Origin of the sequence: Paraburkholderia sp. RL17-373-BIF-A (genome assembly GCF_046030175.1) — a bacterium.
Classification (GTDB): domain Bacteria; phylum Pseudomonadota; class Gammaproteobacteria; order Burkholderiales; family Burkholderiaceae; genus Paraburkholderia.
On record NZ_JARESO010000023.1, the window covers coordinates 1 to 57671 of the forward strand.

Consider the following 57671-nt stretch of genomic DNA (forward strand, 5'->3'; position numbering starts at 1 on the left):
AACGCTAATAGACCGATAAGAAATCAAGAAAAGGCCAACACCTTAGGATCACAGACAAATCAGCAGCCGCACAGGCAAAGAACCTTACCTAGCCGTATACCCCCCATCAATAGCCAAACAAACCCCACTAATCATAGAAGCCGCATCACTCAACAAGAACAAAATCGGCGCAGCGACTTCAGCAGACTCAGCAAACCGCTGCAAAGGAATAGCCTTAAGCGCCGGCTCCCGCTTAACCGGATCGCTCCAGGCCATCACTGCCATAGGCGTCAACGTAACCGTAGGATTCACGCTATTAACCCGAATCCCAAACGGCCCCAACTCAACACACAAAGCCCGCGTGACAGCATCAAGCGCAGCCTTGGAAGCCGAATAACTCAAATGATCATCCAACGCAACGAGCGCAGCCTGACTGGAAACATTCACGATACTGCCAGCCCGTTGAGCATCGATCATCCCACGCGCCACATGCTTGGCAACCAACACCGCGCCACGCGCATTCACAGCCATCACACGATCAAAACTCGCACCAGTCGTATCCACCGCCCGCTCAAGCAACGCAATCCCCGCGCAATTCACGAGCCCATCGAACACATCGAGCGACCCCAACGCGTCATCAATAGCAGCCTCATCGCTAACATCAAGTACCAACGGCTCACAGCCCGTCTCCTCAGCCAACCGCGCAAGCTCATTCACATTCCGCGCCGCAGCAACCACATTCGCACCAGACGCACACAACGCTTCAACCGTGGCGCGCCCAATTCCACTCGAAGCCCCCGTCACGAGAATCGAGCGGCCAGAAAAATCAAAAGTAGCATTCATGATGTCTGCAACCGATGCATGACCGGCTTCAACGCCGGATACAAATCCGTATAAACGCCGAACCGTTGCTCATACAACGCCATCCGTTGCGCGTTCGGCTCCGCACGTTCAACCAGCGTAACCCATCCGCTCCTCGCCTCTTCACGCGATACCAGGCCGACACCGACGCCCGCCAGCAACGCCGCCCCCATTGCCGCCTCCACGTCCTGCTCGATGGTATAGACCGGATAGCCGGTAATGTCCGCGATGATCTGCATCCACAAATCCGAATGCGCGGCGCCGCCCACCACGATCAACTTGTCATCCAGCGACTGCGCGCCTTTGCGTCCCGCTTCGATGTTGTGCTTCAGCGCGAACGACACGCCCTCCAACACCGCGCGGTACAAATGTGCGCGCGTATGAAACAGGCTCAACCCGACGAACGCCCCGCTCGCTTTCGCGTCCCACACCGGACTACGTTCGCCCATCAGATACGGAAGGAACATCACACCGTCAGAACCAGCCGGAATCCGAGAAGCGCTCTCTTCCAGCAAGCGATGCGGATCGCCATGCGGTGTCGCGCGCGCGGCCTCGATTTCCGCCTGACAGAACTGCTCGCGATACCACGTCACCGACGCGCCCGCCGTAATCGCGCCGCCGAACACATAGATATCGTGCTGCCCGTTGAACACATGCGGCATGCTGATCAACCCGTGCCGCGCGTCGACGGACTGGTTGATATAGCCCCAGCACATACTCGTGCCGATCATCGCGACATGCTGGCCAGCACGCGTGACACCGGCCGCGAACGTCGCCACCGCTGCGTCAACGCCACCCGCGACGATCGCCGTACCCGCATCTAGGCCAAGCTGCTCGACCCACTGCGACAGCAAGCCGCCCACCACTTCCGATGATTCGACCAACCGCTCGGGCATCATCGTCGCGGGAATGCCGAGCATGTCGAGCGCTTCATCGGACCAATCACGTTTGGCAATGTCGTAGATGCCGCCGATATTGCCCGCCGAACTATGATCCACCGCCACCTCGCCGGTCAGCATGTAGATCACGTAAGCATTCGGCGGCAGAAAGTAGCGCGTATGCGACCACACATCCGGCTCGTGATCGCGCAGCCACAGCATCTTCGTGTAGCCGTAATAGCTATCCACGCCGTTGCCGGTGATCGTATAAAGCCGTTCGAGATCGACGTTGTTGCGCACCCATTCGACCTGTTCGGTGGCGCGCCGATCCATCCAGATCAAACACGGATAAAGCGGACGCATGTCGCTATCCACCGGAATACCGGAGCCGCCGTACAGGCTGCTTACGCACACGGCTTTGATCGAATTCGACGCGACGCCCGCCTCCTTCGCTTTAGCGACGCATGCGGCGATGCACTCCACCACCGCCTTCAACCAGACCGCGGGCCATTGTTCGGCCCACAGCGGCTTGGGCGTATCCGGCTGATAACTCGACGCATGCTGCGCGACGATCGCGCCGTGCTGATCGACCAGCAGCGCTTTGGTGCTCTGCGTGCCGATATCGACGCCGATGACGTAATCCATACTGTCTCCGTTTGTATGCCGCTCATTCTCCGCCCACGTTCGACGTTCAGGCGCGCGGCTTCAGCAACACCTTGATCGAATCGAGCGAGTTGGCGATCTCGATCGCCTCGTCCCATTCTTCCAGCGAAAAGCCGTGCGTGACAATGCCTTTCGACGTCACCAACCCGCGGGCCAGCAGATCGATCGCGATCGGGTAGCAGTACGGTCCAAGATGCGCGCCGCGCACGTCGAGTTCCTTGCGGTCGCCGATCACGGACCAATCCAGTGTCGTATCCGCGCCGAACACCGAAAACTCGACAAACCGCCCGAGCTTGCGAATCAGGTCCATGCCCTGATTCACGCCGGTCGGCGCGCCGGTGGTTTCAATATACACATCGCAGCCGTAACCGTCCGTGAGCGAGCGAATGATCGCAAGCGCGTCGTCCTGTTTTGGGTTGATCGTCACGTCGGCGCCGTATTCGCGGGCGAGTGCGAGGCGCTCTTCGACGAGATCGATCACCACCAGCTTCTTCGGCGTTTTCAGGCGCGCGACTTGCGTCATCATCAGACCGAGCGGACCGGCGCCCGCGATCACCACTACGTCGTCGAGCTGCACGTCGCCACGGTTGACCGTATGGATCGCGCAGGCAAGCGGCTCGATGATCGCGGCATCTTCCAGCGAAATGCCGTCGGGAATCTTGTGAACAATCGCCGTCGGCGGAATGCGCATGTATTCGGCCATGCCGCCATCGGCGACTTCGCGCTGGAAGCCGAAGATGTTGTGCACTTCGCACATCCAGTACTGACCGGATTTGCAATAGCGGCATTTGCCGCACGGCACGATCTGTTCGGCGATCACGCGGTCGCCCATCTTCACGCCGAAGTGATCAGCCGCGCCTTCGCCGATTTCCTCGACGAAACCGAAGAACTCGTGGCCGGGAATCACCGGCGCTTTCACCCAAGGGCTCGGGCCGCCCCAAAACATCTTCGCGCCCGAATGACATTTGCAGTCGCTCGCGCAAATGCCGCACGCGGCAATGCGGATCACCAGTTCGTGGGCGCCCGCGCGAGGCTTCGACACCTGTTCGACGCGATAGTCTTTCGGTGCATGACAGACGATAGCTGTCATGTTCTGCTTGTCGGATTGAGTCGTCATTGCATGGTCCTGCTAAAAAAAGGAAGTCAGTGGAGAGTTACTTTCTGCGGTCGCCGGAACACGGCGACGCGGTCGCACATGCAGACGATCTCCGGCAGTTCGGACGAGATCAGATTGCCGCCGGAAAGCGTCGCGACTTCGGTGTGCATGGTCGGCGCTTTGACGCCCACGCGCTTCATGATGTCGGCGGTCGCACGCGCTTCGCTGCGCTGGTCGATGAAAAAACTCCACGAGCGATATTTGCCGAGGTTGTTGATCGAGATGTTCTGCTTGATCGAGAAGTCGGTGATCAGGCCTTCGGTCTTGCGGCTCTCCGGCAGAATGCCGACACCGGCGCGCAACGCATCGGCGGGATCGGACAGCTTGGCCGCCGCGCCGTTGATGCGAATCTCCTTGACGTGCGCCGGATCCGCGCCGATCACGGCAAGCGCGGTTTCCGTGCGCCCCGAGCCGACCAGTCCCGCGAAGCCGAGAATCTCGCCTTCACGCAGCCTGAAGCTCAACATCGGACTGTCCTTGAGCAACTGTAGCTTGTCGACTTCGAGCACGATCTTCGCATCCGCGCGCAGCGGTGGCTTCGGCGGAAGGCTGTTTTCGATGCGGCGTCCCACTATCATCTCCACGAGATGCCCTACGTCGGATTGCGATACCTCGGTCATGCCGACGTACTGACCATCACGCAGCAGGGTAATGCGGTCGCACACTTCGGAAATCTCTTCGAGGTGGTGCGAGATGAAAATCATCGCGACGAACTGCTGCAGTGCCACCGAGAGTTCGCGAATCGGCACCGACAGATCGATCTTCACGTGTTGAAACGCGGGTGAAATAAAACGCTTCGGCTGGAAGCGTGGGCTGGGACTACGTCGGTGGATAAGCGCCGACGGCGCTGCGCGGCAGACCCGGCGCGAGCACGATGGCCGGCGCGTCGTCGATACCCACGCCGCGCGCCGCGGCTTCTTCGGAGGCGTCGCGGCTTGCGTCGTTCAGTTGCTGATAGTGGCGGAATTTCGAAGGCGCCATGCCCTTCACCGCGAGGAACTGCCGGTTGAAATTCGACAGGTTGTTGAAGCCCGCCTTGAAACAGATATCGGTGACGCTCAGATCGTCGTCGGTGAGCAGTTGGCAGGCGAGGTTGATACGCATGCGGTTCACGTACTGCACGAACGGCAGCCCCGTGTGGCGGCGGAAATACCGCGAGAACGCGCTGACGCTCTGGCCCGCGAGCTGCGCCAGATCCGATTCGCGCAACTCGTTCGCGAGGTTTTTGCCGATATACGACAGCACGTGATTGATGCGCGTCGACGCGAAGCTGGTCGGGTCGGCCTGATAAGCGGGACTCGCGAGCGTCTCGCGATCCTCCGCGTTCATCAGGATTTCGAGCATCGACATGAACCGCACCAGCCGGCGCAGTCCGCGCGCCGCCAGCAATTCGAGGAACAGCGGCTGGATCGCCGCGCTCGTTTGCGCGCCGAACGAGATGCCTCGACGCGAATCGGCGAGCAGCGCTTCGACCTGACGCCACTCAGGAAAACTGTCGATGCAGCTCGATACGAACTCCTGTCCAAACTGCACGACCAGATTGCGCTGCGCGATCGTCTCGCCTTCCGGCACGTCGCTCACCCAGTTGTGCGGCAGGTTCGGCCCCATCAACACGAGGTTGCCAGGCGTGTAGCTGCTGATGTGATCGCCGACGAACATCTTGCCGGTCGTCGCCACGATCAGGTGAATTTCGTATTCCGGATGAAAGTGCCAGCGCACCGTGCGGTACGGATAGCCGTGCGACCATACTTTGAACGATTCGTCACGGCGTACGGCCACGAGTTCGAGATCGGGTTGCACTGTCTGCCTCCATGAAGCGGCCGTTTGGGGCGCCGCTGGTCTTCGTCTTGTATAGCGAAAAGTAGCCTTCCGGCGCGCTATTCACCACTAAAAATGAAACCGCGGACCGATACTTTTTTGCATTCGGGTTAGTCCTGGCGCGCGCAATGTCAAATTTGATGCAATGCAATACGCTTGGCAACGCGCCTCCATCACGCTAAGGCGCGCCGTGAGCCACGCCGAAAAGCCCTGCCACGCCGCGCTGCGCCACGAAAACCGTTTGCGGTCGCCTTGACTTTCGTTTCGCCGGGTACGATCATTCGCTCACATGCAGAGCAAATGCTCCAACTCTAGAAGAAACGCACGCTACCAGCCGTGCGAGCAAGGACATTCAGGAGACGCACATGAACAGCGGGCAAGACAGCGGCGCGGCCGCACACGTGATCCTGCACATCGGCGCGGGATCGTTTCATCGCGCCCATCAGGCGTGGTATCTCCATCGATTGAACGAGGCCAAGGTGCCGGGCGAGCCGCATTGGTCGCTAACGGTCGGCAATATCCGCAGCGACATGAATGCGGTGCTCGAAGCGCTCGCCGCGCAAAACGGTGTCTATACGCTCGAGACCGTCACGCCTCAAGGTGAGCGCGCCTACGAGACGATTCGTTCGATCGAGCGCGTCGTACCGTGGACCGAGAGCCTCGACGCTCTGATCGAAGCCGGCGCCGATCCGGCCTGCAAGATCATCGCGTTCACCGTCACCGAAGGCGGTTATTACCTCGACGAGCAGGACGAACTCGACGCCGCCAACCCCGACCTCGCGGCCGACCTCAAAGGCGGCCACACCACCATTTATGGCGCGCTGGCTGCGATTCTCGACGCGCGCATGAAAGGCGACGCGGGCCCGGTCACGCTGCAGACCTGCGACAACCTGCGCCGCAACGGTGAACGCTTCCATGCGGGCATGAGCGAGTTTCTCGAACGGCGCGGCGCTGCGGACCTCGCGCAATGGTTCGACGACAACACCGCCTGTCCGAGTTCGATGGTCGACCGCATCACGCCGCGTCCCACGCCGGACGTGCGTGAGCGCGTCAAGGCCGCCACCGGCGTCGACGACGCCGCTCCGGTGATGGGCGAAGCGTTCATCCAATGGGTGATCGAAGACCGCTTCATTGCGGGACGCCCGGCATGGGAAAACGTCGGCGCGGAACTGGTCGACTCGGTGATGCCGTATGAAGAAGCGAAGATCCGCATCCTCAACGCGACGCATAGCTGCATCGCGTGGGCGGGTACGCTGGTCGGACTGAACTACATTCACGAAGGCACGCTCGACGCCGACATCAACAAATTCGCCTACGAATACGTGACCGAAGACGTGATTCCGTGTCTCACGCCGAGTCCGCTCGATCTCGAACGCTATCGCGACGTGGTGCTCGAGCGCTTCAGCAATCCTTATATCCAGGACACGAACCAGCGCGTCGCGGCGGACGGCTTTTCGAAGCTGCCCGGCTTTATCGCGCCGACGATGTCCGAGTGTTTCGAGCGCGGCGTCACGCCCGCGGCGACGGCGATGCTGCCTGCCCTCTTCTTCCGCTTTCTCGAGCGCTGGAATACCGGCGAACTGCCCTACGCGTATCAGGACGGTGTGATGGATGAGCGCGCCGCGCGCGCTTTCTTCGAGGCGCCCGATCCGTTGAAAGCGTTCGCCGCCGACCGGCTGCTGTGGGGCAGCATGGCCCAAACGCCGGAACTCGAATCGGCGCTGGAAGGCGCACTGGCGCGCGTCGATGTATGGCTCGCCAAACGCGGCGCGGTTTGAGCGCCGCAGACTTCACGATTAAGAAGGGCCGCGCACCGCGCGGCATCGAAGCGCGTCGGTGCCAGGCTTAATGCGCATGGCACCGCGCGCCATGTGCGGCTAAAGTAGCGCATCTCCAACGACGAAGGTTCCGCGCCCATGTATCTCGGCATCGACCTCGGCACGTCCGAAGTAAAAGTTCTGCTGCTCGCCTCCGACGGACGCGTGATCGGGACCGCAGGCTCACCGTTTACCGTTTCGCGCCCGCATCAGCGCTGGGCCGAGCAGAATCCCGAAGATTGGTGGGCCGGCACGCGCACCGCGCTCGCCGCATTGCGCGCCAAACATCCCGACGAGTTCGCGCAGATTCGCGGCATCGGCCTGTCGGGTCAGATGCACGGCGCCGTGCTGCTGGATGCGCAGGACCGCGTGCTGCGTCCGGCGATTTTGTGGAACGACATGCGCAGCGACAAGGAATGCGCGGAACTGACCGAGCGCGCGCCGGAGTTGCACAGCGTCGCCGGCAATCTCGCCATGCCCGGCTTCACCGCGCCGAAGCTGCTGTGGGTCGCGCGCCACGAACCCGAGATTTTTGCGCAGACCGCCTGCGTATTGCTGCCGAAAGATTACTTGCGCCTGCAACTGACCGGCGGCAAGGTGTCCGATCCATCGGATGCGGCCGGCACGCTGTGGCTCGATGTCGCCAAACGCGACTGGTCGGACTCGCTGCTCGCGGCCTGCAACATGTCGCGCGCGCAGATGCCGAGCCTGTGCGAAGGCAGCGAGCCGTCCGGCACGCTGCTGCCCGAAGTGGCGCGCGAATTCGGTTTGAGCGATGGTGTGATCGTCGCGGCCGGTGGCGGCGATAACGCCACCAGCGCAATCGGCATCGGCGCGACGCAACCCGGCGACGGCTTCGTCTCGCTCGGCACGTCGGGCGTGCTGTGCGTGGTCGGCGACAGCTTCCGGCCGAATCCGGCTTCGGCCGTGCACGCGTTCTGTCACGCGATTCCGGATCGCTGGCACCAGATGAGCGTGGTGCTCTCCGCTGCAAGCTGTCTGCGCTGGGTCTGCAAGCTCACCTCCACCGACGAGCCGACCCTGCTCGCCGAAATCGAGGCGCTGCCCGCGGACGCGTTGAACACCGCGCCGCTCTTCCTGCCCTATCTGTCCGGCGAACGTACGCCGCACAACGACCCGTACGCGCAAGGCGTGTTCTTCGGCATGACTCACGCAACCGATCGCGCGCTGCTCGGCTACGCGGTGCTCGAAGGCGTCACGCTCGCGCTAACCGACGGCCTCGATGCGCTGCGCGCGGCCGGCACCGAAGCGAAGGCGCTGTCCCTGCTCGGGGGCGGCGCCCGCAGCGACTACTGGGCCCAGTTGCTCGCCGACGCACTCGACACCGCCACCCGCAAGCACGGCGGCGGCGAGACCGGCGCGGCGCTCGGCGCGGCACGCCTCGGCTGGCTGGCCGCGGGCGGCGATCCGGCCACGGTGCTGACCAAGCCGCCCATCGCCAAGGAGTTCACGCCGAACCCACGCCGCCATGCCGAACTGCGCGCGCGGCTCGAAGCGTATCGCGCGCTCTACCGCCACGTGCGGCCGTTGTTCGACCCCGCGCGGCAACTGCTTGCCTGACCGGCAATCCGCGGCCTGTTTCAGCGCCGGGTTGAGTTAAGGCGCCGGGACCGGCTGCTATCATCGGCGCACTTCAAGCGAACCGTCACCGTGCCCAAGTCCACAGAAAAATTAGATCTTGCTACCCGCGCCGCGTGGCTTTACTACGTCGCCGGCAACACCCAGAACGAGATCGCCGAGAAGCTCCAGGTGTCGCGCCCGGTCGCGCAACGGTTGGTCGCCTTCGCGGTGGAAAAGAATCTGATTCGCGTGCGCGTCGATCACAAACTGGCGGACTGCCTCGCGCTCGCCGATCAACTGTCGAAACGCTATGGCCTCAGCATGTGCGAAGTGGTGCCGATCGACAGCGATACGTCCGAAGAAGTCGACCGTAAGCTGGCGGTGGCCGGCGCGCAGGTGATGGAGCGCTATCTCAGCGAGGAAAAACCCATGGTGGTCGCGGTGAGCAGCGGCCGGACGCTGAAGGCCGCAGTCGATCAGATCGCGCAACTGGACCGTCCGCAGCACCGGCTGGTATCGATGGTCGGAGCGATCGCCCAGGACGGCTCCTCGAACCGCTATGACGTCGCGCTGCACATTTCGGAGAAGACGGGTGGCAAGCATTTTCTGCTGCCCGCGCCGCTGCTCGCCGATAGCGAAGCGGAACGCGCGCAGTGGTGCAATCACCGGCTTTACCGGATCGTCGAATCGCTGTCGGCGCAGGCCGACGTGGCGTTCGTCGGCATCGGTAATATCGGGCCGAAATGTCCGCTGCACGAAGACGGCTTCATTACGTCGGCGGAAGTGAAAGAGTTGATGCAGAACGGCGCGGTGGCTGAAATGCTCGGCCTGCCGATCGATGCAGCCGGCGCGCACGTCGAATCGCCGACCGGCCGGCGCGTGACGAGCATCGCGCTCGACTCGCCGCCGCGGCGCCCGACCATCGGTTTCGCCGGCGGCCAACGCAAGCATGAGGCGCTGATCGCGGTGCTCAAAGGCGGCTGGCTGTCGGGACTCGTGACTGACGAATCGTGCGCAAGGGCCGCGCTCGAGGCGTGAGCCGGCGGCCTTGCCGCGCTACATCGCCGTCAAGCCTTCGGTGATGATGATCCGATACTCCCCGCCCTGCAGACGCGTCTCGCTGACGGCCTGATACTCCGGACTGCGATACCAGGTGAGCGCTTCGTCGTAACTGGCGAATTCGAGGATCAGGATTTCGTCGATCGGCGGACCCTCCACCACTTCCTTGCGCCCGTGGCTCGCCAGCATCATGACCGGATGCCGCTCGAAGGTTGCAGGCGCAACCTGTTTGTATTCGTCCAGCTTCGCGGGGTCGAGCGTTTTCTCGCGCGTAATGACGACGTAGGCAGCCATGAGCGTTTCCGGAGCGTGATTGAAAGGAAAGCGGCGCGCCCGCCGCTTTCCCAAATCATCACGCGGCCAGCACTTCGACGATCTTACGCTGGAATGCTTTCCCTGCGCTGTCGAACAAATGGCAATGCTCCGGCGTGGCGCCGAGTTTTTGCGTCTCGCCTTTGGTATGACGTTCGAGCGGCGGAATCCGCGCGATCAGTCCGTCCGGCGCGACGCTCGATTCCGCATACAGATACGCCGCGTCGCCGAGAGATTCGACCGCCATCGTGCGGGCCGTTATGCCGTCGTCGGCCATGCCGACATGCAGATGCTCGGGGCGAATGCCGACCGTCACCTTGTCGCCCTGCTTCACCGCGGCCGGTTCCACCGCGACGCGCTGCGTCTCGCCGGTTTCATAACGCACCGTGACGCCGTCGTGCGTGACCGACTGCACCACGCCCTCCATGAAGTTCATCTTCGGCGAACCGATGAATCCTGCGACGAAACGGTTGGCCGGCGCGTGATACAGCATGGTCGGGCTGCCGACCTGTTCCAGATTGCCCGCCGACAGCACCACGATCTTGTCCGCCAGCGTCATCGCCTCGACCTGATCGTGCGTCACGTAAATCATCGTGGTCTTCAGTTCGTCATGCAGGCGCGCGAATTCGAGGCGCATTTTCACCCGCAAGGCGGCGTCGAGATTCGACAGCGGTTCGTCGAACAGGAACACCTTCGGCTTGCGCGTAATCGCGCGGCCGATCGCCACGCGCTGACGCTGGCCGCCGGACAACTGCTTCGGCTTGCGATCGAGCAGATGGTCGATATGCAGGATCTTCGCCGCGTTGCGCACGGCCGAATCGATTTCCGGCTTCTTGGTGCCGGCGAGTTTCAGGCCGAACGCCATGTTGTCGTACAGGGTCATGTGCGGATACAGCGCGTACGACTGGAACACCATCGCGATGCCGCGCTTGGCGGGTGCAACGTCGTTCACACGCATGCCGTCGATGGTCAGATCGCCGCCGCTGATATCTTCGAGGCCGGCGATCATCCGCATCAGCGTCGATTTACCGCAACCGCTCGGGCCCACGAACACGACGAACTCGCCGTCCGCGATATCGAGGTTGATGTCGCGCATCACTTCGTTTTCGTCGTACGCCTTCCTGATGTTGCGCAGAGTTACGCTTGCCATGATGTGTCTCCGTGTAATGCTATGTGTTGCTCGTCCGATGTTTCGGTTGCCTGAACTGTTTGGGACGCCCAGGCTGCTACGTTGATTCGCTTTTCGCTGCCGTGCCTACGGTGCCGCTGCCGTCGCGCTCAGCGTCCATTGCGCGACCAGTTCCGGCAACTGCTGCATGTCGTCGAATACGTGACGCGCGCCGGCTGCATGCAGCCTGTCGATCTGCGCATCGCTCGCATGACCGCCGCCGATGAAGCCGAGCACCGTCATGCCCGCCGCGCTCGCCGCCGTCACGCCGGTGACGCTGTCCTCCACCACGAGGCACGCCGAGGGTGCGAGTCCGAGGCCCTTGGCCGCCGCCAGATAGACGTCGGGCGCGGGCTTCGGATTCGGCACCGCATCGGCGCAGAACAAGCGGTCGCCGAAAAACCTCACGAGGCCCGTGCGCGTCAGCACCGTTTCCACATACGGGCGATAGCTGTTGCTCGCGCAGCCCTTGGTGATCGGCACCTGAGCCAGCGCGGCTTCGATGCCTTGGACCGTCGGCGCCTGCATCGCCGCTGCTTCCACCGCGCTGCGGATCGCATCGATATCGTCGACGCTGAGGCTTTTGCCGAGTTGCGCCGCGGTGCCTTGCAGCACTTTCTCGATGCGTAGTCCGAGCAGCGGCAGCACCACCGGTTCGACGTCGGTGTTGGGCCAGCGCGCTTCGAGTTCGTGCACCAGCATGCGCGCCGCCACGGCTTCGCTGTCGATCAGCACGCCGTCGCAATCGCAGATCAGTGCGAAATTGCCGGCGAGCGTGCTTCCACTCGTGCCTGCCGTCATTTGACCGCCCCGAAGGTAAGGCCGCGCACCAGTTGCTTCTGCGACAGCCAGCCGACGATCAGGATCGGCGCGACCGCCAGCAGCGAAGCGGCCGACAGCTTGGCCCAGAACAGACCTTCAGGACTCGAATACGAGGCGATGAACACAGTCAGCGGCGCGGCGTTCGAACTCGACAGGTTGATGCTCCAGAACGCTTCGTTCCACGACAGGATCACGAGCAGCAGCGCCGTCGATGCGAGTCCGGGCAGCGACATCGGCATCAGCAGATAGACGATTTCCTGCCACGTCGCGGCACCGTCGATCCGCCCGGCCTCGAGAATGTCGCGTGGTATTTCGGCGAAGTACGTGAACGACATCCACACCGCGATCGGCAGATTGATCAGCGTGTAGACGATCACGAGACCCGATACCGAATCCAGCAACCCGCTGTTTTTCCACAACAGATAGATCGGCACCAGCACGCCGACCGACGGCATCATCTTGGTCGACAGCATCCACAGCAGCACTTTTTGCGTGCGACGGGTCGGGAAGAACGCCATCGCATATGCAGCTGGCACCGCGAGAATCAGGCACAGAATCGTCACGCCCGCGGAGATCAGTATCGAATTCCACGCGAACGAAAAGTAATTGCTGCGCGCGAACACCTCGCGGAAGCTATCGAGCGTCGGGATGAAAAACAGCGACGACGCATAGGCTTGCTGCTCCGTCTTGAATGCGGTGATCGTCATCCAGAAGATCGGAAAGAACAGCAGCAAGGCGACGAGCCAGGCGATCACGCCGGGAATGCCGCGGCGAATCGCGGCGAACGGCGACTTCGCCGGCACGGTCATGGCAGTCGAGTTCGACACCGGGGTAGAGGCAACTTGGCTCATTTTTCGTACTCCCCTTTCAGGTTCTTCGCGAGCATCCGCACGAGGAAGAACGACACGATATTGGCCAGCACGACAGCGAGAATGCCGCCCGCCGACGCGAGACCGACGTCGAACTGTTGCAGGCCCAGCGAATAGATCAGGTACGACAGGTTGGTGGTCGCAGTGCCCGGACCGCCGCCCGTGGTCGTATAGATTTCGGCGAAGATCGACAGCAGGAAAATCGTCTCCATCATCACCACCACCGCGATCGCCCGTTTCAGGTGAGGCAGCGTGATGTAGAAGAACATCGAGAACGGACCCGCGCCGTCGATGCGCGCCGCCTCCTTCTGCTCCTGATCGAGCGACTGGATCGCCGTGAACAGAATCAGGAAAGCGAACGGCAGCCACTGCCACGCGACGATCATGATCACGGCTGTCAGCGGATATTCCGCGAACCAGTCGATCGGCGTCATGCCCATGGCGCGCATGCCCTGCGCGATCAGGCCATACACCGGATGCAGAATCATGTTCTTCCAGATCAGCGCGCTCACGGTCGGCATCACGAAGAACGGCGCGATGGCGAGCAGCCGCGCGACTCCCTGGCCGTAGAACTTGCGGTCGAACAGAATCGCCATCAGCACGCCACCGACCACCGTGATCACGAGGACCGAGATGATCAGTTCGAGCGTGTGACCGATCGAAGGGCCGAACGACGGATCGCTGGCCAGGTATTTATAGTTGTCGAAACCCGCGAAGCCTTTCAGATCCGGGTTCAACAGGTTGTAGCGCGAGAACGAAAACCAGATCGTCATCGCGAGCGGAATCGCCATCCACAGCACCAGGACCGCGACCGACGGCGAGACTAGCCAGCGGGCGGAATTGGCCTTGCGGATTTCACGTTCTTTTTCTGTCTGGGGATGGGCATGCATGATAGGTAGGCGCAGAGGACGCATGATTGACCACCTGTTCGGTAATGCGCGGACCGCCGCCCGAAACCGCATGAACGCCGCGGCGACACTTTGCGATGTCGCGGCGCATGCGCGGCGGGGACGGCCCGCTGTGCTGCGTGGGCCGGCTGACGGGCGTCAGCCGGCGCGTGCCACATGACTACCGTGGCTTACTTCTGGTAGCCGGCCTGCTTCACCGCGCGATCCGCGGTGGCGTTGCCGGCTGCCAGCGCCTGATCGATCGTCATCTGACCGGCAATCGCGCCGGAGATGCTCTGACCGACCACGGTACCGAACGACTGGAACTCAGGAATCCCGACGAACTGCACACCGGTGTACGGCACCGGCTTGAGCGTCGGATGCTCCGGATCCGCCGTTTCGATTGCCTTCAGCACGAAGTCGCCGAACGGAGCTGCCTGCTTGTACTCCGGTCGCGCGTATGTGGACCTGCGCGTTCCCGGCGGCACCGAGGCCCAGCCTTCGTCCTTCGCGACCAGTTCGATGTATTGCTTCGACGTGGCCCACGTGATGAACTTCTTCGCCGCGTCAGGCTGCTTCGACGACTTCGGAATCGCCAGCGCCCAGGCCCACAGCCAATGCGAACCCTTCGGCGTGACCGCGATCGGCGCCGCGGCGAAACCGACCTTGTCCGCGATCTGCGATTGCTGCTTGTTGTAGAGCATGCCAGCGGCAACCGTGGCGTCGATCCACATGCCGCACTTGCCGGAGGACATCAGCGTGAGGTTCTCGTTGAAGCCGTTCGAACTCGCTCCCGGAGGGCCGTCCTTCTTCAGCAGATCGACGTAGAAAGTCATCGCCTTCTTCCATTCCGGCGAGGTGAGCTGCGCGTTCCACTTCTCGTCGAACCAGCGGCCGCCGAAGGTGTTCACCACCGTCGTGCCGTAGGCCATGTTCTCGCCCCAGCCCGCCTTGCCGCGCAGACAGATGCCGTAAATGCCGTTGGCCTTGTCGGTGAGCTTGTCGGCGAATTGCGCGATCTGTTCGTAGGTCGGCTGATCGGGCATCTTCAGACCCTTGGCCGCGAACAGATCCTTGCGGTAATACGTCATCGAGCTTTCTACATAGAACGGCAGCGCGTACAACTGGCCGCCGCTCGAGAGGCCGTCGCGGGCCGTCTTCACGACGTCGTTCAGATCGTAGTCGGCGGGCAGATTGGTGAGCGGCGTGAGCCAGCCGCGCTTGCCCCATTGCGGCGTTTCGTACGCGCCGATCGTCATCACGTCGAACTGGCCGCTGCCGGTCGTGATGTCGGTGGTGGCGCGCTGACGCAGCACGTTTTCTTCGAGAATCACCCAGTTCAGCTTGATGTCCGGATTCGCCTTTTCGAATTCGGGCGAGAGCTTCTTCAGCTCGATCATGTCTGGATTGTTCAGCGTGGCGATCGTCACCGTGGCCGCCGACGCGTTCAATGCAAAGCATGCGACAGCGCCGGCACTGACCGCCTTTAGCGTGGATTTGAGAGCTGGCTTCATGTGTTGTCTCCTTTCTCGTACGTTATGTAGTGCAGCGTTTGTTCTACGAAAATGACGATGAACGGCGCGGACTCAGCTCATCCAGTTGCCGCCGTCGACGTTCAGGGTTTGCGCGGTGATGTAGTCGGCGTCGGCCGACGCGAGAAACAGGGCGGCGCCGGTCAGATCGTCCGGCACGCCCATGCGGCCGAGCGGCACCGCTTCACCGACGAGGCGTTTCTTCTCGCCGAGCGGCCGGTTTTCATAGCGGGCGAAGAGCGCGTCGACTTCGTTCCACATCGGCGTATCGACGACACCCGGCGCGATGCCGTTCACATTGATCTTGTGCGTCGCGAGCGCCAATGCCGCGGATTGCGTGTAGCTCAGCACGGCCGCCTTGGTCGCGCAGTAGTGCGACACGAGCGCCTCGCCGCGCCGTCCGGCTTGCGACGACATATTGATGATCTTGCCGCCGCGGCCTTGCTCGACCATCTTTTGTGCAACGGCCTGCATCAGGAAGAACATGCCCTTCACGTTGACCGCGAAGAGACGGTCGAACACGTCCCAGGATTCGTCGAGAATCGGGCGCATGTCGAAGAGCGCCGCGTTGTTGAAGAGAATGTCGATTTGCCCGAAGCGCTCCAGCGTGCTCGCCACGATGCGCTGGATATCGTCGCGGCGCGTGACGTCGGCGCTCACGGTCAGCACGCGCTCGCCGTAAGCGGCGCGCAATGTGTCGCCGAAACTGTCCGCCGGCTTCACATCGACCAGCACGCAGCGCGCGCCTTCGTCCAGATACCGGCGGGCGACGGCTTCACCGATTCCGCTTGCCGCGCCGGTCAGAATGGCCACCTTGTCTTGCAATCGTGCCGCCACTGCTCGTCTCCGGTTCGTTTCGCTTCTTGAGGCGCGGTGAGCGAACGCTCATTGCGCGAACAATTGCTCTGTTGGTGATCGAATGATCGGATACGCACAGGGCCATGTCAAGGCGCCCGAGCAGATTTCGATGGTGCAGCGCGGCAGGACATGCGCCCCACTCATCCGCCTCGAACAACACTAATACGAGAAATCGAGGACAGCCAATCTGCTTTCTGCTCGCCTTGCTGACAAAAATTCGAGATACGTTATATCATTGCGACCTCGCTTCGCTTCGAAGCCGCTTGATCGCTGTTTCGCTTGATTGCTATTTCGTCAGGAGCATCCGCCGATGGCCACATCGATTGCAGAACACCACGCCGTGCGGCTCGCGCATGCCGAAGCGCATGCCGCGTTGCACGGGCTTGCGCTCACGCCGCTGCGTCGTCAGGTGTATGCGGCGATCGTCGCCAGCGAGCGGCCAATCGGCGCTTACGAGCTGCTTGACGCGCTCGAGCCGGCACGCGGTCGCGTGCCGCCCACGACCGTTTATCGCGCGCTGGATTTTCTGCTCGCGCATGGCTTCGTCCATCGGATCGAATCGAAGAACGCGTTCGTAGCCTGCTGCGAAGTCGGCGTGCCGCATCGCAGCCAGTTTCTAATGTGCGACGGCTGCGGCGCGACCGTCGAGATTCCCGGCGACGACCTCGCCGAACAGTTGTCGCATAGCGCGCCGGCGCACGGCTTCGAAGTGCATCGGCAGGTGGTCGAACTGAGCGGTCTGTGCGCGCTGTGTGCCCGCGCGGCGCGGCCCGCGGGTGCTTGCGCCGGCACAAAACCGGCGTAGAACCGGCGCGCCCTTCCTAACGTCTGTGATTCATTCAACTCTCACGCAGCAGGACACAACAATGAAGAATTTTGGCTCGATGTTGAACGGCGCGCAGCGTGCGCTGAAGCTGTCGAAGTACCTCGCCGTGAGCGCCGCCGTGCTCGCATTCGGCCACGTCGCGATGGCCGCGGATGCAAAAATTCCGGTGGTCGCGGCGGAGAATTTTTACGGCGATGTGGTGCAGCAACTCGGCGGCGATCGCGTCGACGTGACGAGCATCCTCAGCAATCCGGACCAGGATCCGCATCTGTTCGAAGCCAGTCCGAAGACCGCGCGTGCGTTGCAGCATGCGAGCCTTGTGGTCTACAACGGCGCCGACTACGATCCGTGGATGGCAAAATTGCTCGCGGCGTCGAAGGGCTCGAAGCGCGTCACGATCGTCGCGGCCGATCTCGCCGGCAAGAAGGGCGGCGACAATCCGCACCTCTGGTACGACCCGGCGACCATGCCGAAAGTGGCGCGCGCCGTGAGTGAGGCGCTCGTCGCGGCTGACCCGGCGCACAAGTCGGCGTACGATGCGAACCTCGCGAAGTTTCTCGATTCACTGAAACCGGTCGACGCCAAGGTCGCCGAGCTGCATGGCCGCTACGCGGGCGTGCCGGTCACGGCGACCGAGCCGGTGTTTGGCTACATGTCCGACGCGGTGGGCCTGTCCATGCGCAATCTGCGCTTCCAGCTCGCCACCATGAACGACACCGAAGCCAGTGCGGCCGATATCGCCGCATTCGAACGCGATCTGCGTGAGAAGCGCGTCCGTGTTCTGATCTATAACAGCCAGGCAACCGAGGCCCTGACCAAACGCATGTTGAAGCTCGCGCAGCAATCGAAGGTGCCGACCATGAGCGTCACCGAGACCGAACCGGCCGGCAAGACCTATCAGACGTGGATGCTGACGCAGCTCGACGCGTTGGGCACGGCGCTGGCCGCGGGCGACGCGAATGGCGCGAACGCCGCGGCTTCAGGCGCGAAAGGAAAAACCCCATGACTGAGACTGGCCGCAGCGCGCCTGCGCATCCCCCCAGCACCGCGCCCGTGCTCGAACTCGAGCAGGTGACGCTCGAACTCGGCGACCGCACGATTCTGCGCGACACCGGCTTCGTGGTGAACCAGGGCGAATTCATCGGCGTGCTCGGGCCGAACGGCGCGGGCAAGACGACGCTGATGCGCGCCGTGCTCGGTCTCGTGCCCGCTGCCCAAGGCGCGATCCGCGTGCTGGGACAACCGGTCGAGCGCGGCAACGCGTCGATCGGCTATATGCCGCAGACGCGCAGTGCGCTCGCCGGACGTCGCGTGCGTGGCCGCGATTTCGTCGCGATGGCCGCCGACGGCCATCGTTGGGGTTTGCCGCATGCGGACGCCGCCACTCGCGCCGATGTCGAGCGCGTGCTGGATCTGGTGGGCGGCCGCAAGCTGGCCGAGCGGCCGTTGTCGGAACTGTCGGGCGGCGAGCGTCAGCGGCTCCTGCTCGCGCAATGCCTGCTCGGCAACCCGAAGCTGCTGTTGCTCGACGAACCGCTGATCAGCCTCGACCCGCATCATCAGAAGAGCGTGGTCGAACTGGTGCGGCGCGTGCAGCAGGAACTCGGCATCGCCGTGCTGTTTTCGGCGCATGAACTGAACCCGCTGCTGCATGCGCTCGATCGCGTGCTGTATCTCGGCAGCGGCGTAGCGGCGCTCGGCACCGTCGACGAAGTGATCACCCGGCCGGTCCTGTCGCGTCTCTACGGCTCGCCGATCGACGTGATGCGTGTGAACGGCCGCATCTTCGTGATGTCGGGCGACGTCGAAGTGGAAAAGCACGATCACGAGCACGAACACGACGAGAGCGGCGGCCACAGCCACTCGCATTCACATTCGCATGGCCACTCGCACGGCCACTCACATCAGCACGACTCGCACGACGGACACACGCACGATGTTTGAATACGATTTCATGGTGAACGCATTCGCGGCGTCGGGGATCGTCGCGGTGCTGGCCGGCGTGGTGGGCTATTTTCTGGTGATGCGCGGACAGACCTTCGCGGGCCACGCGCTCTCGCACGTCGGCTTCACCGGCGCGACCGGCGCGGTGCTGATCGGCATCTCGCCGATCTGGGGGATGATCGGCTTCACGCTCGCGGCGGGCGTCGGCATGGGCGCGCTCGGCGAACGTCTTGCCGGACGCGATGTGGCGATCGGCGTGATCCTCTCGCTGTCGCTCGGCTTCGGCTTGTTGTTCCTGCACTTCTTCACCGCGTACGCGACCCAGGTCACCGCGCTGCTGTTCGGCAACGTGCTCGGCGTGAATGCGTCGACGCTCGGCGTGCTGGCGGGTCTCGGCGTCGTGAGTTTGCTGGCGCTCGCGGCGATCATGCGGCCGCTGCTGTTCGCTTCGTTGCAGCCGGAACTGGCCGAAGCCAAGGGCGTGTCGTTGCGCCTCGTGTCCGTGCTGTTTCTCGCGATTGCCGCGCTGGCCGTGGCGGCGTGTACGCAGATCGTCGGCGTGCTGCTGGTGTTCACGCTGATGGTCGGCCCGGCTGCCGCCGCGCAAAACATGACGACGCGGTTATCAGCGGGCCTCGTGCTGGCCGCTGTGTTTGCGTTGCTGCAGGCGTGGCTCGGTTTGACGCTCGCGTTCTACACCGATTGGCCGACGAGCTTCTGGATCACCGTACTCTCGGCGGTGGTGTACGGCGCGAGTTTGTTGAGACGGCATTGAATCTCCAGGGACGATGACGGCGTCGCATCTGCACACCACCATCGTCGTTCTGAGAGACTTCAGCTGAGCAGCACCTTCGCGTGATGCGCGAGATGATCCTCGATGAACGTCGAGATGAAGTAGTAGCCGTGGTCATAGCCCGCGTGACGGCGCAACGTCAGCGGCTGACCCGCGGCCTGGCAAGCGGCTTCGAACACATCCGGATTCAGTTGCTCGGCAAGGAACTGATCCGCGAGCCCCTGATCGACCAGAATCCCCGCCGAAAACTTGCGCGACACATGCGCGACCAGTTCGCTCGCGTCGTACTGCTTCCACGCTTCCCGGTCTTCGCCCAGATAGCCGGTGAACGCCTTCACGCCCCACGGGCACAGTGAAGGCGCGGCAATCGGCGCGAACGCCGACACCGACCGATAAATCTCCGGATTGCGCAGCGCCAGCATCAACGCGCCGTGACCGCCCATCGAATGCCCGAAGATGCCCAGACGCGCGCCGTCCACCGGCAGATTCGCAAGCACCGTTTCGCGCAGTTCGTCCCGCACGTACGAGTACATCCGGTAGTGCTGCGCCCACGGCTGCTGCGTGGCGTCGACGTAAAAGCCCGCGCCCACGCCGAAGTCCCACGCCGCGCTTTCGCCCGGCACACCCGCACCGCGCGGACTGGTATCCGGCGCGATCAGCGCGATGCCGTGCTGCGCCGCGAAGCGCTGCGCTCCGGCTTTGACCGGGAAGGTCTCTTCTGTACTCGTGAGTCCCGCGAGATAGAACAGCGCGGGTACGTTCGCGTTGGCTTGCAAGGCCTGCGGCGGCAGATAGATGGAGAAGCGCATCGGCAGACCGATGGTCTGCGAGTCGTGCCGATAGATGCGCTGCTCGCCGCCATGACAGGCATGCGACGATAAGAGTTCAAGCATGGCGAAGCTCCCCGCTTAGTACAGCACGACCGAGCGGATCGACTCGCCCTTCTTCATCAGATCGAAGCCCTCGTTGATGCGTTCGAGCGGCAAACGGTGCGTGATCAGATCGTCGATATTGATCTTGCCTTCCATGTACCAGTCGACGATCTTCGGCACATCAGTGCGGCCACGTGCGCCGCCGAACGCCGAGCCTTTCCACTCGCGGCCCGTCACCAGCTGGAACGGACGCGTGCTGATCTCCTCGCCCGCCGCCGCCACGCCGATGATGAACGACTGGCCCCAACCCTTGTGCGTGCATTCGAGCGCCTGACGCATCACCTTGGTGTTGCCGATGCATTCGAACGAATAGTCGGCCCCGCCATCGGTGAGTTGCACGATGTGATCGACCACGTTCTCGACTTCATTCGGGTTGATGAAGTGCGTCATGCCGAACTTCTTCGCGAGTTCGACGCGGCCCGGATTGATGTCGACGCCGATGATCTTGTCCGCGCCGACCATCTTCGCGCCCTGGATCACATTCAACCCGATGCCGCCGAGACCGAACACCACCACGTTCGCGCCCGCCTCGACCTTCGCCGAATACACGACAGCACCGACACCTGTCGTCACACCGCAACCGATGTAGCAGATCTTGTCGAACGGCGCGTCTTCACGCACTTTCGCAACCGCGATTTCCGGCACGACGATATAGTTCGAAAACGTGGACGTGCCCATGTAGTGAAACAGCGGCTTGCCATCCAGCGAGAAGCGTGAGGTCGAGTCCGGCATCAAACCCTTGCCTTGCGTCGAACGGATCGCCTGACAGAGATTGGTCTTGCGCGACAGACAGAACTTGCACTGGCGGCATTCGGGCGTGTAGAGCGGAATGACGTGATCGCCCTTCTTCAGCGTGCCAACGCCGGGACCGGTATCGACTATCACGCCCGCGCCTTCATGGCCGAGAATCGCCGGGAAGATGCCTTCCGGGTCCGCGCCGGAGAGCGTGTAGTAATCGGTGTGGCAGATGCCCGTGGCCTTCACTTCGATCAGGACTTCACCGGCGCGCGGCCCTTCCAGATCGACTTCCTCGATCGTCAACGGTGCGCCGGCTTTCCATGCGATTGCTGCTTTGGTCTTCATCGTGAATGCTCCTGTGAGTCTGTCAAGGCTAGGCGCGCCGCGGCGGATCACGTTGCGGCGCGCATGTGTTGCGATTCGGTGCTGCGGTTCATTTGTGCGCCACACGAAGGGCGCACGTGGTCGCGGCCAGTCGGCGCAGTGCGCCGGGCTATACCTTAGCGCGCGAGAAACGTCATGGTATTGCAAAGTGCGTCACGGCATTGTCTGAACCTGACATGACCTTCGCTCACCGCGACGGCGTGTCCGTGAACCATGTTTCGACTCGTGCGTAGAGATCGAGAAAGCGCGCATAGCGCTCAGCGAGCGCCGCGTCGCCTTGCGGACCCGCGACACGCGTCGCGCCCGGCGCGAGCGCGGCGAGATCGCGCGCGTGCCAGTGCCCGCCCGCGAGGCCGCCCAGGATGGCCGCGCCACGCGGCGCCGCGTTCGGACAATCCACTGCGTGCAGTTCGACATTCAGTGCATCGGCGAGCAACTGGCGCCAACGTGCGTCGACGGAACCGCCTCCTGCGAGCTTCAACGCCGTCACCGTCGCGCCGCTCGCGCGAATCGCGTCCAGCCCGGCGCGCAGCGAGAACGCCACGCCTTCGAACGCGGCGCGCATCATCGTGCCGCGCGTGTGATCGAGGGCGAGCCCGAGCCAGCCGCCGCGCGCCATCGGGTTGAGCCAGGGCGTGCGTTCGCCTGTGAGGTAAGGCAAGAACGTGAGGCCGGATGCATTCGTCGTATCGGCGAACGCATCACGATACGCATCGGTCCATTCATACGACAGCCACCCGCGCGCGCGTTCGAGCGCGATGCCGACGTTCTGCATCGCCGCCATCCGATACCAGTGATCGCTTGCCGCGCGATAACGATGCAAGCCCTTGACCGCCGCGGGCGCGTGCTCGGCCAGCACGACGATCTGTCCGCCAGTGCCGGTGGTCAGCAACGCGTCGCCGTCGTGCGCCAATCCGCTGCCAAGTGCGGCGCAAGGCGTATCGGCCGCGCCGGTCGCGAGCACGATGCCGGCACGCAAACCCAGCGCCCGCGCCGCACTCTCCGACAACACGCCACCCGCCGCATAAGATGGCGCCAACGGCGCGAACCACTCACGCGGAATCTCGAGCCGGTCGAGCAGCCCCACGTCCCACACGCCGGCTGGATCGGCAAGCGCGGTCGCGCAGGCGTCGGACGGATCGGTCGCCACCGCGCCGCCAAACGCGACGCGCAGCCAGTCTTTCGGTTGCAGCGCCCAACGCGTGCGGCTCGCGGACTGCGGTTCGTGCATGACGATCCAGCGCAGCAGCGGACCGGCCATGCCGGGCGCAACCGGATTCGGTTGCGGCTCGGGCCACGCATCGAGCAAGGCCAGCGCGCGCGTGTCGGGCCATAGCATGGCGGGCCGCACGGCCTCGCCCGCTGCGTCGATCAGCACGACGCCGTGCATCTGTCCGGAAAAGCCGATGGCGCGCACATCGCGGCGCAATCCATCAGGTAAACGCGCGGCGGCTTCACATAGCGCGCGCCACCATGTTTGCACCGAGGTTTCCGCCCAACCCGCATGCGGCGTTTCAATTGGATAAGCGACGCTCGCCACCGCCTGCTCGCGACCGTTCTCGTCGACGATTGCTACTTTGAGGGAACCGGTGCCGAGGTCGATGCCGAGAAAACTCATGGGCGATAGAGCGTCAAATTGAGGATGGATATGAGCACGCGAAAGCTGCCCGAAAGGCATATTTTCCGCGCCGGCGCAGCGCTTGGGAAACGCACGCAAACGCACGCCGGAAATCCCGAATCGCGGGTTAACCCGCCCGCGCCGCGAGCCGCATCAAAACAGCACTATGCGGTGAGCGAGATACACCTCATTGATTCTCACACATATCGCGTCAAGCCGGGCTCGAGCGACGCGCGGCCTCGCATCACCACTGCAAGGGGCTGACCGCCGATGGAGGAGGTCCGTACATTTCTTTTGGCTTTCAAACGGCCCCCACGCATATCGTCACCGGGAATGCCGGAATAGGCCCCAGTGGTCTTGTTGTGCTTTTTAGTCCCCGATACCTTGGAGCCATCCCAAAAACTCAGATGGTGGAGACAGACGATATGCAATCGAACACGGTTCACCCGTGCGACGAACGACTGCCCGCAGGCCAGTTGCTCACGCTCGGCATTCAGCACGTTCTGGTGATGTATGCCGGTGCAGTCGCGGTGCCGCTGATCATCGGCGCGGCACTCAAGTTGCCGAAAGACCAGATCGCGTTCCTGATCAGCGCCGATCTGTTCTCCTGCGGCATCGCCACGTTGATTCAGACGCTCGGGCTGTGGATTTTCGGCATCCGTCTGCCGGTCATCATGGGCTGCACGTTCGCGGCCGTCGGTCCGATGGTCGCGATCGGCACCAATCCCTCGCTCGGCATTCTCGACATCTTCGGCTCGACGATCGCGGCCGGTGTCGTCGGCATCCTGCTCGCGCCGGCGGTCGGCAAATTGCTGCGCTTCTTCCCGCCGGTCGTGATCGGCGTGGTGATCTCGGTAATCGGTTTGTCGCTGATGGAAGTCGGCATCAACTGGGCGGCCGGCGGCGTGGGCAATCCCGATTACGGCAACCCGGTCTATCTCGGCCTCTCGCTGATCGTGCTGATGCTGATTCTGCTGATCAACAAGTTCGCCAAGGGCTTCCTCGCCAATATCTCGGTGCTGCTCGGCATTGTCGCGGGCTTCGCGATTGCGCTGGCGCTCGGCCGCGTCAACATGGAAGGCGTCACGCACGCGCCGTGGGTCGGCTTCGTCATGCCGTTCCACTTCGGCCTGCCGCACTTCGATCCGCTGTCGATCGCGACGATGGTCACCGTGATGTTCGTCACCTTCATCGAATCGACCGGCATGTTCCTCGCGGTCGGCGACATGGTGGACCGTCCGGTGGATCAGAAGACGCTGGTGCGCGGTCTGCGCGTCGACGGCCTGGGCACGTTGATCGGCGGCATCTTCAACTCGTTCCCGCATACCTCGTTCTCGCAGAACGTCGGCCTGATCGGCGTGACCGGCGTGAAGAGCCGCTTTGTCTGCGCCATGGGCGGCGTGATCCTGGTGCTGCTGGGCCTGTTCCCGAAGATGGCGCAAGTGGTCGCGTCGGTGCCGGCCTTCGTGCTCGGCGGCGCGGGCATCGTGATGTTCGGCATGGTCGCGGCGAACGGCATCAAGGTGCTGTCGAAGGTCGACTTCGTGAAGAACCACCACAACCTGTTCATCGTCGCGGTCAGTATCGGCCTGGGTCTCGTGCCGGTGGTGTCGCCGCACTTCTTCTCCAAGCTGCCGCCCGCGCTCTCGCCGCTGCTGCATAGCGGGATTCTGCTGGCTTCGGTGTCGGCGGTCGTGTTGAACCTGATCTTCAACGGCGTGAAGAGCGAGAAGAAGGCGCAGTGCGAAATTCGCAGCGCCGGGCATGATTTCGACGGACGCGGCGGCAACGAACCGCGAGGCGACGACATGCTGCGTGCAGCCGACGTGCACTGAGCGGCATGCAACGAGGCGCCGTGCGAGTGATATCGCGCGAGCGTCACCGCATAAAAAAATGCCACAGCATGCCGTGGCGTTTTTTGATTACCGGCTGGGTAGGGCGGCTTTCCTGAAACTGAGACCCGCCCTACGCGCCCTAAGCTACAACACGTCTTAACTCGCCGTGGCCGCCGAAGCCGCCACCGGCGCGCTCGCCGCACCGTAGTCGACCGGTGCGTCGGCCGGACGCGGCTGCTCGCCGTTGCGTTCGATCCAGCCGCCGCCCAGTGCCTGATACAACGTCACGAGGTTCTGCAGACGTTCCATGCGCGCAACCACCAGCAACTGCTGCGCCTGATACAGATCGGTCTGCGCGATCAGCACCGCCAGATAACTGTCGACGCCGTTCGTGTAACGCAGATTCGACAGATCCAGCCGGCGCTGTTCCGCAAACGTATTGCGCTCCAGCGCCTGGATCTGCTGATCGTACGTACCGCGTGCCGCCAGTCCGTCTGCAACATCGCGGAAGGCCGACTGGATCGCCTTTTCATACGTGGCGATCTGGACTTTCTTCTGGATGTTGGCGAGATCGAGGTTGGCGAGATTCTGTCCGCCCTCGAAGATCGGCAACGTGATCGACGGCGCGAAACTCCACGCCGCCGAACCGGGCTTGAACAGACCGCCGAGCGACGGGCTCAGCGTACCGAAGCTGCCGGTCAGCGAGACCTTCGGGAAGAACGCCGCGCGCGCTGCGCCAATGTTCGCGTTGGCGGCCAGCAGATTCTCTTCGGCCTCCATGATGTCTGGACGGCGCGTCAACAGATCGGACGGCAGACCCGCCGGAATATCCGTGAGGAGATTCTGGTTGTCCAGCGGCATGCCCGGCGGCAAATCGTCCGGCAGCGGCTCGCCGATCAGCAGCACGAGCGCGTTATCCGCCTGAGCCCGCAGACGTTGTTGCTGCTGCAGGTTGGCCAAAGCCTGCTCGACCACGGTTTGCGACTGACGCAGATCCAGTTCCGAACCCGTACCGTTGTCGAACTGCAGCTTGGCGATTCGATACGATTCCTGCGAGGTCTTCAGCGTGTTCTGCGTGACCTTCAACAGATCGTCGAGCTCGAGCACCGTCATGTACTGGTTCGCCACCTGCGAGACCAGCGAGATTTCTGCCGCCTTGCGCGCCTGAGCCGTGGCCAGGTACTGCGCCAACGCCTGGTCCTTCAGGCTCTGAATCCGCCCGAAGAAGTCGATTTCCCACGACGCGTTCAGACCGACCGAGTACGAGTTGGAAATCGTCTGGTCGAAGAACGACAGGTCTTTCGGCGTACGCGATTTGCTTTGCGAAGCCGCGGCGTCGAGCGTGGGCAGCAGACCGGCGCGAACGATCCGGAACTGCGCCGCCGACGCCTGCATGTTCAGCACCGACACGCGCAGATCGCGGTTGTTCTTCAGCGCGATCTCGATCAGCCGCTGCATGCGCGGATCGACGAAGAAATCGCGCCACCCGATATCCGCCGCGGCCTGGCCGTTGGCGCTGCGCGCAGCATTTGTCGCACCGGGCTGTTGGTTGCCCGCCGGGGTCGCGTCGGGCTGGGTCGCGCCCGGCTGCGTGTCGTACACGCCGCCGGTCGGGAAGGTGCTCGTCGTGGGCACGGGGGGGCGCTCGTACTTCGGCGCCATCGTGCAACCCGCGGCGAACAGCGCGACCGCCACTGCAATCAGAGAGTGTTTTTGCATCTCAATGTCCGTCCTTGCCCGAGCCTTCATCAGCCGACCCGCCAGCCGAACCGCCGCTTTGCGGATCATGCGGATGGTGCTGGTTGTAGTGTGCGAGCGCCTCATCCGGGTCTTCCTTCTCACCGCCGAATTTCGCGCGGATCACGACGAAGAACATCGGGATCATGAAAATGGCGAGGAAGGTCGCCGTCAACATCCCGCCGATCACGCCGGTACCGATCGCGTGCTGGCTGGCCGAACCCGCGCCGTTACTGATCGCGAGCGGCATCACGCCGAGAATGAACGCGAGCGAGGTCATCAGAATCGGACGCAACCGCAGACGCGCTGCTTCCAGCGCGGCCTCGATCGGCCCCATGCCTTCACCCTGCTGCAGTTCGCGGGCGAATTCCACGATCAGAATCGCGTTCTTGGCCGACAGACCCACCGTGGTCAGGAGACCCACCTGGAAGAACACGTCGTTCTCGAGCCCACGCAGCGTGGCGGCCAGCAGTGCGCCGATCACGCCGAGCGGCACCACCATGATCACCGAGAACGGGATCGACCAGCTTTCATACAGCGCCGCGAGACACAGGAACACGACCAGGATCGAGATGCCGTACAGAATCGGCGCCTGCGAACCGGACTGGCGTTCCTGCAACGACAGGCCGGTCCATTCGTAGCCGACACCCGCCGGCAGCTTCGCCACGAGTGCTTCCATGGCGGTCATGGCCTGACCGGTCGACTTGCCCGGTGCCGCCGCGCCCTGGATTTCCACCGCGGAAATACCGTTGTAGCGTTCCAGCTTCGGCGAACCGTACGTCCACGTGCCGCTGGCGAACGACGAGAACGGCACCATGCCACCCGCAGTATTGCGCACGTACCACGCGTTCAGGTCTTCCGGCTTCATACGGAACGGAGCATCGCCTTGCAGATACACCTTCTTGATCCGGCCGTCGGTATCGAGGAAGTTGTTCACGTACTGCGACGCCCACGCGATCGAGAACGTCTGGTCGATCGCGGCCAGCGACACACCGAGCGCCGAAGCCTTCTCGTGGTCGATGTCCACCTTGAACTGCGGCGTGTCGTTCAGGCCGTTCGGACGCACCTGAGCCAGCGTCGGATCTTTCGCCGCCATGCCCAGCAACATGTTGCGTGCTTCCATCAGCTTTTCGTGACCGACGCCCGCGCGATCCTGCAATTCGAAGTCGAAGCCCGCGGCCGTGCCGAGTTCAGGAATCGAAGGCGGATTCACCGGATACACCAGCGCGTTCTTGTAGCTGCCGAAGTGCATGAAGAGACGGCCCACCAGCGCCTGCACCTTCTGATCCGAGTGCTGGCGTTGCGAGTAATCCTTCATCCGCACGAACACGAGACCCGCGTTCTGACCGCGACCGGCGAAGCTGAAGCCGTTCACCGTGAAGGTCGATTCGACGATGCTCTTCTCGGTATTGAGCAGGTAGTCGGACACGTCCTTGAGCGCGCGTGCCGTGGTTTCCTGCGTCGAGCCCGACGGCGTTTGCACCAGCACGAACATCGTGCCCTGGTCTTCGTCAGGCAGGAACGACTTCGGCAACTTCACGAACAGCAGGCCGACCGCGAAGATCACCACCATATAGATGATCAGCCAACGGCCCGAGCGCTTGATCACGTGGTGCACGCCCGAGTGATACTTGTCGCGGCTCTTGTTGAAGGTGCGGTTGAACCAGCCGAAGAAGCCGGTGGTTTTTTCCTCGTGACCCTTTTCGATCGGCTTGAGGATCGTCGCGCACAATGCCGGCGTCAGAATCAACGCGACCAGCACGGACAGCACCATCGCCGCCACGATCGTCAGCGAGAACTGCCGGTAAATTGCGCCGACCGAGCCGCCCGAGAACGCCACCGGCACGAACACCGCAGACAGCACGAGCGCCACGCCGACCAGCGCGCCGGTAATCTGATCCATTGCCTTGCGGGTTGCGTCACGAGGCGATAAGCCCTCCTCCTGCATCACCCGCTCGACGTTTTCCACCACCACGATCGCATCGTCCACCAGCAAGCCGATGGCGAGCACCAGCCCGAACATGGACAGCGTATTGATCGAGAAGCCCACCAGACCCATGATCGCGAACGTGCCCAGCAGCACCACCGGCACGGCGATCGTCGGGATCAGCGTGGCGCGCAGGTTCTGCAGGAACAGGTACATGACCAGGAACACCAGCACGATACCTTCGAGCAGCGTCTTGACCACTTCTTCGATCGACAGGCGCACGAACGGCGTGGTGTCGTACGGATACTGCACCACCAGACCGTGCGGGAAGTACTTCGACAGCTCGGCGACCTTCGCGCGCACCGCCTTGGCGGTGGCCAGCGCGTTCGCGCCGGTAGCGAGCTGAATACCGAAGCCTGCCGTCGGCTGACCGTTGTACTTGGTGTCGAAGTTGTAGTTTTCGCCACCCAGCTCGATGCGCGCCACGTCCTTGATGCGGACTTGCGAGCCGTCCGGGTTCACCTTCAGCAGCACGTTGCCGAACTGTTCAGGCGTGTTGAGCAGCGTGGCTTCCGTGATAGTGGCCTGCAGCACCTGGCCCGGCACCGACGGCGTGCCGCCGAGCGAACCGCCCGCGACCTGCACGTTCTGCGCCGTCAGCGCGGCTTCCACATCCACCGGCGTCAAGCCGAAGTTGGTCAGCTTGTTCGCGTCCAGCCAGACCCGCATGGCGTACTGCGAACCGAACAGCGTCACCGTGCCCACGCCGTCGATACGGCTGACCGGATCCTGAATGTTCGACGCGACGTAGTTCGCCAGGTCGTACTTGCTCATGCTGCCGTCTTCGGACACGAACGCCATGACCAGCAGGAAGCTGCTGCTCGACTTCGTGACCTTGGTGCCCAACTGTTGCACGGCTTGCGGCAACAGCGGCGTGGCGAGCTGCAGCTTGTTCTGCACCTGCACCTGCGCGATGTCAGGATTGGTGCCGGCCGCGAACGTCAGCGTGATGGTTGCCGTACCCGAGTCGTCCGAGGTGGACGACAGATACAGCAAGTGGTCGAGACCACTCATCTGCTGCTCGATCACCTGCGTGACGGTGTTTTCCACCGTCTTCGCCGATGCGCCCGGGTACGTTGCGCTGATCTGCACGGCCGGCGGCGCGATGGTCGGGTATTGCGCGATCGGCAACGTGAAGACCGACGCGATACCCGCGAGCATCAGAATAATGGCGATCACCCATGCAAAAATCGGGCGATCAATGAAGAACTTTGCCATGTGGCGGGCTCCCTGTTATTACGCGCCCGATGCGGCGGAGGCAGGCTGTGCCGTCTGCGCAGCACCGCTGGCGGCCGGCGCGCCCTGAACAGCTGCGCCGGAAGCGGGTGTGGCGGGAAGTTGCGCGGCAACGGCCTTGACCTGCATGCCGGGTTTCGCCTTGTCGGTGCCCTGCACGATCACGCGGTCGCCCGGATTCAGGCCGCTTTCGACCACCCAGTTCGAACCGTACGTGCCCGAGGTCACCAGCTGACGCAACACGACCTTGTTGTCGTTACCGACGACGAGCGCGGTCGGCTGACCCTTCTGGTCGTGCGTGACGCCCACTTGCGGCACGACGAGCGCGTGGTCGTTGACGCCCTCTTCAATGCGCGCGCGCACGAACATGCCCGGCAGCAGCACGTTGTCCGCATTCTTGAAGAGCGCGCGCACCGTGACCGAACCGGTGCCCTGGTCGACCGTCACGTCGGTGAACTGCAGCTTGCCCTTCTCCGAATAGGTGCGGCCGTCTTCGAGAATCAGCGACACCTTGGCGGCGTCCGGACCCGTGGTCTTCAGGCGCCCTTCCTGCATGTCGCGGCGCAGCTTCAGACCGTCGAGGCTCGATTGCGTCAGGTCCACATAGACCGGATCGAGCGTCTGCACGGTGGCCATCAGCGTAGCGGCGCTTGCTTGCACGTAAGCACCCGGCGTGACCTGCGAGATGCCGACCTGGCCGCTCACCGGCGACACGACATCCGTATAGCCGAGATTGATCTGCGCCGTGTCGACTGCCGCCTTGCCCGCGGCGACGTCAGCCGCGGCCTGGCCTTCCGAGGCCACTGCATTGTCGTAGTCCTGCTTGCTGACCGCGTTGGCGGCAACCAGCACCTTGAAGCGATTGGCCTGCGCGGTGGTCGACACGAGGTTGGCCTGAGCCTTCGCCAGCGTCGCCTTGGCGTTATTCAGCGTGGCGATGTACGGTGCCGGATCGATCTTGTACAGACGTTGGCCTGCTTTGACCTGGCTGCCTTCCGTAAACTCGCGGCGCAACACGATGCCGTCGACCCGTGCGCGCACTTGCGCGACGAGGAACGCACTGGTGCGGCCCGGCAATTCGGTGACGACGGGCACGGCCGTCGGCTGGACGGTGACGACCCCAACTTCGGGCGTTTGTTGCGGCGGAGCAGATTGTTTTGGTCCGCACGCTGCCAGCAATACGGCAGCCGTCGCGGCACTAATTAAGCGGAATGGAACCCGTTCGACGCGCATGGAGCGACCTCTGTCAAAGACTGAGAATGAAAAAGTGCGCGCATCCCTACCCCGGGGACGACAGCGCACACATGCGTCTTGCGACGCTTGACCGGACACCCGCGGAAGCACACCGAACCTGCAGGGCATCCTGAGCGAAATGCGCCATACCGGGGAAATGCCGCACGGCGCCGCCCGTCTGGGCACGGCGCGAAGAGCGTTTTGAAAGGCAACAGTGACGGATATTAACGTTTCGTCACGGCTTGGGCTATCCGATCGTGGGATGCTATTATATATACATTCACGAATGCATGTAAAAGTGCGTTTATATCTCTTGCTGGCGGGGGGCTTGCAAGAACGCTTCACAATTCGCTCAACGGTAGACGGATTGTCATCGGGCGTACTTAAAAACGCTCGGGAAAACCCCACAATCAGGGCAGGTCATTCCAACATGGTCAGAAGAACCAAAGAAGAGGCGCAGGAGACGCGCAACAGCATTCTCGACGCGGCCGAACGGGTTTTCTTCGAGAAAGGCGTATCGCGCACGTCGCTTGCCGACATCGCGCAGGCCGCCGGCGTCACACGCGGTGCCATCTACTGGCACTTCGCACATAAGAGCGATCTGTTCACGGAAATGTTCGACCGCGTGCTTTTGCCGCTGGACGAACTCAAAGCCGCTTCGCAAGATCCCAACGAGCCCGATCCGCTTGGGCGTCTGATGGAAATCTGCACGGTCTGTCTGCGCGACACCGCCAATGACCCGCGTCGCCGGCGGGTGTTCGACATCCTGTTTCTGAAATGCGAGCTGGTCGAGGAAATGGGCCCGGTGATGGTCCGCTATCAGACCAACATGCGCGAAGGGCTCAAGAAAATCGAGGGCGGTCTGCGCAACGCCATCTCCAAGGGGCAACTGCCCATGGATCTGGATACGAAGCTGGCCGCGGCGATGGTGCATGCGTTTGTCAGCGGCTCGCTGCGCGACATGCTGTTTCTGCCCGACGCCACGGATTTCGGCGCCCATGCCGTGCAGATGGTCGAAGGGATGTTCGACGCGCTGAAGCTGAGTCCGGCGTTGCGCAACGGGCATGCACAGCGGACGGGCGGCGGTTAGTTATCTGTCTGGCGCACGGGGCCTATGCAAAAAAGGCGGTCGGGTGAGCAACCCGGCCGCCTTCGTTTCATGCGCAGCGGCGTGGTGCCGCATCCTTATATAGCAGCCGCTCGAAGCGGCCGCCGCCCGCGACGTTTTTACGCCGCGGCCCGCGTGGCCCGCGCCTTCTGGTTCGACGCATAGATATTGCCGCGCTCCAGCAGCGCCCCGCTGTGCACCGCCGCGATCCACTCCTCCGTGCTCGCCACTGCCGCGAAGCGCGATTGCAGCACTACGCTGAACACCCGGTGGATGTCCTGCGCGCTGGCGAAACCCGCGCTGTTCTCATACGGCACCGAACCCGTCGCGTCGTGCAGGAATTCGACAGCAAGCCCTGAGTGAACCGCGTGGTTGATGGTCGACGCGTCGCAGTTGTGGGTCATGTAACCGGTCACGGTCAGCGTGTCGATCTGGCGCGCGGCGAGCCAATCGGCCAGATCGGTGCCGGTGAAAGCGCTTGGCAGCGACTTCTCCACGTAATGATCGCGAGCCCGCTCGCCCACCACCGGATGCAGCTCCGCCGCGCTGCTGCCACGCGCGAACAACGGCGAGCTGGCCGGCGCGAAGTTCTGCACGACCACCACCGGCACGCCGGCGGCCCGAGCCGCATCCATCGCGCGGCCGATGTTGGCGAGCGAGCTGTGCACGTCCGGGTATTCGATCGGCAGATCGCCGGTCACGTATTCGTTCTGCACATCGATGACGATCAGCGCGCGGCGCGGTGTGGTCATGGCAAGACTCCTCGGTCGGGTAAAGGGGCCGCGCGGACGGTTCCGGTTTGGACTCGGCAGAGCAGCGACGATGACTGCATTGTTCCTCCACGGCCCACTTCACGACAGCGACCCGAATGACAAGATTCGCTAGAATCGGGCCATCGACGGATTTCACGAGGTGATTGATGGCCACGCCCGCTTCCGCTTCCGCTTCCTCTGCCGCGGCACGCGGCGAACCGGCCCGCCACGTTGTCGCGGTGGTCGCGTTCGACCGCATCAGTCCGTTCCATCTTTCGGTCCCGTGCGTGGTGTTCGGCGAGGACCGCAGCGGCGGCGGCGTGCCGGGCTTCGACTTCCGCGTCTGCGCCGCCGAAACGGGCGCGCTCACCACGACCGCCGGCTTTTCGATCGCCGTCACGCATGGACTCGAAGCGCTCGCCGACGCGGACACGATCATCGTGCCGAGCTGGCGCGACCCGGCCGAAACGCCGCCCGCCGCGCTGCTCGACGCGCTGCGCGCCGCCCACGCCCGCGGCGCGCAACTGGTCGGGCTTTGCCTGGGCGCGTTCGTACTCGCGGCCGCCGGCATCCTCGACGGCCGTCCTGCGTCGACGCACTGGGCGTGGGCCGACGACTTCGCGCGCCGCTACCCACGCGTGCGGCTGGACCCCAACGTGCTGTATGTCGACGACGGCAACGTGCTGACCTCGGCCGGCACCGCCGCCGGCCTCGACTGCTGCCTGCATGTGATGCGCAAGATGTGCGGCGCTGACGTCGCGAATCACGTGGCGCGCCGGCTGGTCGTGCCGCCGCATCGACAAGGCAATCAGGCGCAATACGTTCAGCAGCCGATGCCGCCGAACGTGCGCGGAGACCGGCTGTCCGGCCTGCTCGATTGGGTGAGCGGCAATCTGGCGTTGCCGCATACGCTCGACACGCTGGCCGGGCGCGCGCTGATGAGCCGCCGCACCTTCACGCGACGCTTCCGGCTCGCCACCGGCACGACCGTCGGCGCATGGCTGCTAGCGCAGCGGCTCGCTCGCGCGCAGCAATTGCTGGAGAGCACCGACGAGTCGGTGGAAGCGATCGCGGGGATTGCGGGCTTCGGCTCGACCGCTTCGCTACGGCAACATTTCGCGGAGGCGTTCCGCACGTCGCCGTCGGCATGGAGAAGGGAGTTTCGCGGCGTGTGAGTGCGAGTGCGAGTGCGCGACTGCAACGCTACTCAGCCGACGATGTTTCGTAGCAAGCCACCGGGATTTCGTAGTCGCATCGGCGCGACAGCGGCGCAACCCACCGCGCGCGCCACAACTACGGCAAGCTCGAAAATCAATGCTCGCTAAGCCAGCGCGCCACATACAACAGCAGCGCGACCAGAAAGATCATCGCGGCCCAGGCCCAGTTCGGGACCGCGTGCGGACTGGGCTCGTGATGCGGGACCCCATGCGACACACCATGTGCGCTTCCGTGTGACGCGCTGGCCGCACGCCCAGGCAGCGCATTGCCGTGATCCGACCGCACGCGCCGCGCGATGCTGCCGAGCGCGATCGGCCGCAAAAACACATGCTGGCGGCGCACCGCCGAACCCCGCGCGCGATTCGGACCTTGCCCATGCTTGGCGCGCACGACGGCGTCGAACTCGGTGAAAAAGTCGTCGGCCAGTTGATGCAGCGCGTTTTCGAGTTGCCGCGTCGGCAGTTCGGCGAGCGGGCCGGACGAGGTCGCCCAGATCGTGTAATCGATCCGCGTGCCGCGCTCCCGGTCGGCGCCGTGTGTGCTTTCGTCCGCGCGCAAGCGCACTTCGATCTGGCCGCGTAACGCGCCGATGCCTTCGGCCCGGGCTTTGAAGTTGATGGTGCGGCGCTGCGCGTCCGCGGGCCCGGAATCCTGGCCGGCCACATGGGCACGCGCCTGGTAGCGCGCGCGCAGCGGGCCGAGCGGCACGGTCATGATCAGTTCGTATTCGCCGTGCGCAAAGCGTGTGAACGACTCGCAGTTGTCGAGGCTGGCGCGCAGTAGCGCAAGGTCTTGCAACGCGTCCCAGACGTCGGACGGCGCAAGCGGAATCCGTAACGCGTCGTTCAGTTCCATGGCAGCCTCCCCGATGAACGCGCGACAGCGGGATCAAGACGTCTGATCGATGCGGTCGACGCGCGATGCGTAAAACGCGAGATACCCTTTGATCTTCATCGCCGACTCGAGCGGCGTTTCATAACTCCACACGGCGTTCTCGATCAGGCCGTCTTCCGTGCGCAGATGGAAGTACGACGCGTCGCCTTTGAACGGACAGTGCGAGCTGTGCGTCGAGCGTTCGAGCCGGGCCATGTTCACGTCCGAACGCGGGAAATAGAACACGTCCGGCAGACCGGTTTCCGACAGTGTCAGCCCCGCCTGCGTATCGGCCATGGTCACGCCGCCGTGGATCACGCGCACCCGGTGATTGTTGCCGGTGATCGCGATGGTGTGCCCGCCCGCGCTCGCGCCGGGGCTCCCGTGAGGTGTCAAGGCATCGTTCATGTCTCGGCTCCGTGATGGTGTGCGGTCGTGCAAACAGTAAAGCCACGGGGTGCGCCCGTGGCTTCATTATCGACCAAAGTCCGGCCGATTGCGCGGCCTTCCTGCACGGCGTGCGGCGCTGACCACACCGCTGCGCAGAACGGCGTCGCGCTTATTGGGTGTTCCAGTAGAACGCGGTCTTGGCGGTGCCCTTGGCCGGGATCGTCACCGGTTTGGACTGGTCGCGATCCTTGTATTGCGCATGGACCGTGTAGCGGCCCGGGCGCAGTCTGACCAGCATGTACGGCCCACGCGACGTGGTGCTCAGCACTTCGCCGTTGTGCGCATCGACCACGCGCACGTGAACGTCGGCGAGAAAGTCGGAGCCCGGCCCTGTGAAGCGCAGCGACAACGGCCACTGGCTTTGCGCCTGCTGCAATGCCTTCGATTCGTCGAGACCGACGCCGCCCGACACGAACGAGACATCGCCCTGCTGCTGGATTTGCGGCAGGCCGCCGCCATTGGCGTTGCCCGCGCTGGTTTCATCGGTGGTCGTGCCGCCGGTCGTATCGCTTGCCTGTGCATACGCGCCACCCGCCAGACCGAGCGTGAGCGCTGCGGCAACCGCAGCGGCTACGATCCTTCGCTGATTGCGTTGGGTTTTCATCGGTTTGCTCCTTGTTGAGGTCTTATCCCTGCTTCCCCGGGATCCCGCGATGGGCCCGGATCAGGGCAGACGCAACCTGCGTGCCAAGCTGCCGGCCGCGTCATCTGGAAACCGCCGCGCGCCGCACCGGGTGGCGCGCAGCGCCTTACTTCGATGCCAGGATATAAATGAAAATTGCCGATCCGCTGGCAGTAACTGCAACGGACCGGCAAGCATTACTTCAATTCGCGGGCGGATGAGGCGGAGCGTCGGTCAAACTGTCAGCCGGACGAGCGATCGGGCCATCCAGCCCGCGCGGCACATCAGCCGAGATCGACCGGCACGAAGATCTGCGCGTTGTCCCGCTGGATCAGCAACGCGATGCTGTTGCCGGCACTGGCGATCACCTGCTTCAGTTGATCGACGCTCGAAATGGGGCGGCCGTTGACCGCGAGAATCACGTCGCCCGGCTGGATGCCGGCGCTTTCCGCCGCGCCGCCCGATTGCTGCACCAGCAGACCATGCGAGACCGACGCGCCGCTCTTCTCTTCCGGCGTCAGCGGCCGCACCGCCACGCCGAGCCGGCCTTGCATCTGGGCCGGCTGATCGGCCTTGTCCGAGGCGACCTTCGCATCCGACAACGAGCCGATGGTCACCTTCAGGTCCTTGGTGGCCTTGTCGCGCCAGACCTGCACGGTCGCCGAAGTGCCCGGCGCCAGACCCGCGACCTGCGACGGCAGATCGGACGAGTCGCCGACCGGTTCGCCGTTCACCGACAGGATCACGTCGCCCGGCTGCAAACCGCCCTTGGCCGCCGGGCCGCCCGGATCGACCGAGCTGACCAGCGCGCCTTGCGGCTTCTGCATGCCGAACGAATTGGCGAGCGTCTGATTCATGCCCTGCACCGCCACGCCGAGTCGGCCGCGGCTCACGTGACCGGTCTTGACGATGTCGTCCTTGACCTTGATCGCCTCATTGATCGGGATGGCGAACGAAAGGCCCTGGAAGCCGCCCGTCTGCGAATAGATCATCGAATTGATACCGATCACTTCGCCTTGCAGATTGAACAGCGGTCCACCCGAATTGCCAGGGTTCACCGGTACGTCGGTCTGAATGAACGGCGTGTAGTTTTCGTTAGGCAGCGAGCGCGACTTCGCGCTGATGATGCCCGAGGTCACCGTGTTGTCGAAACCGTAAGGCGAGCCGATCGCGACGACCCACTGGCCGACCTTGCTCTGACGCGGATCGCCGATCTTCACGGTCGGCAGATTGCTTGCGTCGATCTTCAGCACGGCAACGTCGGACTGCTTGTCGGCGCCGACCACCTTCGCGCGGAATTCGCGCTTGTCGGTCAGCTTCACGGTGACGACGTTGGCGCCGTCCACCACGTGCGCATTGGTCAGGATGTAACCGTCATTGCTGACGATGAATCCCGAGCCCAGGCTCGCGCTCGGCTGATCGGGCGCATCGCCGCCGTCGCCGCCGCCTTGCATGCCCGGCATGCCGCCGAAGAAGTGCTTGTAGAACTGGTAGAACGGATCGCTCGGATCGATCGGCAGCTGATTGCCGCCGCCGTTGCCATTGCCGGGATTGCCGCGCAGCGCCGTCTGCTTGACGACGTGCTTCGCGCTGATGTTGACGACAGCCGGCCCGTAGGTTTCGACGAGGCCGGAGAAATCGGGAATGCCGGTTTTGGCGGCGGCTTCAGCGGGCATCATCGCGGCCTGCGCCGGCGAGATCACCTGCGGCGCGGGCACGTCGCGATGCCCCGCCACATAGCCGGCGGAAAGCGCTACAGCGACGGCTACGGCAACAGCGCTGCGGGACAAGGTTTTCGCGTTCATCGTGTACTCCTGACTGGGAGAAAGAGACTTTGGATGTCTCGAAGCGTACGTGGCATCGCTTAAAAGAGTCTTAAGCAGCGACAGATCGCTTTCATCCTGGTTTTGAGGCCTGTTTAAGCCTCGTTTAAGCCTCTTTACGAACAGAACCCGTTGCCTTCAGAAACGCACGGTGACCTGCAAGCCACCTGCGGGTGATTCGTCGAGCGACACGGCAGCATGATGCTGCACGGCGATGCGGCGCACGATCGCCAGACCCAGACCGCTGCCCGCCACGTCGGTACGCACGCGATTCGCGCCGGCACCCGCGCGATAGAAACGGTCGAACACGCGATCGCGTTCGGCCGGCTCGATCCCCGGTCCGCTGTCGGCGATCCGCACGACCGGGTGGCCCTCTTCGACATGCAGGCCGACATCCACGCGTCCGCCGCGTGGCGTGTATTTGGTTGCGTTATCCACCAGATTGTTGAACATCACGCGCAGCGCGTCGGCATCGCCGATCACGGTGGCGGATTCGGTCGCCTCGATGCCGAGATCGACGCCCCGATTCAGCGCAAGCGGCGCGTAAGCCACCACGCACTCCTGCAGCAGTGCGCGCAGATCGATCGCGTTGGTGGCGGCGAGGCCGTCCGGTTCGGAACGCGCGAGCGCCAAGAGTTGTTCGGCAAGTCGCGTGGCGCGCGTCACGCCGGCTTGCAGATCGGCGAGCGCTTCACTGCGGCCGGTGTCGTCCTTCGCGCGCGCCACCAGTTGCGCCTGAATCTGCACGGCGGCGAGCGGTGTGCGCAATTCATGTGCGGCGTCGGCGACAAATGCTTTCTGAATATCGAGCGCGGTCGCGAGTCTTTCGAGCAGACCGTTCAGCGCGCGCACGAGCGGCTGCACTTCGAGCGGCAGACGCTGGTCCGGCAACGGATCGAGCGCCTCGGGGTGACGCGCGTCGAGCGCGCTGGTCACGCGCCGCAATGGCCTGAGTCCGCGTCCGATAACCACCCACACTGCGAGTCCCAGCAACGGCAGCAGCACGATCAACGGCCACAGCGTACGCAGCGCGACATTTGCTGCGAGCCGGTTGCGCACGGAAACCGGCTGCGCCAGCTGCACCACGTTATCGCCGACGATCGCGCCATACACGCGCCACTCGCCGCGCTCCGTGTGCTCGGTCGAAAAGCCGAGTTCGGCGCGCGGCGCGAGCGGCGCACGCGGACGCGAGTAGTACATCAGCACGCCGTTGCGATTCCAGATCTGCAGCACGATGCCTTCGTCGCCGGTGTCGCGCGAACCGAGCACTTGCGAGAACGGTTCCGACGGCAGCGCGGCGGCGATCTGCTCCAACTGGTAATCGAAGAGTTCGTTGGCTTCGGCAAGCGCTTGCCGGTAGATGAGCCAACCCGCGATGCCGACGCCGAGCAGCACCAGCGCCAGCAGCCAGACCAGCAATTGACGGCGAATCGAACGCATCGGCTCAGGCGTCCTTCGCGATCATGTAGCCCAGACCGCGCACGTTGCGGATCAGGTCCGCGCCGAGTTTCTTGCGCAGCGCGTGAATGTAGACCTCGACGGTATTGCTGCCGATCTCCTCGCCCCAGCCGTACATTTTTTCTTCGAGCTGGCTCTTCGAGAGCACGGCGCCAGGCCGCGCGAGCAACGCCTCGAGCAGCGCGAATTCACGCGCCGACAACGCGACCGGCGCGCCGTCGAGCGTCACCTGATGTGACGCGGGATCGAGCGTCAGGTTGCCGTGGCGGATGGTCGAATCGCTGCGCCCCGACTGACGCCGGATCAGTGCGCGCATGCGGGCGCCGAGTTCGTCGAGATCGAAAGGTTTGACGAGGTAATCGTCGGCGCCGGCGTCGAGGCCTTTGACGCGATCCGCCACGGCGTCGCGCGCGGTCACGATCAGCACCGGCAGCGCATGGCCGCGCGCGCGCAGCGTGCGCAGCACGTCGAGACCGTCGCGTTTGGGCAGGCCCAGGTCGAGCAGCACGAGATCGTAAGGCTGGCTGCCCGCCGCGCTGAGCGCGGCTTCCCCGTCTTCCACCCAGTCGACCGCGAAGCCTTCGCCGCGCAGTGCCTTGCGCACGCCTTCGGCGATCATCCGGTCGTCTTCGACTAGCAAGATGCGCATGGTTATCCGTTCCGAATCGTTCAATGATGCCGCATTCTAGCGCCCGCCCCCGCCATGCGCGCCGCGTGGCGCATTTTCCACCGCAGCCTGGCGGCAACTCTCTACAATGGGCGCTTTGCTTCGCGCGGCCGGTATTTTTGTCCGCGCGCCAACGCGATCCTTCGGCGCCGCCGGGATTGCCGCGTGCCCCACGCCCTGACATTTTGCTTTTTCGCCCGTCCATGACGCACGCTTTTCTGTCTTCTCTCGCACGCCGCTTCAACACTGTCGCCCTACGTCCGCGCTCCGCTTCTGCTTTGACTGCTTCTGCTTTGACTGCTTCTGCTTTGACCGCTTCTGCTTTGACCGCTTCCACTTCTTCCACCACTCGTCTGCCGCGCCGGTTCGCGCCGCGCGCGAGCGCCTGGCTGCTCGCTTGCGCCGCGCTCGGCTGCGGCGCGTCGCTGCCGCTTGCCGCGCAGGCTCGCGTCAAGGCCACGCGTCCGAGCGTCAACGTCACCACTGTCTTGCCGCAATCGGTGATGGTCGGCTTGCAGCGCGCGCACGTGCCCTTGTCGTCGATCAGCGTGGTCGTGGAGAAAGTCGGCGACCGCACGCCGATCCTCGCACTGAACGCGGGCAAGCCGATGATGCCCGCCTCGACGATGAAACTCGTCACCACCTACTCGGGCCTGTCGATACTCGGCCCCGACTACCGCTGGCGCACGAGCGCCTACGCGGACGGCACCATCGACGCCAACGGCGTGCTGCATGGCAATCTCTACATTCAAGGCACGGGCGATCCGAAGCTCGTGCCGGAAGAACTGATCGACCTCGTGCAGAAGATCCACAAGGCGGGCATCAGCGGCATCGACGGCGCGCTGGTGCTCGACAAGCGCTACTTCGATTCGTCCACGCGCGACCTCCCGCCGTTCGACGACGACGCCACCGCGCCGTACAACGTCGGCCCCGATCCGCTGCTGTACGCGTTCAAATCGCTGTCGTTCACGCTGACACCGTCGCCGGACGGCAGCGTCGCGATCGATGTGTTGCCCGCGCTTGCGCAATTGCAGATCGACAACCAGATGCATGCGGTGAACGGCCCGTGCCGCGGCGACGCGGCCTCGGTGTCGCCGACCGTCACGCCGCAGCCGAACGGCACCGTCGTGGCCTCGTTCAACGGCGACTATTCGATGCGCTGCGGCCCGCGCACGATCAACGTCGCGGTGCTCGATCACTCGGCGTTTTTCGCGGGCGGTTTTCTCGCGCTGTGGCAGCAAACCGGCGGGACGTTCAGCGGCGCGACGCGCGAAGGCGCCGTGCCCGTCGGCGCCAAACTGGTGGCGACGCACCAGGGGCCGATGCTGTCCGACATCGTTCGCGACATCAACAAGTTCAGCAACAACACGATGGCGCGCAACCTGTTCCTGACGATCGGCGCAGCCGAGGAAAAAGGGCCCGCGACGACCGCCAAATCAGCGCGTGCAATCCAGGCGTTTCTGCGCCGCGACAGCATCGACATGGAGTATCTGACGCTCGACAATGGCTCGGGCCTCTCACGCGACGAGCACGTCACCGCGCTCGCGCTCGCCGATCTGCTGCAGCGGGCCAACGCAAGTCCGGTCGCGCAAGTGTTCGTGGAGTCGCTGCCGATCGCGGGCGTCGATGGCACCATGCGCAACCGCTTGACCAACCAGGGCGCGGGAGGCAATGCGCATATCAAGACCGGCACCTTGCGCGATGTGCGGGCAATCGCGGGCTATGTGGCGTCGGCTGACGGTAACAGTTACGTGGTCGTCAGCCTGATCAACGATCCGCATTCGGAAGCCGCGCGCGCCGCGCACGATGCGCTGCTCGAATGGGTGTATCAGGGGCCATCGCAGGGCTTCACCAAGGTTTCCGATCCGGTCGTCGAACCGCGCAGCAGCAAGCCCAGGAAAAACCCGCACAAGCGTGGCGCTCACTGAGTGTTCCTTCTAGCGAAGCCGCGCGCGGCAACGTCCTAAGCGTGTACGCTGTCGGGCAGTGTTTGAGACGCGCGTAAAACGCTGGACGTGGCGCCGGGGCCGTGCATCGGTTACGGTCCCGCTCGAACAATAACGACAACACCCGCTGCGCACAGCGCGGCGGCCAGGGACCACGGAGGAAGACACAATGCAATTCGATGCCGAATTGCTGCTGCTCGCCATGGCGCCAGTCTTTCTCGCATGCATCGGCTGGGAGGCGTGGCACCTGCGGCGCACGCAGCCGGGCGCGCAACTCTATAGCTGGCGCGACACGCTCTGCAACGCCGCGCTCGCACTGATGCAGCAAGCCGCCGACAAGCTCGCGTGGCTCGCCATCATCCCTGTCTACGCGTTTTTCTACGATCACTATCGCGTCTACACGTGGCAGGCGAGCTGGGTCTCGTTCGTCGTGCTGTTTGTCGCTCAGGATCTGCTCTACTACGTGTTCCATCGTTGCAGCCATCGCGTGCGCTGGCTGTGGGCCGCGCATGTCGTGCATCACTCGTCGGAGCGCATGAATTTTTCGACCGCGTTCCGCCAGAGCCTGATGTATCCGATCGCGGGCATGTGGCTCTTCTGGACGCCGCTTGCCGTGCTCGGTTTTCCGCCGACGCAGATCGTCGCGATCGTGCTGATCAATCTCGGCTTTCAGTTTTTCGTGCATACGCAAGCCATCGGCAAACTCGGCTGGCTCGAATACGTGTTCAACACACCGTCGATCCATCGCGTGCATCACGCGCGCAACGACCGCTATATCGACCGCAACTATGCCGGCGTGCTGGTGATCTGGGATCGCCTGTTCGGCAGCTACGTCGACGAAGATCCGCGCGATGCGCCGGTCTACGGCATCGTCGAGCCGCTTCACACTTACAACCCGCTGAAGGCGACGTTTCACGAATGGGCGTCGATGGCCGTCGACTTCGCGAGCGTGCGCGGCTGGCACGACAAGCTGCGCGCATTGTTCGCGCCGCCCGCATGGGCTGCGGATTATCACGCGCGGCGCGCCGCCGGTTCATCGGTATCGCGCGTGGATTCAAGTGAAAATTCAGGCGAGGCAACTCGCGTGAAGCAAGACCATACGGCCGCGTTTCAAACACCACGCAGGCCGTAGAAGATTCTGTAAGCTGTCGTCACGCCGCTCAAGCGGTGGGCGCTGCCTGCAACACATGGCATAAGGGCCACACATACGAGGAGATGTAGTCAACATGAAGCAAACAGGATCGAGGAAACAACATTGGCTGCGCGTGACGCAGATCGCCATGGCCAGCACGGCGTTCGCCCTGCTCGCGGCTTGCGGCGGGGGTAGCGACAACAACAACAATGCGAGCAGCACGCCTGCGGGCGGCGTCAAATTGCAGGTCGTGTCGTTCGGCGACAGCTTGTCGGATGTCGGCACGTACGCGCCGGTGATTCAGGGGAGCTTCGGCGGCGGCCGCTTCACGACGAACCCGGGTGAAGTGTGGACCCAGAAGGTCGCTGAGTACTACGGCGACACGTTGACCGCAGCGTACCTCGGCGGCTTCGGCAAGCCGCTGGTCGCAACGGGTGGCTTGGGCTATGCGCAAGGCGGCTCGGACGTCGTCAATGCTCAAGGCCAAGGTTGGGCGCCCAACAACATGGCCGCGACGACCGTACCGGTGGTGACGCAGGTGGCCAACTACCTGGGCGCGCACACGAGCTTCAACGCTAACCAGCTCGTGCTGATCAACGGCGGTGCGAACGACATCTTCCAGTTCGCGGGGACCACCGCCAATCTGACGGCGCTCGGCGCCGCGCTACAGACGCAATATCCGCTGCTCGTGCAGGCCGGCAAACTGCCGAACTCGCAGGCAGGCCAGGTGGCGTTCATCGTCGGCTACCTGCAGCAGTTGGCCAACCCGCAGATCGCGCAGGCCGCCACCCAGCTCGCCGCGCAAGTCCAGAAAATCGTCAACTCGGGCGCGACTCACGTGGTGGTGTCGACGGTGCCGGACATCGGCAATACGCCGCTCGGCGTTGCAGCCAACGTGAGCACGCCTGGCACGGCTGCACTGCTGTCAGGGATTACCGCGGCGTATAACTACCTGCTGGTCCAGAACCTGACGGCACTCGGTCTGGTGGGTACGGGCAAGGTCATCGTGGCCGATGCGTTCACGTGGATTGATCAGCAGTTGCCGAACTACCAGGCGCTGGGCTTCACGGTATCCAACACCGGCACGGCTTGTAACCTGACGTCGATGCAGAACAACGCAACTGCGTACGCTACAGCTAATCCGAGCGCGACGAATGGGCTGACGCCGGCTCAGTATGGCGCGCAGTTCGGCTCGTCGCTGTTCTGCTCGCCGCAGACTTATACGGTGGCTGGTGCTGACCAGACTTATATGTTTGCGGATACGGTTCATCCGAGCACGCATCTACACGCGTTGTTCGCGCAGTATGTGCAGCAGCAGATCGCAGCGACTGGGTTGGGGAAGTAAATTGAGGAGGGCCGCGCTGCGGGTGGGGGTTTGCGGCGTGGCCTTTTCTTGATCTGGGATTTTGGCCTTTCCTTGATTTGTTATTGGTCTATTAGCGTCACCCCTGTGCGGGGCGGCACTTACTTTCTTTGCTTGCCGCAAAGAAAGTAAGCAAAGAAAGCGGCTTCACACCGCCAGCTCATAAGCGGATCCCTCGCACAGTCATGGTAGTGGCACATCTGGAATCCGTCGTGTCGCACTTTCCACCCAAGTGACAAGGCAGTCATTCTTCCGGCGGCGCTGCGCGCGCCGATGGACACTTCATAAACCGTCTGCTGGTTTTTGCTCTCGCGTATTGCCCGGCGGCAGGGACTGTCATTGCGCCCGCTGCGATTTCGTCACACCGGACTCGCGCAGAGTTGGGATTTGCCTATGAGCGCACTACCGACTCGGCGAAGCGAAGCCGTTCGTCCCGCGACGCAAAGCGAAGCCTTGTTTTCCCATGCATACCCATCCGCGACGCACGTAGTGCGGAGTGGGAGCTGATGAGCGCATTGTCAGTCACGGTGAATATGCGAGAACACGGATTCCAGATGCACCACTACCGCGACTGCGCGAGAGACCCGCTTAAGAATTAGCGGTTTGGGCCGCTTTCTTTGCTTACTTTCTTTGCGGCAAGCAAAGAAAGTAAGTGCCGCCCCGCACAGGGGCAACGCTAATAGACCAATAACAAATCAAGGAAAGGCCAACACCGCAAGCAACCAGACAAAAAGCGCCCGACGAGCAAAAACCCCAACCCATCACCCTTGCGCTTCAAAAGCAGCCGCAGCGCGCCCTAACCGATCATTAACAGCGATCCACTCAATCGTATCCGGCAGCTTCTCAATCAGAATCCGCGTGACATTCGCGCGATCGAGAGCCCTCAGCAAGCCATACAGTTCACGCGCATAGACATGCGGATCTTCAGGTGCAGCAATGAAATGCACGCCTTCAGCATCGGCCCAATGCCCAGCACGCGACGCGCGCGCCACCAACGCCACGCGCTCATCCTCTTGCCGCGCGGCAAGCAAAGCCTCCAGCGCGACGAACGGCAATAGCGCCAACGGCGTGCGCGGCGCGTAGTGCGCCTTCAGCGTGCCGGAAGCCCGCGGCGCGGTCGCATCCGAGCCGTCCGGCAGGCGCGGCGCCTCGCCAAGCACGTCGGCGATATCTTGCGGGGTCACACGCCCCGGCCTCAACAGCGCCGGAAAGCCGCGCGACAAATCCAGAATGGTCGATTCGATACCGACGTCCGACGCGCCGCCGTCCAGCACATGAATCGCGTCGCCGAACTCGTCGCGCACATGTTGCGCCGTCGTCGGGCTCACATGTCCGAACCGATTCGCCGACGGCGCCGCCACGCCGCCATGCCCGTTGCGCAATGCGCTGAACGCCTCGAGCAATGCTTGCGCGACAGGATGCGACGGGCAGCGCAGCCCCACTGAATCCTGCCCGCCGCTAACTGCCGCAGGAATGCGCGCGGCGCGCTTGAGGATCAGCGTGAGCGGCCCCGGCCAAAACGCGTCGATCAATCGCTGCGCCTCCGCGGGCAAATGCTCGACCCAGTAGTTCGGATCGCCTTGCGGCGCGAGATGCACGATCACCGGATGATTCGCCGGCCTGCCCTTCGCCGCGTAAATGCGCGCAACCGCGTCGGGACTCTCGGCGTCGCCGCCGAGACCGTACACCGTCTCCGTAGGAAACGCGACCAGGCCTCCCGCGTCGAGCAGCGCCCCCGCGTGTTCGATCTGCACGGCGCTCACAGGCAATGCGCCCTCGGCGGCTTTCTGTTGATCCGGCATGGCGCTTGTGTCAGCTCGTGAGGATGTGCAGCAGCCGCGCGCAATCACGTCCGGCCGTGCGGGCTTCTTCGAGCGTGGCCGCCGTGAAGTTCACGTGACCCATCTTGCGGCCGCAGCGCGCCTCTTCCTTGCCATACAGATGCAGGCGCGCTGCCGGCATAGCGGCGACTTCGTGCCACGGCGGCGTGACGGCCGCGCGCTTCGGGCCGTCCGGAAACCACACGTCGCCGAGAATGTTCAGCATGACGGCCGGTGAATGCTGGCGCGTGTCGCCGAGCGGCATGCCGGTCATGGCGCGCACCTGCTGCTCGAACTGGCTGGTCGCGCAGGCGTCGACCGTGTAGTGGCCGGAATTGTGCGGGCGCGGCGCCATTTCATTGGCCACCAGCGAACCATCTTCGAGAATGAAGAACTCGACGCACAGCACGCCCACATAACCGAGCTTGTCGGCGATTTGCAGCGCGGCCTGTTGCGCCTGCTGGACCAACGTGGGACTCGCGTCGGGTGCCGGGACGATGGTGTGCGACAGCACGCCGTCGCGATGCGTGTTCTGCGCGAGCGGATAGACCACCGACGCGCCGCTCGCCGCCCGCGCGATCAGCGCGGACACTTCGAACTTCAATGGCAAACGCTTTTCCAGCACGCACGGCACGCCGCCGAGCGACGCATGCGCCTCACGTACTTCCTCCGCGTTGCGCACGCGAATCTGGCCTTTGCCGTCGTAGCCCATGCGGGCAGTCTTGAGAATGCCCGGCAGCACGGCTTCGAGCTTCGTGTCGTCGAGCGCGGCCAGCGCATCCGACGATTCGATCACCACGTGAGGCGCAACCGTCACGCCCGATGACGCGATGAAGCGTTTCTCGGCAATGCGGTCCTGGGCCACGGCGACGCAGCGCCCAGCCGGACTCACGAAGGTAGTCCGCGCGAGGAAGTCGAGGCTCGCGGCCGGCACGTTCTCGAATTCGGTCGACACCGCCGCGCACAGCCGCGCGAGTTCGGTCAGCGACGTTTCGTCGTCGTAGGCCGCGCGCAAATGGCGGTCGGCAACGGCGCCCGCCGGACTGTTTTCGTCCGGATCGAGCACGGCGACGCGGTAGCCCATGGCCTGAGCGGCGAAACAGAACATGCGGCCGAGCTGGCCGCCACCGACCATGCCAAGCCATGCGCCGGGCAGAATCGGTGAAACCGGTGTGTTGTCTGGGTTCATCTTAGTGGTCGGTCGCGGCCGGGTGCTGTGTGCAATGCGTGCGTGCAATGCGATGGCAGGCACCCGGCCGGGGGTCGGACAGGGGGACGTCTTCAAGCAATCAGTCTGTGCGCTTACAGCGCCGGCAACACCATGGCGTGGGCCGCTTCGTTCTGGCGCACGCGGAACGCAGCCAGTTTCTCCGCATACTCGTCGCTCGTGCCGCTCAACAACGACACCGCGAACAGCGCCGCGTTCGCCGCGCCTGCTTCGCCGATCGCAAACGTGGCGACCGGCACGCCCTTGGGCATCTGCACGATCGAATGCAACGAATCGACGCCCTTCAGGTACTTGCTTGCCACCGGCACGCCGAGCACCGGCACCGTGGTCTTGGCGGCCAGCATGCCCGGCAGATGCGCCGCGCCGCCCGCGCCGGCGATGATCGCGCGAATGCCACGCTCACGCGCGCTTTCAGCATAGGCGAACATTTCGTCGGGCATGCGGTGCGCGGACACGACCTTCGCTTCGTAGGGCACGCCGAACTCCTGCAGAATGGCCACGGCGTTCTTCATGACTTCCCAGTCGGAACTGGAGCCCATCAGCACACCGATAACCGGCGCGCCATGCGTATGGGCGGTTTGTGCTTCACTCATCTTACGGCTTCCTTGTTTCTTGAGAGCGCCCCAGAACCTGTCCCTTCGCGCCCGGCCCCGAACGGGTGACCCGCAAAGGGGACTTACTGCGCGGCGGAAAATTTGCGGGCGGCCCCGCGCTTTCTCACGCGGAGCAGATCCAACCGGTGCGCGTAATCAGGCGAGCTTATGTCCGGTCAGGCGTTCGAGCGCTTCCTGGTACTTCTCGCCCGTCTTCGTGACAACGTCGTCCGGCAACTTCGGCGCCGGCGGCTCTTTCTTCCACGGCTGGGTTTCGAGCCAGTCGCGCACGAACTGCTTGTCGAACGACGGCGGATTGGTGCCGACCTGATACTGGTCGGCCGGCCAGAAGCGCGACGAATCCGCGGTCAGCGCCTCGTCCATCAGATACAGCTTGCCGTGGTTGTCCAGACCGAATTCGAACTTCGTATCCGCGATGATGATGCCGCGCGTGGCCGCGTAATCAGCGGCTTCCTTGTACAGCTTGATCGAGATGTCGCGGATCGTAGCCGACAGTTCGGTGCCGATGCGGCGCTCCATCTCGTTGTAGGTGATGTTTTCGTCGTGATGGCCCATTTCGGCCTTGGCTGCCGGCGTGAAGATCGGCTCGGGCAGCTTCTGCGCGTTCTGCAAACCCGGCGGCAATTCCACGCCGCACACCGAACCGGTTGCCTGGTAGTCTTTCCAGCCGCTGCCGGCCAGATAGCCGCGCACCACGGCTTCGACGAGAATCGGCTCGAGGCGCGTCACGACGACCGCGCGGCCCTTGACCTGCTCGACTTCGTCCGCCGCCACCACGGATTCGGGCGCGACGCCCGTGAGGTGGTTCGGCACCACGTGCTTGAGTTTCTCGAACCAGAAGTTCGCCATTTCATTGAGCACGCGTCCCTTATTCGGAATCGGCTCGCCCATGATGACGTCGAACGCCGACAGACGGTCGGTCGTGACGATCAGCAACTGGTCGTTGCCCACCGCATAGTTGTCGCGGACTTTACCGCGGCCGAGCAGCGGCAGCGAGCGGAGCGTGGATTCGTAGAGGGTAGACATCGTCGTGGTTCGCTAAAAGTGAGGCAAAAAGTGTGACCGGAACAAAAGGGAAACGCCGTTCCCCGGATGATGCGGGAACGGCGATCGAACGACAACCTGGCCAAACGGCCAGGTGCAGTGCATGTTGATAGCTTAGCGGACGACTTGCGCGAGCTCGCCCGATTTGTACTTCTCCGCGATTTTATCAAGCGTGACCGGCTTGATCTTGCCGGCCTGGCCTTCGCAGCCGAATTGCATGTAGCGCTCGACACAGATCTTCATCGCCGCTTCGCGCGCCGGCTTCAGGTAATCGCGCGGATCGAACTTACCCGGGTTGGTCGCCATATAGCGGCGGATCGCACCGGTGATCGCCAGACGCAGGTCGGTGTCGATATTGACCTTGCGCACGCCGTTCTTGATACCTTCCTGGATTTCCTCGACCGGCACGCCGTAAGTTTCCTTCATGTCGCCGCCGAATTCGCGGATTTCAGCCAGCAGTTCCTGCGGCACCGACGACGAACCGTGCATCACCAGGTGCGTGTTCGGAATGCGCTGGTGGATTTCCTTGATGCGCTGGATCGACAGAATGTCGCCCGTGGGCTTCTTGCTGAACTTGTAGGCGCCGTGCGACGTACCGATCGCGATGGCCAGCGCGTCGCACTGGGTCAGCTTGACGAAGTCGGCAGCCTGCTCCGGATCGGTCAACAGCTGCTCGCGCGTCATCGTGCCTTCCGCGCCGTGACCGTCTTCCTTGTCGCCCTTCATGGTTTCCAGCGAACCGAGCACGCCCAGTTCCGCTTCCACCGTGATGCCGATCGAGTGCGCCGCTTCCACGACCTTGCGCGACACGTCCACGTTGTACTCGTACGAAGCGACCGTCTTGCCGTCGGCTTCGAGCGAACCGTCCATCATCACGCTGGTGAAACCGCTGCGGATTGCCGCCATGCAGACCGCCGGCGACTGCCCGTGGTCCTGGTGCATCACGACCGGAATATGCGGATACGACTCGACCGCGGCTTCGATCAGGTGCCGCAGAAACGCTTCGCCCGCGTACTTACGCGCGCCGGCCGACGCCTGCATGATAACCGGGGCGTTGACCTTGTCGGCCGCCGCCATGATTGCCTGCACTTGCTCCAGATTGTTCACGTTGAATGCCGGAAGGCCGTAGCCGTTTTCAGCGGCGTGGTCCAGCAGTTGACGCATTGATACGAGAGGCATGCTGTAACTCCATAGATTGAAACGAATTCTTGTGCCGTCGGCATCTTTTTGGGCGATTTTATCGCGAAGCAAGCTGCATACCCGTTCACACATTCTCTAAAGCGCGGCGCGGTCCTTGCCGCTGCAACGCGCGATTTGAGCCTGTGCGCCGCCTCTCGCGGAGCATGCCAGCCTGCTTCGCCCAATCAGACCCGTGCCGATCGAGCAGTCTGCTGTGTCGATCGGAGCTAGCGCTTCAGCGCTTTGTCGATCCGGAGTGAGTGCTTCAGCACTGACTCCGGTCCCACGCAGCGCGCTCCGATCCCACGCAGAATGGTTGCTGCATGGTCAATACGGTTCGCCGACCCGCACGATCTTCAGCGTATTCGTGCCGCCGGCCTGACCCATCGGCTCGCCGACAGTCAGCACCACCATGTCGCCGCGCGACGCGTAACCCTTGCTGACCACGGTCTCCAACGCCTGCTGCAACGCGGTGTCGCGGTCAGTGTTGGTGTCCAGATGCAGCGAAGTCACGTTGCGGTACAGCGCCATGGCCCGCTCGCTGCCGACCCGCGGCGTGAGCGCGAAAATCGGCACGTGGGTCCAATGGCGCGACATCCACAGCGCGGTCGAGCCGGATTCGGTCAACGCCACGATCGCCTTCGCGCCGAGATGAAACGCCGTGAACAGCGCACCCATCGCGATCGACTGGTCGATCCGCGTGAACGTGCGGTCGAGGAAATCCTTGTCCAGTTCCGACTGCTCCGACTTCTCGGCTTCAATACAGATCGCCGCCATGGTCTCGATGGTCTGCACCGGATACTTGCCCGCCGCCGATTCCGCCGACAGCATCACCGCGTCCGTGCCGTCCAGCACGGCGTTGGCGACGTCCGACACTTCGGCGCGGGTCGGCACCGGCGCGTGGATCATCGACTCCATCATCTGCGTGGCGGTGATCACGAACTTGTTCGATTCGCGCGCCATACGGATCATCCGCTTTTGCAGCGCGGGGACTGCGGCATTCCCCACTTCCACGGCCAAGTCGCCGCGCGCGACCATGATGCCGTCCGATGCGTCGAGGATGCCTTGCAGCGCCGGAATGGCTTCCGCGCGCTCGATTTTGGCGATCATCTTCGGCTTGATGCCGAACGGCGCGCCGGCGATGTTCGCCAGCTGGCGGGCCATTTCCATGTCGGTGGCGTTCTTCGGGAACGATACCGCGACATAATCGACGCCGAGCGACATGGCGGTGCGAATGTCTTCCATGTCCTTGGCGGTCAGCGCCGGCGCGGACAAGCCGCCGCCCTGGCGGTTGATACCCTTGTTGTTCGACAGCTCGCCGCCGATCTTGACGACCGTGTGGATCTCATTGCCGATCACGCGCGAGACGTTCAGCACGATCAGGCCGTCGTTAAGCAACAGCACGTCGCCCGGTTTCAGGTCGCGCGGCAGGTCTTTGTAGTCGAGACCGGCGCGCTGCTCGTTGCCGAGTTCGCAGTCGGCGTCGAGGATGAACGGCTCGCCGGCGACGAGCATGATCTTGCCGTTTTCAAATTTGCCGACCCGGATTTTCGGGCCTTGCAGGTCTGCCATGATGGCGACTTCGCGGCCGGCCTGGCGGGCCGCCTCGCGCACGAAATCGGCGCGCTGGCGATGGTCGTCGGCGGTGCCGTGCGAGAAATTGAGCCGCACCACGTCCAGCCCCGCCTGAATCATTTGCAGCAGGATTTCCGGCGTATTGGAAGCCGGGCCGATGGTGGCGACAATCTTGGTGGCGCGATGCATGAGTCTCCTCGTCTGGGTGAGATCGCTGGAAAGAGCGCTGCGAGTCGGATGCGGAGGCTGCGCACCGAAGGATGCTGCCGGGGGCTGCGCGCCGGTTGAAACCAGCGTCGCTTTATAGTGTGAAGCGGTATTCGATACCAGCACGGGGGGCGCCGGTTGAGGGGCGAGTTCTTCGTCGGGGAGTTCTGCGGATGGCGAGGCGGTCTGCACAGCATCTGCGCTGGACAATTCCGCTGCCTCACTGGCAGTGGTCAATTCCGCGAGCGCGAGGGGCGACCCGGATTCTTCTTGCTGCTGGCTAACTGAACCGACCGCGGCATCAACCGCAGATTCGGCCGCTGCCGGATTAGCGGCGGAGCGCGCCGCGCGCTCCCCTGCCGTTGCTGCTGCGGTGTTGCGCGGCTTGCCGCCGCGCGCTTTTGCAGACTTTGCCGTTGGGGAGCGCGTCGCCACGTTAAGCCCGCGATTCCAGAACTTCGACGGCCGGTAGCTTCTTGCCTTCGAGGAACTCGAGGAAGGCGCCGCCGCCCGTCGAGATATAGCTGACCTTGTCGTGGATGCCGTACTTGGCGATCGCCGCAAGCGTATCGCCGCCGCCGGCAATCGAGAACGCCGACGACTTGGCGATGGCGTCCGCGAGCGTCTTCGTGCCGTTGCCGAACTGGTCGAATTCGAACACGCCGACCGGGCCGTTCCACACGATCGTGCCGGCCTTTTCCAGTTGCGCGGCGAGCACCTTGGCCGTTTCCGGTCCGATGTCGAGAATCATGTCGTCGTCTTGAACGTCGGCGACGGCCTTGACCTCGGCCTTGGCGGTCGGCGAAAACTCCTTGGCCGTGACCACGTCGGTCGGGATCGGCACAGAGGCGCCGCGCGCTTTCGCGGCGTCGATAATGGCTTTGGCTTCGTTCAGCAGATCGGCTTCGGCGAGCGACTTGCCGATCTTCAGGCCGGCGGCCAGCATGAACGTGTTGGCGATGCCGCCGCCCACGATCAGTTGATCGACCTTGTCGGCGAGCGACTTCAGAATGGTCAGTTTGGTCGACACCTTCGAGCCGGCGACGATCGCCACCAGCGGACGCTTCGGCGCGCCCAGCGCCTTGCCGAGCGCTTCGAGCTCGGCGGCCAGCAACGGGCCGGCGCACGCGATGGGCGCGTATTTGGCGATGCCATGCGTGGTCGCTTCGGCGCGGTGCGCGGTGCCGAACGCGTCGTTCACGTAGATGTCGCAGAGCTTCGCCATTTTTTGCGCGAGCTCGTCGGAATCCTTCTTCTCGCCCTTGTTGACGCGGCAGTTTTCCAGCAGCACGACCGAGCCCGGCGCGACGTTCACGCCGTTTTCGACCCAGTTCGCCACGAGCGGCACGTCACGGCCAAGCAGTTCGGCCAGACGCTTCGCAACCGGCGCCAGCGAATCTTCCGGCTTGAAGTCGCCCTCGGTCGGACGGCCCAGGTGCGACGTGACCATCACGGCGGCGCCTGCGTCGAGCGCAGCCTTGATGGCCGGCACGGAGGCGCGGATACGGGTGTCTTCGGTGATGTTGCCTTGATCGTCCTGCGGCACGTTCAGATCGGCGCGGATGAACACGCGTTTGCCGGATAGCTTGCCTTCGGCGATCAGATCGGAGAGACGCAATACCTTGTTCATGGGCGTGTGTGTGCGAGTTGATGAGAAGGCGGTGGCGGACGACGCGCGGCACTCAAGCGCGGTGAACTCCAGCGCTCAGGCACGGCAGCGGCTCCACTGAATCGGGTGCCGGCGGCAGGGCCGCGGCCCGCGCGCCTTGCAGCGGCGCGCTCATCCCGGAAACAACCATTTTAACTGATCCACACAGCCTTCTGACCCGCGACCGGGCGAATGTCCCGTATTTGGAGGATACGGCGCCGATTCCGCAACGCAACATTTCCCGCTTCTTCAATCACATGAAGAGGCGCAACAACGTGAACACAACCATTCCGACGACAATCGTGCCGAGCATGGTGCGCCGCCACAAAAACCACGCAAGACCTGACAGCGCGGCGTAGAACTCATGGTTCGACGGCGCGAAGGACAGGCCGTCGGGCGTTGCCAGCACGTCCGGCAGGACCACGGCGGCGAGCGCCGCGGCCGGCGCATAGCGGAGCATGCGCTGAACCCGCGCCGGCAAAACGGTGCGCTCGCCGCCGATTAGAAACATCGCGCGTGTCAGGGCGGTGACGACTGTCATGCCGAAAATGGCCAGCCAGATCTGGGTGGATGTCATCGGGAATCTCCGGCGCTGTTACGGATGCGGCGCAAGTCGGCGCGCTCGACCATCAGGTCGGCGGCACTGCCGGCGACGATCGCCGCGATCACCGCGAGCGGCAGCGCGAGCCGGTACGGCAGGTCGAATGCGAGCAGCGACACCACGCCGGCGACGCTGACCGCGACCAGCGTGGAGCGCGTCGCGATCGCCGACACCATGATGGGCAGCAACGCCAGCGTGCCCGCCAGCGCGAGGCCCCAGTTATCGGGAATCAGGCTCGCGAGCAAAATGCCGGCGATCGACGACACCTGCCACGACAGCCAGCTGCATATCGCCATGCCCCAGAAATACGCTTCCTTGCCCGGCACATAGCCGGTCGGGAAGCTCTTCTTCTGGAACAGCAGATAGATCACGTCGCCGTTGAAGTAGCCGAGCACGATGCGCCGCCACATCGACAGATAGGAGAAATGCGGCGCGAGACCAACGCTGAAGATCACGAAACGCGTATTGACCATCGCGGCCGTGAGCAGCACGGTCCAGACCGGCAGCTTGGCGGCGAGCAGCGGCAGCACCGCCAGTTGCGACGACCCGGCGTAGCACAGCAGCGACATGGTGAGCGCCTGCGGCAACGTGAGCACCGATTTGCTCATGGCAATGCCGGTGACGAGGCCCCAGGAGAAAATCGCCATCAGCGTGGGCGAATAGTCGCGCGCGCCTTCGCGGAAGGCACGGCGATCGATATCTGACAGGCGAGCGAGCATGGGGGCGAAACGCGGGCGCGCAAGGGCGCTGCAACGATGGGAAGTCAGCGCCAGGTCGTCAAGCACCCGCTGGCGCATTCGGATTTGAATTATGCGTGTGCCGGATTATAGCGTCCGGAATACGGCCAAATGCCCGTTCCGTGTGCAAAAGACGCTAAAATGACGTCCTCGCTACGCCCTGAAGGAAGTCCCCTTGGGGCACACCTCACTGGAAAACACCGGGCCGTCCCAGGTTTTCCTGCCCCGTCGGGGCCTGACGCGAAGCGCCAGGTGTGGGGCACTCATAACGCACCAGTTGGAGAATCGTATGTCAATGGCCGACCGCGACGGCAAGATCTGGATGGATGGCAAGCTTATCGACTGGCGCGATGCCAAGATCCACGTGCTTACCCACACGCTGCATTACGGCATGGGCGTCTTCGAGGGCGTACGCGCCTACAAGACGGCGGACGGCGGCACCGCGATTTTCCGGCTGCAGGAACACACCAAGCGTCTGCTGAACTCGGCCAAGATCTTTCAGATGGACGTGCCGTTCGACCACGAAACGCTCGCCGCCGCGCAATGCGAAGTGGTCCGCGAAAACAAGCTCGAGTCCTGCTACCTGCGCCCGATCATCTGGGTCGGCTCGGAAAAGCTCGGCGTGTCGGCCAAGGGCAACACCATCCACGTGGCGATCGCGGCCTGGCCGTGGGGCGCTTACCTCGGTGAAGACGGCATCGCCAAGGGCATCCGCGTGAAGACCTCGTCGTTCACCCGCCATCACGTGAATGTGTCGATGGTCCGCGCCAAGGCGTCGGGCTGGTACGTGAACTCGATCCTCGCCAACCAGGAAGCCATCGCCGACGGCTACGACGAAGCGCTGCTGCTCGACGTGGACGGTTACGTGTCGGAAGGCTCGGGCGAAAACTTCTTCCTTGTGAACAACGGCAAGCTGTACACGCCGGACCTGTCGTCGTGCCTCGACGGCATCACGCGCGACACGGTCATCACGCTGGCGCGCGACGCGGGCATCCAGGTGATCGAAAAGCGCATCACGCGCGACGAGGTCTATACCTGCGACGAAGCGTTCTTCACGGGCACCGCCGCCGAAGTCACGCCGATCCGCGAACTCGACAACCGCACGATCGGCTCGGGCGCACGCGGCCCGATCACCGAGAAGCTGCAAACAGGCTTCTTCGACATCGTGAACGGCAAGAGCGACAAGTACGCGCACTGGCTGACCAAGATCTAACGCGCGCTGCGCCGGGCTTCACCGGCGCACCGCACGCACCCTGCATACAACGAGAACGTCTCATGAGCGAAATCAAGGAAATGCCGCTGGTCGAACTGTCGGCAAAAGACCTGCCGGCGTACTGCCCGAATCCGGCCATGCCGCGCTGGAGCGCGCATCCGCGTGTCTTTATCGACGTCACGCACGGCGAAGCCAAGTGCCCGTACTGCAGCACGCGTTACAAGCTGCGCGACGGCGAAGTGGTCAGAGGTCATTGAACACGGCGCATTGAGCACTGGTTGCGTGTGGCGACGCTTGCCGGGTCGGCTGCCCGCTCGCTGCGGGTTGCGTTGCGGGGTTCGCTTCGTGATCGATTGCATGTTGCGCGGTCTGGTTTGTCGTGCGACGGACCAGCGGCGGTGGCGCAGCAAACGGTGATCACACCAACGCGAACTCGCCGCCCGATCCGAAAGCAGGCACGTCACAGCAGCGCCGCCGCCGCGGCGTCTCCGGCCATCCCGGAAGCGCGTCACGCGGCGTGCGGCTTTTCCCCTTTTACTTATCCGAATGCCACGCGCAAGGCTTGCGCGGGGTTTCGTTTCGACACCGGACACTCACTCTGATGCGTCGCGCGTTGGTTATCGCACCGAACTGGATCGGTGACGCATTGATGGCGCAGCCGCTGTTTGCGCGCCTCGTGAAATTGCATCCGCGCATCGTCATCGACGCGGTCGCGCCCTCGTGGGTCGCGCCCGTGCTCGAACGCATGCCGGAAATCCGCGACGTCTACGCCACGGATCTCGCGCACGGCAAGTTGCAAATGCTGCGCCGCTGGCAGTTGGCGAGCGACTTGCGCGACGTGGGCTACGACGCCGCCTACGTGCTGCCGAA

The 57671-nt window shown here is 63.6% G+C and carries 49 protein-coding genes and 1 pseudogene (1 of these 50 running past the window's edge); 16 read left to right on the forward strand and 34 right to left on the reverse strand.

The features are described from left to right. Positions 1-84 precede the first annotated feature (84 nt). The 5 genes and pseudogenes from P0D80_RS26180 to P0D80_RS26200 form a co-directional block, all read right to left on the reverse strand. A complete protein-coding gene (locus tag P0D80_RS26180; protein ID WP_408287630.1) occupies positions 85-822 on the reverse strand; it encodes an SDR family oxidoreductase in 738 nt (245 codons plus the stop codon). After that, positions 819-2363: an FGGY-family carbohydrate kinase gene (locus tag P0D80_RS26185; RefSeq protein WP_408182273.1), complete on the reverse strand. Its 1545-nt coding sequence runs from the start codon at positions 2361-2363 to the stop codon at positions 819-821. The genes P0D80_RS26180 and P0D80_RS26185 overlap by 4 nt, the downstream gene beginning before the upstream one ends. Before the next feature lie 46 nt (positions 2364-2409). Continuing rightward, on the reverse strand, positions 2410-3498 hold the full coding sequence (locus P0D80_RS26190; protein ID WP_408287632.1) for an MDR/zinc-dependent alcohol dehydrogenase-like family protein: 1089 nt from the start codon (positions 3496-3498) through the stop codon (positions 2410-2412). Positions 3499-3548: 50 nt separating this feature from the next. Then, positions 3549-4304 (reverse strand): annotated as a pseudogene (locus P0D80_RS26195) (ATP-binding cassette domain-containing protein); the annotation flags it as partial. A gap of 52 nt (positions 4305-4356) precedes the next feature. Continuing rightward, on the reverse strand, positions 4357-5337 hold the full coding sequence (locus P0D80_RS26200) for an AraC family transcriptional regulator (protein WP_408287635.1): 981 nt from the start codon (positions 5335-5337) through the stop codon (positions 4357-4359). Positions 5338-5720: 383 nt separating this feature from the next. On the opposite strand from P0D80_RS26200, the gene dalD reads away from it, so the two are divergent. The 3 genes from dalD to P0D80_RS26215 all read left to right on the forward strand — a co-directional run bounded on the left by dalD (position 5721) and on the right by P0D80_RS26215 (position 9791). After that, entirely contained in the window at positions 5721-7133 is a 1413-nt protein-coding gene (dalD, locus tag P0D80_RS26205) for a D-arabinitol 4-dehydrogenase (protein ID WP_408287636.1), read from the forward strand. A 138-nt stretch (positions 7134-7271) separates the two neighbouring features. After that, a complete protein-coding gene (gene xylB / locus P0D80_RS26210; protein ID WP_408182280.1) occupies positions 7272-8753 on the forward strand; it encodes a xylulokinase in 1482 nt (493 codons plus the stop codon). Between the two features lie 90 nt (positions 8754-8843). Next, positions 8844-9791 carry a sugar-binding transcriptional regulator gene (locus P0D80_RS26215; RefSeq protein WP_132373314.1) on the forward strand — a complete coding sequence of 316 codons (948 nt, stop codon included), beginning with the start codon at positions 8844-8846 and terminating at the stop codon, positions 9789-9791. 18 nt (positions 9792-9809) lie between these two features. Here P0D80_RS26215 and P0D80_RS26220 read toward each other — a convergent pair whose 3' ends face one another. From P0D80_RS26220 to P0D80_RS26250, 7 genes are all read right to left on the reverse strand, one after another. After that, positions 9810-10106: a DUF1330 domain-containing protein gene (locus tag P0D80_RS26220; protein ID WP_408182282.1), complete on the reverse strand. Its 297-nt coding sequence runs from the start codon at positions 10104-10106 to the stop codon at positions 9810-9812. A 58-nt stretch (positions 10107-10164) separates the two neighbouring features. Then, positions 10165-11274 (reverse strand): ABC transporter ATP-binding protein, encoded by a 1110-nt coding sequence (locus P0D80_RS26225; protein WP_132373310.1) that lies wholly within the window; start codon positions 11272-11274, stop codon positions 10165-10167. A gap of 105 nt (positions 11275-11379) precedes the next feature. Continuing rightward, complete coding sequence (locus P0D80_RS26230) at positions 11380-12093, reverse strand: HAD family hydrolase (RefSeq protein ID WP_408287641.1); 714 nt, start codon at positions 12091-12093, stop codon at positions 11380-11382. After that, complete coding sequence (locus P0D80_RS26235; protein ID WP_085966707.1) at positions 12090-12923, reverse strand: carbohydrate ABC transporter permease; 834 nt, start codon at positions 12921-12923, stop codon at positions 12090-12092. The genes P0D80_RS26230 and P0D80_RS26235 overlap by 4 nt, the downstream gene beginning before the upstream one ends. 38 nt (positions 12924-12961) lie before the next feature. Continuing rightward, positions 12962-13897, reverse strand: a complete 936-nt coding sequence (locus tag P0D80_RS26240) for a carbohydrate ABC transporter permease (protein WP_132373304.1) — start codon at positions 13895-13897, stop codon at positions 12962-12964. Between the two features lie 164 nt (positions 13898-14061). Beyond that, positions 14062-15384 (reverse strand): ABC transporter substrate-binding protein, encoded by a 1323-nt coding sequence (locus P0D80_RS26245; RefSeq protein ID WP_132373302.1) that lies wholly within the window; start codon positions 15382-15384, stop codon positions 14062-14064. A gap of 72 nt (positions 15385-15456) precedes the next feature. Then, entirely contained in the window at positions 15457-16239 is a 783-nt protein-coding gene (locus P0D80_RS26250; RefSeq protein ID WP_408287646.1) for an L-iditol 2-dehydrogenase, read from the reverse strand. A 331-nt stretch (positions 16240-16570) separates the two neighbouring features. Between P0D80_RS26250 and P0D80_RS26255 the strand changes: the two genes are divergently transcribed. The 4 genes from P0D80_RS26255 (at position 16571) to P0D80_RS26270 (ending at position 19805) form a co-directional block, all read left to right on the forward strand. Next, positions 16571-17065 carry a Fur family transcriptional regulator gene (locus P0D80_RS26255; RefSeq protein ID WP_132373298.1) on the forward strand — a complete coding sequence of 165 codons (495 nt, stop codon included), beginning with the start codon at positions 16571-16573 and terminating at the stop codon, positions 17063-17065. A gap of 61 nt (positions 17066-17126) precedes the next feature. Further along, positions 17127-18092, forward strand: a complete 966-nt coding sequence (locus tag P0D80_RS26260) for a metal ABC transporter solute-binding protein (protein ID WP_408287649.1) — start codon at positions 17127-17129, stop codon at positions 18090-18092. Then, complete coding sequence (locus tag P0D80_RS26265) at positions 18089-19030, forward strand: ABC transporter ATP-binding protein (protein WP_408287651.1); 942 nt, start codon at positions 18089-18091, stop codon at positions 19028-19030. The genes P0D80_RS26260 and P0D80_RS26265 overlap by 4 nt, the downstream gene beginning before the upstream one ends. Next, positions 19023-19805 (forward strand): metal ABC transporter permease, encoded by a 783-nt coding sequence (locus P0D80_RS26270; RefSeq protein WP_132373292.1) that lies wholly within the window; start codon positions 19023-19025, stop codon positions 19803-19805. Before P0D80_RS26265 ends, P0D80_RS26270 begins: the two co-directional genes overlap by 8 nt. Positions 19806-19864: 59 nt before the next feature. On the opposite strand, the gene fghA is transcribed toward P0D80_RS26270, so the two are convergent. From fghA to P0D80_RS26285, 3 genes are all read right to left on the reverse strand, one after another. Further along, complete coding sequence (gene fghA, locus P0D80_RS26275; RefSeq protein WP_408287654.1) at positions 19865-20716, reverse strand: S-formylglutathione hydrolase; 852 nt, start codon at positions 20714-20716, stop codon at positions 19865-19867. A gap of 15 nt (positions 20717-20731) precedes the next feature. Then, on the reverse strand, positions 20732-21838 hold the full coding sequence (locus tag P0D80_RS26280) for an S-(hydroxymethyl)glutathione dehydrogenase/class III alcohol dehydrogenase (RefSeq protein WP_132373288.1): 1107 nt from the start codon (positions 21836-21838) through the stop codon (positions 20732-20734). 226 nt (positions 21839-22064) lie between these two features. Next, positions 22065-23495 carry a xylulokinase gene (locus P0D80_RS26285; RefSeq protein WP_408287657.1) on the reverse strand — a complete coding sequence of 477 codons (1431 nt, stop codon included), beginning with the start codon at positions 23493-23495 and terminating at the stop codon, positions 22065-22067. Positions 23496-23920: 425 nt separating this feature from the next. On the opposite strand from P0D80_RS26285, the gene P0D80_RS26290 reads away from it, so the two are divergent. Next, positions 23921-25330, forward strand: coding sequence for a nucleobase:cation symporter-2 family protein (locus tag P0D80_RS26290; RefSeq protein WP_408287659.1), 1410 nt, complete (start codon positions 23921-23923; stop codon positions 25328-25330). A 156-nt stretch (positions 25331-25486) separates the two neighbouring features. Here the strand turns inward: P0D80_RS26290 and P0D80_RS26295 are convergent, their stop codons facing one another. The 3 genes from P0D80_RS26295 to P0D80_RS26305 are packed head-to-tail and all read right to left on the reverse strand — an operon-like array spanning position 25487 to position 31523. Beyond that, the gene (locus tag P0D80_RS26295; RefSeq protein WP_132373282.1) at positions 25487-27049 is read right to left on the reverse strand and encodes an efflux transporter outer membrane subunit; all 1563 of its coding nucleotides are present in this window, start codon (positions 27047-27049) and stop codon (positions 25487-25489) included. Position 27050: 1 nt separating this feature from the next. Beyond that, positions 27051-30272 (reverse strand): efflux RND transporter permease subunit, encoded by a 3222-nt coding sequence (locus P0D80_RS26300; protein ID WP_132373280.1) that lies wholly within the window; start codon positions 30270-30272, stop codon positions 27051-27053. Positions 30273-30290: 18 nt separating this feature from the next. Then, on the reverse strand, positions 30291-31523 hold the full coding sequence (locus P0D80_RS26305) for an efflux RND transporter periplasmic adaptor subunit (protein ID WP_132373278.1): 1233 nt from the start codon (positions 31521-31523) through the stop codon (positions 30291-30293). 430 nt (positions 31524-31953) lie between these two features. Between P0D80_RS26305 and P0D80_RS26310 the strand changes: the two genes are divergently transcribed. Next, positions 31954-32613, forward strand: coding sequence for a TetR family transcriptional regulator (locus tag P0D80_RS26310; protein ID WP_408287820.1), 660 nt, complete (start codon positions 31954-31956; stop codon positions 32611-32613). Positions 32614-32750: 137 nt separating this feature from the next. Here P0D80_RS26310 and P0D80_RS26315 read toward each other — a convergent pair whose 3' ends face one another. After that, positions 32751-33383 carry a cysteine hydrolase family protein gene (locus P0D80_RS26315; RefSeq protein ID WP_408287663.1) on the reverse strand — a complete coding sequence of 211 codons (633 nt, stop codon included), beginning with the start codon at positions 33381-33383 and terminating at the stop codon, positions 32751-32753. 167 nt (positions 33384-33550) lie between these two features. Here P0D80_RS26315 and P0D80_RS26320 point away from each other — a divergent pair, with 167 nt between their 5' ends. Beyond that, complete coding sequence (locus tag P0D80_RS26320) at positions 33551-34558, forward strand: helix-turn-helix domain-containing protein (RefSeq protein ID WP_408287666.1); 1008 nt, start codon at positions 33551-33553, stop codon at positions 34556-34558. 136 nt (positions 34559-34694) lie between these two features. Here P0D80_RS26320 and P0D80_RS26325 read toward each other — a convergent pair whose 3' ends face one another. The 6 genes from P0D80_RS26325 to P0D80_RS26350 all read right to left on the reverse strand — a co-directional run bounded on the left by P0D80_RS26325 (position 34695) and on the right by P0D80_RS26350 (position 40476). Further along, positions 34695-35456, reverse strand: coding sequence for an SRPBCC family protein (locus tag P0D80_RS26325; RefSeq protein ID WP_408287668.1), 762 nt, complete (start codon positions 35454-35456; stop codon positions 34695-34697). A 33-nt stretch (positions 35457-35489) separates the two neighbouring features. Next, positions 35490-35882: a DUF427 domain-containing protein gene (locus P0D80_RS26330; RefSeq protein WP_408287671.1), complete on the reverse strand. Its 393-nt coding sequence runs from the start codon at positions 35880-35882 to the stop codon at positions 35490-35492. A gap of 151 nt (positions 35883-36033) precedes the next feature. After that, a complete protein-coding gene (locus P0D80_RS26335) occupies positions 36034-36528 on the reverse strand; it encodes a peptidase associated/transthyretin-like domain-containing protein (protein WP_132373268.1) in 495 nt (164 codons plus the stop codon). A gap of 302 nt (positions 36529-36830) precedes the next feature. Next, a complete protein-coding gene (locus P0D80_RS26340; protein ID WP_132373266.1) occupies positions 36831-38351 on the reverse strand; it encodes a DegQ family serine endoprotease in 1521 nt (506 codons plus the stop codon). A 156-nt stretch (positions 38352-38507) separates the two neighbouring features. Beyond that, a complete protein-coding gene (locus P0D80_RS26345) occupies positions 38508-39809 on the reverse strand; it encodes an ATP-binding protein (RefSeq protein ID WP_408287674.1) in 1302 nt (433 codons plus the stop codon). Between the two features lie 4 nt (positions 39810-39813). Then, on the reverse strand, positions 39814-40476 hold the full coding sequence (locus tag P0D80_RS26350; RefSeq protein WP_132373262.1) for a response regulator: 663 nt from the start codon (positions 40474-40476) through the stop codon (positions 39814-39816). Positions 40477-40697: 221 nt separating this feature from the next. Between P0D80_RS26350 and dacB the strand changes: the two genes are divergently transcribed. The 3 genes from dacB (at position 40698) to P0D80_RS26365 (ending at position 44917) form a co-directional block, all read left to right on the forward strand. After that, entirely contained in the window at positions 40698-42422 is a 1725-nt protein-coding gene (gene dacB, locus P0D80_RS26355; protein WP_408287675.1) for a D-alanyl-D-alanine carboxypeptidase/D-alanyl-D-alanine endopeptidase, read from the forward strand. A 187-nt stretch (positions 42423-42609) separates the two neighbouring features. Continuing rightward, positions 42610-43572: a sterol desaturase family protein gene (locus tag P0D80_RS26360; protein ID WP_408287678.1), complete on the forward strand. Its 963-nt coding sequence runs from the start codon at positions 42610-42612 to the stop codon at positions 43570-43572. A 94-nt stretch (positions 43573-43666) separates the two neighbouring features. Next, positions 43667-44917 carry an SGNH/GDSL hydrolase family protein gene (locus P0D80_RS26365; RefSeq protein WP_408182307.1) on the forward strand — a complete coding sequence of 417 codons (1251 nt, stop codon included), beginning with the start codon at positions 43667-43669 and terminating at the stop codon, positions 44915-44917. Between the two features lie 779 nt (positions 44918-45696). Here the strand turns inward: P0D80_RS26365 and P0D80_RS26370 are convergent. The 9 genes from P0D80_RS26370 to P0D80_RS26410 all read right to left on the reverse strand — a co-directional run bounded on the left by P0D80_RS26370 (position 45697) and on the right by P0D80_RS26410 (position 55570). Beyond that, positions 45697-46737: an L-threonylcarbamoyladenylate synthase gene (locus tag P0D80_RS26370; RefSeq protein WP_408287682.1), complete on the reverse strand. Its 1041-nt coding sequence runs from the start codon at positions 46735-46737 to the stop codon at positions 45697-45699. A gap of 10 nt (positions 46738-46747) precedes the next feature. Beyond that, on the reverse strand, positions 46748-47944 hold the full coding sequence (locus P0D80_RS26375; RefSeq protein ID WP_408181859.1) for a 5-(carboxyamino)imidazole ribonucleotide synthase: 1197 nt from the start codon (positions 47942-47944) through the stop codon (positions 46748-46750). A 113-nt stretch (positions 47945-48057) separates the two neighbouring features. Then, positions 48058-48576, reverse strand: coding sequence for a 5-(carboxyamino)imidazole ribonucleotide mutase (gene purE / locus P0D80_RS26380; protein WP_132373250.1), 519 nt, complete (start codon positions 48574-48576; stop codon positions 48058-48060). 156 nt (positions 48577-48732) lie between these two features. Then, positions 48733-49623 (reverse strand): phosphoribosylaminoimidazolesuccinocarboxamide synthase, encoded by an 891-nt coding sequence (locus tag P0D80_RS26385; RefSeq protein WP_408287686.1) that lies wholly within the window; start codon positions 49621-49623, stop codon positions 48733-48735. A gap of 132 nt (positions 49624-49755) precedes the next feature. Then, a complete protein-coding gene (gene fba, locus P0D80_RS26390) occupies positions 49756-50820 on the reverse strand; it encodes a class II fructose-bisphosphate aldolase (protein ID WP_132373248.1) in 1065 nt (354 codons plus the stop codon). 327 nt (positions 50821-51147) lie between these two features. After that, positions 51148-52584, reverse strand: a complete 1437-nt coding sequence (gene pyk / locus P0D80_RS26395) for a pyruvate kinase (RefSeq protein WP_408181853.1) — start codon at positions 52582-52584, stop codon at positions 51148-51150. Positions 52585-53038: 454 nt separating this feature from the next. Then, complete coding sequence (locus P0D80_RS26400; RefSeq protein WP_408181851.1) at positions 53039-54232, reverse strand: phosphoglycerate kinase; 1194 nt, start codon at positions 54230-54232, stop codon at positions 53039-53041. A 271-nt stretch (positions 54233-54503) separates the two neighbouring features. After that, on the reverse strand, positions 54504-54827 hold the full coding sequence (locus P0D80_RS26405) for an AzlD domain-containing protein (RefSeq protein WP_408287690.1): 324 nt from the start codon (positions 54825-54827) through the stop codon (positions 54504-54506). Beyond that, positions 54824-55570, reverse strand: a complete 747-nt coding sequence (locus P0D80_RS26410) for an AzlC family ABC transporter permease (protein WP_132373240.1) — start codon at positions 55568-55570, stop codon at positions 54824-54826. The genes P0D80_RS26405 and P0D80_RS26410 overlap by 4 nt, the downstream gene beginning before the upstream one ends. Positions 55571-55877: 307 nt before the next feature. On the opposite strand from P0D80_RS26410, the gene P0D80_RS26415 reads away from it, so the two are divergent. From P0D80_RS26415 to waaF, 3 genes are all read left to right on the forward strand, one after another. Beyond that, on the forward strand, positions 55878-56801 hold the full coding sequence (locus P0D80_RS26415) for a branched-chain amino acid transaminase (RefSeq protein ID WP_132373238.1): 924 nt from the start codon (positions 55878-55880) through the stop codon (positions 56799-56801). Between the two features lie 62 nt (positions 56802-56863). Further along, complete coding sequence (locus P0D80_RS26420; RefSeq protein ID WP_042321180.1) at positions 56864-57058, forward strand: zinc-finger domain-containing protein; 195 nt, start codon at positions 56864-56866, stop codon at positions 57056-57058. A 344-nt stretch (positions 57059-57402) separates the two neighbouring features. Next, positions 57403-57671: the 5' portion of a lipopolysaccharide heptosyltransferase II gene (waaF, locus tag P0D80_RS26425; RefSeq protein WP_012434242.1), read on the forward strand. Its footprint extends 757 nt past the window's final position; the window shows 269 of its 1026 coding nt (coding positions 1-269); it begins with the start codon at positions 57403-57405; its stop codon lies beyond the right edge, outside the window.

Coding starts and splice junctions, on each gene's coding strand:
- P0D80_RS26220 (WP_408182282.1), bottom strand. CDS start 10,106: ATGGCTGCCTACGTCGTCATTACGCGCGAGAAAACGCTCGACCCCGCG.
- fghA (WP_408287654.1), bottom strand. CDS start 20,716: ATGCTTGAACTCTTATCGTCGCATGCCTGTCATGGCGGCGAGCAGCGC.
- P0D80_RS26315 (WP_408287663.1), bottom strand. CDS start 33,383: ATGACCACACCGCGCCGCGCGCTGATCGTCATCGATGTGCAGAACGAA.
- P0D80_RS26340 (WP_132373266.1), bottom strand. CDS start 38,351: ATGAACGCGAAAACCTTGTCCCGCAGCGCTGTTGCCGTAGCCGTCGCT.
- P0D80_RS26410 (WP_132373240.1), bottom strand. CDS start 55,570: ATGCTCGCTCGCCTGTCAGATATCGATCGCCGTGCCTTCCGCGAAGGC.
- P0D80_RS26245 (WP_132373302.1), bottom strand. CDS start 15,384: ATGAAGCCAGCTCTCAAATCCACGCTAAAGGCGGTCAGTGCCGGCGCT.
- P0D80_RS26345 (WP_408287674.1), bottom strand. CDS start 39,809: ATGCGTTCGATTCGCCGTCAATTGCTGGTCTGGCTGCTGGCGCTGGTG.
- P0D80_RS26305 (WP_132373278.1), bottom strand. CDS start 31,523: ATGCGCGTCGAACGGGTTCCATTCCGCTTAATTAGTGCCGCGACGGCT.
- P0D80_RS26400 (WP_408181851.1), bottom strand. CDS start 54,232: ATGAACAAGGTATTGCGTCTCTCCGATCTGATCGCCGAAGGCAAGCTA.
- P0D80_RS26280 (WP_132373288.1), bottom strand. CDS start 21,838: ATGAAGACCAAAGCAGCAATCGCATGGAAAGCCGGCGCACCGTTGACG.
- P0D80_RS26240 (WP_132373304.1), bottom strand. CDS start 13,897: ATGCGTCCTCTGCGCCTACCTATCATGCATGCCCATCCCCAGACAGAA.
- P0D80_RS26350 (WP_132373262.1), bottom strand. CDS start 40,476: ATGCGCATCTTGCTAGTCGAAGACGACCGGATGATCGCCGAAGGCGTG.
- P0D80_RS26320 (WP_408287666.1), top strand. CDS start 33,551: ATGGCCACGCCCGCTTCCGCTTCCGCTTCCTCTGCCGCGGCACGCGGC.
- P0D80_RS26265 (WP_408287651.1), top strand. CDS start 18,089: ATGACTGAGACTGGCCGCAGCGCGCCTGCGCATCCCCCCAGCACCGCG.
- fba (WP_132373248.1), bottom strand. CDS start 50,820: ATGCCTCTCGTATCAATGCGTCAACTGCTGGACCACGCCGCTGAAAAC.
- P0D80_RS26325 (WP_408287668.1), bottom strand. CDS start 35,456: ATGGAACTGAACGACGCGTTACGGATTCCGCTTGCGCCGTCCGACGTC.
- P0D80_RS26260 (WP_408287649.1), top strand. CDS start 17,127: ATGAAGAATTTTGGCTCGATGTTGAACGGCGCGCAGCGTGCGCTGAAG.
- P0D80_RS26420 (WP_042321180.1), top strand. CDS start 56,864: ATGAGCGAAATCAAGGAAATGCCGCTGGTCGAACTGTCGGCAAAAGAC.
- pyk (WP_408181853.1), bottom strand. CDS start 52,584: ATGCATCGCGCCACCAAGATTGTCGCCACCATCGGCCCGGCTTCCAAT.
- P0D80_RS26230 (WP_408287641.1), bottom strand. CDS start 12,093: ATGACGGCAGGCACGAGTGGAAGCACGCTCGCCGGCAATTTCGCACTG.
- P0D80_RS26185 (WP_408182273.1), bottom strand. CDS start 2,363: ATGGATTACGTCATCGGCGTCGATATCGGCACGCAGAGCACCAAAGCG.
- P0D80_RS26255 (WP_132373298.1), top strand. CDS start 16,571: ATGGCCACATCGATTGCAGAACACCACGCCGTGCGGCTCGCGCATGCC.
- P0D80_RS26180 (WP_408287630.1), bottom strand. CDS start 822: ATGAATGCTACTTTTGATTTTTCTGGCCGCTCGATTCTCGTGACGGGG.
- P0D80_RS26375 (WP_408181859.1), bottom strand. CDS start 47,944: ATGAACCCAGACAACACACCGGTTTCACCGATTCTGCCCGGCGCATGG.
- P0D80_RS26365 (WP_408182307.1), top strand. CDS start 43,667: ATGAAGCAAACAGGATCGAGGAAACAACATTGGCTGCGCGTGACGCAG.
- P0D80_RS26290 (WP_408287659.1), top strand. CDS start 23,921: ATGCAATCGAACACGGTTCACCCGTGCGACGAACGACTGCCCGCAGGC.
- P0D80_RS26295 (WP_132373282.1), bottom strand. CDS start 27,049: ATGCAAAAACACTCTCTGATTGCAGTGGCGGTCGCGCTGTTCGCCGCG.
- dalD (WP_408287636.1), top strand. CDS start 5,721: ATGAACAGCGGGCAAGACAGCGGCGCGGCCGCACACGTGATCCTGCAC.
- P0D80_RS26285 (WP_408287657.1), bottom strand. CDS start 23,495: ATGAGTTTTCTCGGCATCGACCTCGGCACCGGTTCCCTCAAAGTAGCA.
- P0D80_RS26225 (WP_132373310.1), bottom strand. CDS start 11,274: ATGGCAAGCGTAACTCTGCGCAACATCAGGAAGGCGTACGACGAAAAC.
- P0D80_RS26415 (WP_132373238.1), top strand. CDS start 55,878: ATGTCAATGGCCGACCGCGACGGCAAGATCTGGATGGATGGCAAGCTT.
- P0D80_RS26405 (WP_408287690.1), bottom strand. CDS start 54,827: ATGACATCCACCCAGATCTGGCTGGCCATTTTCGGCATGACAGTCGTC.
- xylB (WP_408182280.1), top strand. CDS start 7,272: ATGTATCTCGGCATCGACCTCGGCACGTCCGAAGTAAAAGTTCTGCTG.
- P0D80_RS26385 (WP_408287686.1), bottom strand. CDS start 49,623: ATGTCTACCCTCTACGAATCCACGCTCCGCTCGCTGCCGCTGCTCGGC.
- P0D80_RS26370 (WP_408287682.1), bottom strand. CDS start 46,737: ATGCCGGATCAACAGAAAGCCGCCGAGGGCGCATTGCCTGTGAGCGCC.
- P0D80_RS26330 (WP_408287671.1), bottom strand. CDS start 35,882: ATGAACGATGCCTTGACACCTCACGGGAGCCCCGGCGCGAGCGCGGGC.
- P0D80_RS26300 (WP_132373280.1), bottom strand. CDS start 30,272: ATGGCAAAGTTCTTCATTGATCGCCCGATTTTTGCATGGGTGATCGCC.
- purE (WP_132373250.1), bottom strand. CDS start 48,576: ATGAGTGAAGCACAAACCGCCCATACGCATGGCGCGCCGGTTATCGGT.
- P0D80_RS26190 (WP_408287632.1), bottom strand. CDS start 3,498: ATGACGACTCAATCCGACAAGCAGAACATGACAGCTATCGTCTGTCAT.
- P0D80_RS26235 (WP_085966707.1), bottom strand. CDS start 12,923: ATGACCGTGCCGGCGAAGTCGCCGTTCGCCGCGATTCGCCGCGGCATT.
- dacB (WP_408287675.1), top strand. CDS start 40,698: ATGACGCACGCTTTTCTGTCTTCTCTCGCACGCCGCTTCAACACTGTC.
- P0D80_RS26270 (WP_132373292.1), top strand. CDS start 19,023: ATGTTTGAATACGATTTCATGGTGAACGCATTCGCGGCGTCGGGGATC.
- P0D80_RS26360 (WP_408287678.1), top strand. CDS start 42,610: ATGCAATTCGATGCCGAATTGCTGCTGCTCGCCATGGCGCCAGTCTTT.
- P0D80_RS26310 (WP_408287820.1), top strand. CDS start 31,954: ATGGTCAGAAGAACCAAAGAAGAGGCGCAGGAGACGCGCAACAGCATT.
- P0D80_RS26335 (WP_132373268.1), bottom strand. CDS start 36,528: ATGAAAACCCAACGCAATCAGCGAAGGATCGTAGCCGCTGCGGTTGCC.